We start from the raw sequence: 41,842 nt of genomic DNA, 5'->3' as shown, positions 1-41,842 counted from the left end.
CCGTAGATCCTTCAGGAATCCCGACGAAACGTCAATCTTTTCACGACGGACGCAGCAACCCCACTGGCCTCGTCAGCAACTCAAGAACCAAACCCAGGGTGATCATGAACCCACGGGACTCCCGGTAGACGCCCACCGACCCAGCAGTCCTGGGGGTGGCCACGACCTGGTGGAACCTTCGACACCCGGTCGGCCATGAATTTCTCCGGCACGCCCTTGAAGTCCACTCACCCGCGGGACGCGGGAAACGCCGCGATCGAGACCGCCGTCCTCGCGCCTTTGTTCATCGCATTCCTGGTTGGGCTACTGATAGTGATACGCGTCCAGCAAGGCAGCGCTGTGGTGGCGCAAGCAGCCGCCGACGCCGCACGGCACGCCTCCATCGCCCGCACCGCCACCCAAGCCCACGCGGACGCAACGTCCAGCGCACTGACCACGCTGCATGACCGCGGTCTGCACTGCACCCCGACCGTCCGGCTCGACCTGTCCGGGTACCACCGCCCCGCCGGCCAGGCCGGGACGGTCGCGGCACACGTGACCTGCGTGATCCGGCTCGCCGACATCGCGCTTCCCGGTATGCCAGGCAGTCGAACCGTCACCCAGACCCATCGGTCCCCGATCGACATCTACCGGGCCCGGTAACCGTCATGGCCTGCACATCCTCACACGCGGCCCGGCGAAGTCGGCACGGGGACGACGGCAGTGTGAGCATCTTCGCCATCATCACCACCCTGGTCGTGCTGGTGTTCTTCGGTGCCGTCGTCGACTTCGGACAGAAACTCCAAGCACGCCAAGAGGCCACCACCGCCGCGCAGGAAGCCGCCCGCGCCGGCGCCGGACGCGTCGACCTCGACCGCGCCTACACCCGGGGCGAATTCGTCGTGGATCGCTCGTCCGCCGTCCACGCCGTACGCGCCTACCTGCGCAGCAGCGGCTACACCGGCACCGTGACGGCCTCCGGCACTCATGCCATCCGGGTCCACGTCACCATCATCCGCCCCGCGATCTTCCTGCCCATCATCGGCGTCACCCGTCTACGCGCCGACGCCATCGCCACCGCGAACCTCACCACCGGGGTACAAGGACCTCACCAGCCATGATCCACTCCACCCGCACCCGAACACGTGCCACCGAGATTCTGCGCGGACTCGGCGCCTTGCTGGTCTTCGCCGTCCTGCTGGCCGGGTTGCCGATCGGCCTCTACGCCGTGGCCGGAAGCCCAATTCCCGGTCGACTCCCGTCCTGGGATCACCTCAGCACCACGCTCATGCAGCCCGACACAGACCACCACCTGCTCCTGGCCGCGATGCGGCTTCTCGGCTGGCTGGCCTGGGGCGTGTTCACCACCGCAACCTGTGCCGAAACGACCAGCTACCTGGCCCGACGATCCAGCCCCCGCCTGCCGCGACCCGTCCGCCCCTTGCAGTTGCTGGCCCGCGACCTGGTCGCTACCGCCACCCTCGCCTTCAGCACCACCGCAGCCGTGACCACTCTGGCCTCAACCACCGCCAACGCCCACGTCACCGCAGACGCGCAGCCACAATCGCACCAGAAGCCACCTTCCGGACAGGACGCGCCACCAGCTCACAGCCAGGACTCGGTGCCCCTCCTTGGCGGCGAGCACCCTCACGGCACCGAACCTGGACGGCGCACATGGCGGACGCGCATCATCCACCGCGGCGACACCCTGTGGGACCTGGCCCGCCGCGCCTACGGCTCTGGCACCCTCTACCCCAAGATCTTCAAAGCCAGCCGCACCCTCGACCAACCCGACGGCATACCAACCCTCACCAGCCCCGACGACCTCCACCCCGGCCAGCGCATCCGGATTCCCCTAACGCCGAAGAAGTCCACAGCCCCACCACCGGCCCGCGGCCCCCACCCCACCAACGCTGAAGGTGACTCAACACCGGAGCAGGGGCGTGGCCGCACAATCCGCCCTCCGCAAACAGTGCCAACCACCGCAGAGCAGCAGTCACAGGCGCCAAACCCGACCGTCGCGGCAACAGCCGACGACCCACCACCATCACGGCAAAGCACAACCGACGCCGGGCCATCATCGGCCATCACCCTGCCGTCCGGTTCCTCGCTCGGTCTCGGCCTCGCCGCCGCGCTCAGCCTCGCCGTCGCCGCCACCCGGCTGCACCAACGCCGCCGACGTCCAAGCACCGATACCGAGAACGGGAACGTCCCGATTCACGAGCCGGCACTACCGAAACCCGTGACCAACGCCCGCAAGGCCCACCTGGACGGCACCTACGCCGCCCTTGAGGCTCCCATCCCGTCCGACGCCGACCTCGTCGCCGCAGACCGGACCGCGTCGCCCCCCGACCACGTCGTCTTGGGCACCCGCGACCATGTACCCGTCACCCTGCCGCTGGCCGGCCTCACGCTCGGCCTGACCGGCGACGGCGCACATGCCGCAGCCCGCGCTATCACCACCGAGCTCCTTGCCACCGCCCACCGTGATCGTGCCGAGGTCTTCATCCCCCAACCCGACGCTGGCACCCTCTACCCCGGCACCACCCTCACCGGGATCCCGGGGCTCACCATCACACCCACTTTGGCCGCAGCCACCACCCACCTCGAAGCCGAAATCCTTCGTCGCGCCCGGCTCATGGAAACCACCGACCAACCCGACCTGGCGACCCTACGCGCCACCAACCTCGCCGATCCCCTACCCACGCTGCTGCTGGCCGCCACCATCCCTGAGTCCTGCACCGCTTCCGTACAGGCCATCATCGAGCTCGGTCACCGCTACGGAATCGGCGCCCTCATCCTCGGGCCCGCCCCAACCGGAACCACCCTGCACCTCCCCGGCGGCACCGCCATCACGAAAGCCGATGGGCCCCACACCGACGCCCTCACCGGAGCCCGCTTGTTTCATCTCACCGCCGACGACGCCAGCGCCATGCTCCACATCCTCCGCACCGCCACCGGCACCCCCGAACCCGAAACAACCGCCACCCAACCACCCGGCCCCAGCCCTGGACACGCCGACTACGACGCAGCGCCCAGCGAAACGGGTAACCCTGCACCGCATTCCGCCGCCGAGGACCACCCGCACCCGATCCGCCTCCAGGTGCTCGGACCGGTGCGCCTGCACACCGCCGACGGCCCTATCACCACCGGAATCCGCCGCAGCGCCCGCGACCTGCTCGCCTACCTCGCACTCAATCCCAACGGAATCACCCGGGACCAAGCCATCGGCGCCCTGTGGCCCGACCACCACCCGGACACCGCAACCACCCAGTTCAACACCGCCGTCGCCAACATACGCAAAACACTCCGCACCGCGACCGAGCTCCGTGAACCCATGTACGTCATCCACACCGCAGGCCGCTACCGCCTAGACCCCGACCTCATCGACGTCGACGAACAACGCCTCACCACAGCACTCGCCCGCGCCCGACACGCCACTACCGACGCTGAGCGCCTTACGGCCCTCCACGCCGCCGCCGACCTCTACACCGCCGAATTCGCCACCGACCTCACCCACGACTGGGCCGAAAACCACCGCGAACACCTACGCCGAGCCGTCACCGACGCCCTGACCCGCCTCGCTCAGCTCCTCCAGCCCGACCACCCAGAAAGGGCTCTCAGCACGCTCGAACAAGCCATCACCCACGACCCCTACGCCGAACCCCTCTACCGCAACCTCATGCGACTCCAAGCCGACCTCGGCCGCCCCGACGCCGCCAGGCGCACCTACCAACATCTCACCAGCCGCCTCGCCGACCTCGATATAGAGCCCGACGAGCAAACCCACCAACTCCTCACCAGCGTTCGGCAAGGACACTAGCCAGCCCGCAGCATCGACGATGATGATCGACTGGTGTCAACGGCCGCTACCTTGATCGTGGCTCGTAGGCTCAGCCCTCATTCTGGACATCGATGACCGTAGAGCCGCCGCCCCTTCGTGCACGGCGGGTAACAGCGGATGAGTGCTGGTCAGACAGGTTCGCCCCGAACGCCCTACGATGCACGTGGGCCGCGGTCAAGAAATGTTGAACGGGCGCTTGTGCGAAAGCTTCGCGGAGTCGTCGGTTGTCGGTCGGCGGTGTAGACCATGGCTTCGTCGATATGGATTTCAATGGTGGGCGGCCAGCCATCTGGCGGCGGCAGTGTCGATGCGGCCGACTTCGCTGCCGCCACGACGCCGGTATGGAGTCAGGGCGGCGCGGATGCCGGTGACGGCCGTGCGGGCCCTGGCGGAGGAGACGCCGTCCAGCAGCTGCAGCGCCTCGCTCCATGCTCCGCAAGCGTGCTCCAGGCTGCCGCGCTGGGCGTGGTAGCCGCCGAGGTCGACGAGGTTGAGCGCGCGGACTCGGGGGTGAGTGGCGGGGTTCCATCGGTCGGCCGAGGTCTGCAGATGGCGTGCCACGGCCGGGTCGGACAGGTCTCGTAGTGCCTTGGCCGTGTGCGTGGCCAGCAGGGGCCCGGGGGTGCCCATCGCCAACGCCCACCAGGGCCGGTCGGCGTCGTCGACCGGGTGGGTCATGCAGCGTTCGGCGATAGTGAGTGCGGCACGGGCGGCGCGTCCGTCGCCGGCTGCGGCGTGGGTGCGTGCTGCGGCGAGGTGGAGCTGCCCCAGGGTGGCGGAGTCGACGCGGCCGCGCCCCGTGGTGACGGCGGCCTCGGCCAAGTCAATGCACGCGCGGCCGTGGCCAAGATCGATGCCCTGATGGGCCATCAGCCGCATGATGAACGCGGTGTGGCCGGGCTCAGATTCGGCTGCGAGTTGCCGGGCGTACACGTAGTACCGCTGGGCGAGGCCGGAGTGGCCGGCGTCGTACGCGGTCCAGCCGGCCAGCCGCGCGAGTTCGGCGACCGCCGCATGCATCTGTGCTCGGACTCGTCCGTTGGCGAACCGGCCTTGCAGGTAAGCGGTTGCATCGCTGGCGAGGTACTCGGCGACGGCGGTGCGTCCGGCGCCGCCGCCCAGCCGTTCGTCGGCTTTAGTGAAGGTGTCGACGACCGTGCGGACGACCTCGACTTCGGCGTTACCGATGATCCCGCGCCCTGCCGCGACACGGGCGCGTCCGGTGAGCTCGGCGGGGTCACCGACGGCCGCGGCGACGAGCGGCAAGGAGAACACGGCGAGAAACTGGCGCCGTTGCACGTCGAGCCTCCCTAGCTCGGCCAATCCCTTGACCGGGTCGGGCTGCATTTCGGGACCGGGCGAGCATAACCCGACGTCAGCGGCCGTGATCGGACGGCCTAGAAGCCGGGCAAGGGCTTCGACCAGGTAGGCGACCGTGGCCGGTCGGGGCAAGGTGCTGTTCACCCAATGCGTGACAGCCGAGGAATTGGTGCGGACGGAGCGGTCGCCGTTCTCGGCGGCCACGGCTCGGACGTGAGCCGCCAGCGCCGCGTAGGACACGCCCGCCTCGATGATGGTCGCTTCGAGCCTGACGTTGCGTCGAGGGCGAAGGTTCACGGCTACCGGTGTGCCCGGCGTCTAAGCGCGTTAAGCGGCCCGGCGCGGCGAGATACCTATCCAGCGAGGCCTGCCCGGGGTCTGATCTGAGTGCCGGGCACCGCGAGTGGCGTGCCGACCCCGCACGACGGGCCGCACCAGCGGTGGCCGGGGCGGCCGGCATGGACGCCGGCCGGGCCACATTCGGGCACATCACTCAGCAGAGGAGAGCGTGATGGATCTACGGTTGATCGGCATCGACCCCGACTCCGGTGACGGGCACTGCCCGGCCGTGTTCGTCGACCGTGACAGCCGTGACCTGGTCCTGGTGGCCAAGACGGTCGGCGGCGCGGCCGACCTGGCTCAGGTGCTGGAGCACACGCCGATCGGGGACGACGAGATGTTGGTCAGGATGCCGTCCCGGATGCGGGCCACGATCCTGAGCGCGCTCTTGGGAGAGGATCTGCGAGATGACGATGGAGTTGCCGCCGCTGGGTGAGCTGCTGGCGCGATGTGAGCGGTCGGTGGTGCATCTGGAGTTGCGCGATGTCTACTACGATCCGGCCGAGGCGAAGCGGGTGGCGGCATGGCGCGCCGGACATCGTGACGACCCCGCCGACCAGGCGTCCTGGTGGCGGCCGTTCCACCAGGACATCGCCGATACCGTCGCCCGGGGGGTGAGCGTGCGACGGGCCCGGATCGTGTCGGAGCCGATCACCGAGTACGTCTCGTTCGAGTACGACATCACCTTCCAGAACCTGGCCGCCGGTGAGCAGGTGCGGTGGCTTCCCCGTCGGCGCGCCTCTCACCTGGCGCTGCCGGGTAACGACTTCTGGCTGTTCGACGACCACGCCATCCGGTGGCATCACTTCGCCGGCGACGGTACCTGGATGGAGGACGAACTGGACGACGATCCGGACGCCATCGCGCTGTGCCGCCGGTCGTTCGAGTCGGTCTGGGACCTAGCGGTCCCGCATCGCGACTATTCGCCGCGCTGAACGTCTCGAAGGACCGTCGCCCCCGATGCCCGTCTCCCCGTCCCCGTCCGCCCAGGACGCCCGCCAGGCCATCGCCGACCAGTTGCGCGCCATGCGCGTGGACGCGGGGCTGTCCGCGATCGGCCTGGCCCAGAAGGCGGGCTGGCACCGCACGAAGATCAGCAAGATCGAGCACGCGACTCGTCCTGCCACCGCTCAGGACATCCGCACTTGGTGTCGGATCTGTGGCGCGGACGATCAGGCCGCGGATCTGATCGCGGCGGCCCGCGAGGCCGACCTGATGTATGTGGAGTGGCGGCGGGCGCACCAGACCGGGCTACGGCGGATGCAAGAGTCACGCAAGCCGTTGTTCGAGCAGACCACCCTGATGAGGGTGTACTGCTCCGCCGTGGTTCCCGGGCTGTTTCAGACACCCGCGTACGCCACTGCGATGCTGAAGGCAGTGACGGACTTCCAGGGCACCCCGGACGACGTCGCCGCCGCAGTGCAGGCCCGGCTGGACCGCTCCCAGGTGATCCATCAGGCCGGGCGCCGGTTCGCCGTGGTCATCGAGGAGGAGGTCCTGCGGCACCGGATCGGCGACGCCGAGACCATGGCCGGGCAGCTTGGGCACCTGTTGTCGGTGATGTCGCTGCCGGCGGTGTCGCTGGGCGTCATCCCGTTCGCGGGCCCGCCACGCGAGATGTGGCCGGTGCCGACCTTCGACGTCTTCGACGAGCAGCGGGTGCACATCGAACTCCTGTCGGCCACGGTGACCATCACCGCGCCCACCGAGGTCGGCCTCTACGTCAAGGCCCACACCCGGCTCGCCGCGGCCGCCGTCCACGGCGCCGCCGCCCGGGGGCTCATCACGGCAGCCATCGACGCGCTCGACTAGATCGTCCGCCACATTCGGGCACACTCGTGGACCACGCCCCGCGCGCGCCGCGAGAGTCGGTGAAGCCCGCACCGACCGCACCGCCCGGGGAGGCTCGATGGGACCCCTGAACCGCAACGGCCCGACAGGTCAACCCGGCTCCACCCCACTCTGTACGTCCGTGCACGCTTCCCAGCACCGCATCCCCCACATGGCCAGCACGGATGAGGCGCTGGACGGCGCCGGGCACCAATCCGACGAACTGCTCCGCCGGGAGGCACCGCCGGAGCCTGCACTGGTACTGCGGCAACTGCGGGCCGCCTATCCACGCTGGGCGATCCTGTGCATCGCGGCCGACCGGTGGATCGCGGTCCGCGGCAACGACCTGACCCTCGTCTGCCCCACGCCGATCGAGTTGCGCGCAGCGCTCGACGCGACCCGCTCCGCTGGCATCCGAGGCTGACCGGCGGACTCCGCGCAGCCACCATCTGCTCTTCGAGCCCCCCGCATCCGCTCCCGTTTCTGATCCGTGCTGGGAGACCGCCATGCCTACAACCGTCATGCCCCAAGCCCCGGCCGCGCCTGCCGCCCTAATCAGGCGGCTAGCCCGAGGGGTCGAGCACGCAACCGGGCGCGCTGCTGGCGACACCGTGAACGACCTGGGTGACCTCACCAACGCCGCGCTCACCGACCCGGCTGCTCTGACCTCGGCGATCGGGAGGGTCGTAGGCGACGGCCGGACCGTGGTCACCGGCACTCTGGACCGCCGACTCGTTCTGATTTCGCACTGCCAAGACCACGCGCCCAAGACGGCCACCGCTTGGACGGCCGTGGACCTGTCCGGCCGACCGCACGGCACCCGCGACTGGCCGTCGTGGACCCGCGGGCGGCTGACCATCAACGACCCCGGCCACTGGCTGTCGGCGGCGACGGTGACCGCCGAGGGTGTCGCACGCCTGATGGCGCCTAGAGTGCTGCTGGTCGCGCTCTACCATCCCGAGCACTTTCCGCTGCCGCGTTTCCCGCTGGGAATCTCCGACCTCGCTCGCGCGGCCCGCGCAACCCTGCTCGGCCAGGTCGAGCTGATGGACCTGCAACTCGGCCACACCCTGGACGATGTGCTGACCCGGGTCGCCGCCGTCGAACCCGACATCGTCGGGGTGTCGGCGACATTCGGGCAGCACGACCTGATGACCGAACTGCTCGACCACCTCACCGCCCGTCGCCGCCCGCCGATGCTGGTGGCCGGCGGCAGCCTGACCGTCCGCAACGAGCGACTGCTGCTGGACCGCTACCCGCGGTTGCTGATCGCCCGCGGCGCGGGCGAGCCCACCATCCAGGACCTGCTGGCGCTGTGGCACGGGGATCTCATGCTCGACCAGGTCCGGGGAATCGGCTACTACGACCCCCACGCCGCCACCAACGACACCCAGTGCGTCGGCTCAGGCCGGGGCGAGCGGCAAGCGCACCGTGGCCGCACGGCGCTAGTGCAGGTGGACCGGGTACGCCGTACCGCCACGGTCGCCAACCGGCTCCAGACCGACATCTGGCCCGAACTCGATCTGCTCGCCGAGACCTTCCGGCACGGCGGTGTGGCCCAGTTGGAGTCCTCCCGCGGCTGCACGAACTTCTGCTCGTTCTGCCCCCGCGGCCAGAAGGGTGCCTGGGCCGGCGCCGACCCCGACGGCCTAGCGCGGATCCTGGACGCCTACCGGCAGGTGTTCGAGCAGTTCCCCGATGTCCCGCCGATCGTCTATCTGGTCGATGAAGAGTTCATCGGCCGCGACGCCACCGCCGTCCCCCGCGCCTTGCGCCTCGCCTCGGTGCTGCAACGGGCAGGACTGCAGTGGGAGACCTCCTGCCGCATCGACCAGGTAGTCCAACCCGATCAAGACCGGACCTGGAACATCGAGCGCGCGGCCATGTGGCGAACCCTGATTGCGCGGGGCCTGCGGCGTTGCCTATTCGGCGTGGAGTCGGGGGTGACCTCGATCCTGCAGCGATTCAACAAGGAGACCACTAGCGAGCAGAACGTACTGGCCATCCGCATGCTGTCGGCGCTGGGCGTGCCGACGCGATTCACCTACATCACCTTCGACCAGCTCATGACCCTGGATGAACTGACGGCCACGCACGCCTTCCAGGGCCGCACTGACCTGTTGCTACGCCCTCTGCCGCACCTGGACCTCGCCGACATCGTCGACGGTGTCGCCGACGAGTCGTTCGTCGCCGAGCACACCACTGGCCAGCCGTTCCACACCGCGATCAGCTACCTGCTGGTCAGCATGGAATGCCTGATCGGCTCCGCCTACACCCGCCAAGCCACCGCCCGCGGCCTGACTGGTGAGACCGATCCGCTGATGGGCCGCGTCCAGGCCCGCTTCGCCGACCCGCGGATCGGCGTGGCCAGCCGCTGGGCTCAGCTGTGGGTGGACCGCAGCTTTCCCTTCGACTACACCCTCAAGTCCTTGGAGAAGACCCTCACCGGATCGGCCCGTCACCAGGTCCGGGCCTCCCGCAGCATCCTCAAACACGCCGCCTACAGCCTGCTCAGCGACATGCTGCCGCTCCTACATGACGCTTCCCGCGACCTGGCAGCGCAGCAGGCGCTCGATCGGGAATGCCGCAGGCTCGCGGATCGGCGGCTCACCGATCTGACCGTCCAAATGCGACCTGCCGTCGCCGAGCTGCGCGCCGCGCTCAGCAGCGAGCGCGCCACCATCCTGGCCCGCGAACACCACCGCTGGGCCACGCCGAAACCCTGGCGGCTCATCAATACCGCCGATCCCTGCGGCACATGATCCGCTTCGCGGACCTCACTGCCCTCGCCGTCACCCAGGGCCCTCTCCCAACGATTCCCAGGGCGCGGCTCTGCGCGCGCACGCACGAACAGAGAAAGGACGGGCGGATGACCACGCCGCTGGAGCAGCGCGCCGTGCCCGGGCTGGCGAGCAAGGTGTCAGCGATCGGCGCGGGCTGCTGGACCATTGGCGGCGCCGCCACCAACCGCGGCGTCCCGATCGGCTGGGACGGCGTCGACCCCGACCAGGCCCTCGCGGGGCTGCGCCGCGCACACGAACTCGGCGTCACCCTGTACGACACCGCCGACGTGTACGGACTGGGCCGTAGCGAGCGTCTCCTCGGCCGCCTGCTCCGCCACTGCGAACGGGACCAGTTGGTGATCTCCAGCAAGGTCGGCTACTTCGCTGGCACCGCCGCGCACCCCTACCAACGCGATCAGATGCGCCGTCAGCTCGACACCACCCTGACCAACCTCGGCACTGACCATCTGGACCTGTACTTCCTTCACAGCGACGACTTCGGCGACAACGACACCCATCTGACCGCCGCTGTCGCGCAGATGAACGCCTTCCGCGACGAGGGGCTCATCGGAGCAGTCGGCATCCGCGCACCACACGAGTTCGCGGCCGAATGGGCCACCACCGGACCGCACCGTGCGCAGGCTGCGCGGTTCCTGCACCTGTTCACCATGATTAGGCCGGACGTCATGACCGTCCGCTACAACCTGCTCTCGCCCGCCTACGCGGACCACGAGACCGACATCTTCAGCTTCGCCCGCCGTCACGGCGTCGGCGTGCTGATCAAACAGGCCCTCGCCCAAGGGCTACTACTCACCGCCGACCATCAGGCGCCCGTCTACGGCAGCGGCGACCATCGCCGTCACGATCCGCTGTTCCACCCCACCACCCGCGCCGCCATCGGCCACATCGTCCGTCGGCTTCGCGACCAGACCGGCCCCACCGGCCTGCAACGGGCCGTCCTCCGCTACGCCCTCGACCAGCATCCCGACACCGCCGTCCTGATCGGTTTCCGCAGCCCAACCCAAATCCAGCAGACCATCACCAACCTCGGCGCCCCACTCACCCTGCACGAGCTGACCGGCCTACACGCATTCGCCCGACGCGCCCGGAACCTCCTACACACCGTTCCCCCGACCGCCCGGACGCAGGCCGTCCACAGCCCTAAAGTGCCAGAACACCCTCCGCGCGGCCCGCACGCCCGCACCCGACAAGAAGTACCGAAAGGTTCATTGTGAAATACATCGAGATCGAGCAGAAGTACCCGATCACCAACCCCGACGCACTGCGGGCCGTCCTCACTGACCGCGGCGGCAAACCCCGCCCCGTCGTCCGCCAGGTCGACACCTACTACAACGCCCCGCACCGCGACTTTCTCGACGCTCCCGTCATCACCGAATGGCTGCGCATTCGTCAATGCGACGACGGCGCCTCCCTCAACTTCAAGAAGTGGCACCTGGGCGAGGACGGCAAAGCCACCCACTGCGACGAGTACGAGACCGCCGTCACCGACGCCGAGGCCCTCCGCCGCACCCTACGCCACCTGGACTACACCGAAATGGTCACCGTCGACAAAGCCCGCGAGGAATGGGACCTCCCCGACGGCCGCATCGTCATAGCCTTCGACACCCTCGCCGGCCACGGCGCCTTCGTAGAATTCGAATTCAAAGCCGACGCCGACACTGTCCCCGCCGCGATCGACGAGCTGACCGCCTTCATCAGTGAACTCGGCGTCCCGCTCGGCGACCGCATCCACCGCGGCTACCCACACATGCTCCTCGGCCGCGAACAATAGGGCCCATCAAGAGCGTCAATGCCGACGTCCGGCGCGTCCGCTTCCGAGGAGCCGACCAGTAGAGCCGGAACCGCCGCTACGGGCACCATCCCGTGCCGTACAGGTGGGAAGCCTGCCCACCGTGAAAGTCTCCTGCTAAGAGCTCAGGGGGGACCCGAGGAGAGTTCGCGAAGGTCGCCGACGACGGTGTCGGTGGTGAAGTCCTCGATGCGCTGGTCAAGTTCGCCAGCGAGGGGCTGCCCGGTGTAGCCGGGCGCGGCGAGTTCTCTACGGGTGCGGTGCAGACTTTGCAGCACGGACTCGATGCGCCGGTCTCGGGGCAACGCCAGGACCGGTTCGATGGCGTCCTCAGCGGCGTCGAGTTCACCGTCGCGCAGCAGCACGGTCGCCAGCATGATGTTGGTGCCCGCTACGTACCCGTGGTAGTGGTCCTCGCCCGGCGCGGGGCCGGCCTGGTAGAGGTCTCTGGCCTGCCGGAGTTCCTGGATCGCCTCAGCGCTGGCATCGGGCAGCTCCGCCAAGGATCTCCCTGCCAGGAAATGCTGAGTGGCGCGCGACAGCCCGAACTCGCCGCCGATCTCCAGGACCTCGTCGTGGTGGTCAGCGGCGCGGGCCTCGTGCGCTGCGCTGATCGCTGTGCGGGCGGTGTCGGCGTCGCCCAAGCGTGCGGCTGCCCGGCCGTGTATGAGGTGGAGTAGAGCGGCGGCTTGGCCGGTGTCCAGGTAGTCCAGCCCGGATCGGGCGAGGTCGCGGGAATGGCGTGGCCGTGGATAGTAGACGATACCGGCCTGCTCCAGGCGCAATTGAGCCATTAGTGGCCGGTGGTCGATCCCGGTGGCGTACGCCCATCCGGCCCGGACCAGTTCCTCGGCGGCCGACCGGTTGCCCAGACTGTTGGCGGAGGCCGCCATCAGCACGTGCAGGACGCCGAGCAGGAAGTACAGCTCAGTCTGGTCCCGTGGCCACAGCCGTCGGTCCAACACCCCCCAGATCCGCTGCCGCAGTTGACGCAGTTCCTGGAACACGGCGAGCGGTTCACCGGTCATGTGCTCGTGGGAGAGCCGTTGGACGTCGGCGCGCAGTTGCGCCAGCGTGGCTTCGCCGATGTCACGGCGTTCGGCTTGTTCGGCGTGTTCGCTGCTCTCGTGCGCGGCCATCGCCACCACCTTGTGCTGGCCACCGGGGCTATCGGTGTCGGGTTCCTTCCAACCACGGTATGCGGTGGCTGGCGCGGTCGGCAGGTCGGGTTCGCCAGCCTCGGCCTGGCGGGCGTTGTTATGGATCACGTCGCGGAGCGCGCGCCGGTCGCTCTCAGGCATAGCGGCAAGGTCATCGGCATCGACGACCTGGTCCAGGCTCGTGTCGTACAACTCGGCGAGCCGGATTAAGACCGTCAGGCTGGGCCGCTCGGCGCCAGCGGCAGGCCAGCGTTCGTAAGCGCCGATGCGGCTCTCCGACATCGGGGCACGGCCAGCGGAGTCGTAGCGCAGGTTGTATTGCAGCGCGATCGTCGCCTGTGTCCAGCCGAGGGCGTACCGCCATGCCCGGCGGGTCCGGAGGCCCCAGCGCCGCATCATCTCGTCCCTAATCGCCCGCGCCGGAGTGTCTGCGGCCAGCAGCCGCTCGCGCAACTGGTCCCGTTCGGCTTTGGTACCTCGCGGTGCCGCGCGCCGTCTACCTCCGTTCGCGTCCTCCCTCGGCGTACGGCTTGGGGCTCCGCGACGCGGTCCGGTCATCGCCCGATCCTCCCGGTGGCTGGGTGTGCGCTTCCCATTACGCACCCGCACGCCGGAAATTGCACCTGCCAGCCAGACGTGTTCTGACGGCATAACCGTGGAAACGCGCTCACGTCAGGCTGTTGGCGCAGGTCACTGCATGTGCCGGGACCGTGGTTTTACACCGCTCCCTTTGACTGCTGGGGACGGGTGATCAGGCGTTGACTGTGCGCTACCGCGGCGGCGGGGAGATCGTCCCCACCGGCTCCCCGCCGCTGCGTCCACGCTCACCCCACCTACGCCGACCTGGATCCGTCATGACCGCAGGCACCACTGATCTCGCCAAGGCCGCGCTAAAGCGAGACTTCCCGGGCTGGAACATCATCCGCTCCGCGCAGGGTGGGTGGTGGGCGCAGCTGTTCCCGGTCCCGCGTGACCGCTACTCGCAAGTGAACATGGTCGAGGCCACCACCGCTGAGGACCTGCGCAAGAAGCTGACGGCGGCCACGGCATGACCGATACCGAGCACACCTACACCAAGCCCCGCCCCGCGCTGATGTACAACTTCTACCTGCGGGGTAAGTCCTGGTCGGGCATCGATGCGCAGGCCGCTATCGAGGTCATCCGAGCCGCGCCGGACGCCCCGGCCGTTGCCCAAGCAAACCTGAAGTTTGCCGGGCGTGCCGCCGCGTGGGCGGTCGCCGAGTTCGGGCTCGGGCAGGTGCTCGACGTCGGTGTCGGGATCGTTCACGACGTGCCGCTCGACGGGGTCGAGACCTGCGTCCGCGCCGTCGCGCCCAACGCCACGGTGCTCGCCTACGACAACGACCCTGTCGTGCTCACCCATGCGCGGGCCTGGGCCCACTACGGCGGTGTGCTGCGCGGCGATATCACCGACCTCGACAGCATCTTCAACCATCCCGACGCGGTCGGCCTGATCGACCCGAGCGAGCCAACGTTGGTCGTGGCCGCCGCGGTTCTCCATTTCGTGCGCGACCCGGCCGCCGTCATGGCCGGGCTGCGGGAACGTCTGGCGCCCGGCAGCGTCGTCGTGGTCTCGCACGCTACCTCGACAGGAACCGAACAGGGTGCCGTCGACGACATGACCGAGGCCTACGACACGGCCAGCAGCTCCATCAACTTCCGGCCGGAGGAGGAGATCCGGGCGCTGGCCGATGGCTGGGCCATCGTCACCCCGCCTGGCCTTGTCCCCGTGGAGACCTGGTCCGTCGACGGTAGCCGGCCGTACGCGCCCTACGAGAGCGTCCGAGTCCTCGGCATGGCCGCCGTCCTGCCCGGTGGGCCCGCCCCTCATCTGGGAGGTGACCGTGCCGCGCTCTGACGACTACGGCGACTGCGGCGTGGTGTTCGGTCCCGGGCGCCTTGCCGCCGGTGAAGCGTCGTGGCCGACGCTGTGGAACTACTTCGCCAGCGGTAAAGATCACTACACCGCGGACCGGATGCTCGGCGATCTGGTCACGAAGCAGAACCCGGAGTTCGAGCGGATCGCGGCGCTGCGGATCGCGGCACGGGCGCGGCTGGTGCGGTACATGGTCGCCGCCGCAAGCGTCCGGCAGCTCATCATCGTCGACTGTGACCTGCCCACACACGACGAGGTCCACGAGGTCGCACACCGCATCGACCCGCGCGTCCGGGTGGTGTACAGCTCCGGGCACCCGGTAGTGATGGCCCACGCCCGCGCGGTCATGCCGGCCTTTGGGTACCTCGATGCGCCAGCCACCGATCCAGCGGCCCTCGTGGACGGCGCTGCCGCCGCCCTCGACCTGACCGAGCCGACCGGTGTCCTGCTCGTGAACGCCCTCGACGTCCTGGACGCCGACACCGCCCGCCACATCACCTGCACCTTCGCCGACGCCCTCGCCTCCGGCAGCTACATCGGGATCACCCACCTCACCATCAAGCCCACCGGCGACCGGCCACCGACAGGGCCAAGTCTGCACGCGTTGTTCACCGCCCGGCACATGCCCCCACCGGTCTTCCGCACCCCGGCAGAGATCGCGGGGCTGCTCGATGGCTTCGAGTTGCTGGGGCCGGGGGTCACTCCTGTTCCCCGCTGGCGCCCTGAATCCCTGCTTGACCAGCTCGAGCACGACCCGCCCGGCGACATCCGCCTGGTGGTCGCTGCCGCCCGCAAACCCACCCCAACCGTTCCGCTGCTCGCCCCGATCTAGAAACGGCGCCCGATGAACGAACCGACCCTCGACACCACGACACCGCCCCGCCAGCCGGTATCGACCCAGAAGCCCGATGCGCGCAACTTCGAAGACGCTATGCGCGTCCAGCTCCAGAAAGCGAGGGTGAGCGTCGGGCTGGCGGCGATAGCCCCGCTGGTGCTGCTGCCGCTCGGCTGCGGAGCCAGCGCCCTCCTCGGCTTGCTGCCCTCACCACTGGGGGCCGTGTTGAGCATCGTCCTGGCCGCAGCAGCCGTCGGCGGTGTCGTACTGGGCGTCGTCATCGGCTACCGCACCGGTCCGGTCAAGAACGTGGACTGGGACACCGCCACCGCCTACGAGCGCCGCCTAACCGAGCCCCTTGCCCACGACGTCCGCGTCGTCCTGGCCGAGGCCCAGCACAGGGTCCGCCGCCGTACCCCGCACGCGTTCGGGGCGCACCTGTACGTCATGCGACCCGATCCCTCGCACCGGGAAGAGAGCTGCACCATCGACGCCGGCGGGTGCGTGTGCGCGCCGTACCGGCTCTCCGCTGCCCTGCTCCCGAGCCGCCGGCACCCGGTGCTGGTTATCGGAGAGCGGCTCCTGACCGTGCCCCACACACTGCTGGCGTTCGTCCTGGCCCACGAAACCCACCACGCCCGCCGTGCATCACGCACTCTGCACCTGCTACTGGATCTGCCGTCGCTGGCCTGCTGGTTGGCGTTGGGCCTGCTAGTCCCTCCGCCGCTGCTACTCATTGCCGTCCCGGCCCTGTGGCTGGTCACCACCGCGGCGCGGTGGGGCGACGAACTCCGGGCCGACGTTGCCGCTGTCCGAGCCGTCGGCCCGGCCGCCGCCCGCGACTACTGGGCGGTGGTGCAGGACGCCCGCCCCAGCCGGGTCGGCGTGTCCAAGGTGCTGAGCGCGATCGCGCGGCCGCTGGCCCCGCACCCGCCCTTCTCTCTGCGCGTCGCCCTGGCCGCACGCATTACCGGCCCGCGCCCCTGATCCTCGCCCGGCCGCAGATCCCGACCGCGTGACCAACGAGCCCCCGTCACGCGGTCTGATCCTCCGGTCTGCGGCCGGGCGGGCTCCACCGTTACCGCCCAGCCGACTACTGGCCACGGTTCGCCGACCCGACCCTTAGAAGGACTCACACGTGCAGCTCATCGTCATGAGCCTGAACTTCCAATACGCAGGCCGTATGGACTCCGACGGCCGCCCCGACCACCGGTGGCCCGACCAGGTCGACATCATCCGGAAGGTCGATCCACACATCCTGCTCGGCCAGGAGGCCCATGGCTGGGGGGCCGACCCACGCCTGCAGGCCGCGGCCGAGGACGACCTGGGGATGCGCGCCCACGTCGCCCCGTCCAAGTCCGGCGCGCACACCGTCGTGATGCACCGCACCGACGTCCTGGAATGGAGGCACTGGGAGACCAAGTACCACGACGAGACCCGCCACGGCTTCGGCGTCGCCGTCTTCGACCTCACCGCCGACCCGGAGGTGACGGTACCGCTCACCGTCATCTCCGCGCACCTGCACCCCAGCAGCGTGCAGAAGGCCGCCATGGAGGCGCAGGTCCTGATCGAACGTCTCTACCGCTACGGCGGGATGGGTCTGATCGGTGGCGACATCAACCACCTCAGCCCCGCCGACACCGACCCGGACTGGGAAGCCGTCCCGCCCTACAACCGCTCCTCTCGCTGCCACCGCCGCCTCGGCCCGCAGGAGCCGTGGCTGGGTAACCCCCTGGTCGGACAGACGCTGCACGACGGTGACCTGCTCGACGTGGCCGCCCTCATCGCCATGCGCCTGAACAACCCTGCGGCGGACAAGGAGCTCTTCGCCCCGACCGGCCACCACGGCGGAGTCCGAACCGATCAGATCTGGGTCACCGACAACATGACCGATGCCGTCCTGGGCTACCAGCGAATCGACACCGGGCAGGCGACCGACCACGACGCCGTCGTCGCCACCATCGACACGGCTCCGCTGCACAAAGTCCAGGCCCGCGCATGGATCTGAGAGACCACGAGCAGCACCCGCAGGACTACCGCGACGACCAGAGGCACCTGCTCCATCTGATTTATTTCGCCAGCTGGTTCGTTCCGACGTGGTTCGTTCCGCAGTGGCCCAGCGTCAGGCGACCTGGCCTCTGGCCTTGGGTGCGAGGGTTCCTAGCCCGCCGCCAGCGCGCACCACGGAACGGCGCGCCATGAGCACTCTGATCAATCAACTCACTGAGCACAGCGACGTTGAGCATCCGCACCATGCCGTTGCGTCCAGATCGGCCCCGCGCTCAGCTGCCCGCGCCCGCAACCTTGATCGCCAACAAGCCCGACATCGACCGGAAGACGGGACCGATCATGTCCGACACACCCGACAACCACGTCATCGTGCGCGCTGCCACCTACAACCTGCACGAGGGGGGCCTGGACGGTGAAGGCACCGAGCCCGACGAAAAGGACGACTCCCGACTCCAGCAGCAGGTCGACACTCTCTCCCGCCTCGACCTGGACCTGATCGGTCTCCAGGAGGCCAAATGGAGCTACCTCGGGAACGACCGCCTGAAAAGGGTCGCCGACCTGCTCGGCATGACCTATTACTTCCTGGCCCCGTCCAACTTCTACGGCTGCGACATCGCCGTCTTTGCGCGCCCAGGCGACAACCTCACCGTCGTGAACACCCGGCAGCTCACCGGCCCGCCGTGGGTCCACACGCTCATCAACGTCCACCTGGAGATCGCCGGGCTCGACGTGCATTTCCTGGTCGGCCACTCGGCGCCCTCCGGCCCGACCGCCCGCCTCGCCGAGGCGGAAATGGCCGCCGTACACAGGGACCTGAACGTGATCTACGCCGCCGACTTCAACGCGGCCGCAGAGGACGACGACCCGGACACGACCGGGATCGACCCGGTCAAAGCCGCGAGCAAGCTCGACAAGCGCCCCGCCCGCACACTCACCGCCAACGGGTTCTACAACATCGGCCGCATCTGTCAGGACCCGATCCCGACCGTGGGACACGGCGCCCCAAACGAAACCCGCAACAACCAGCTCGCGTACCGGTGCGACCGGATTCTCACGACGCTGCCCGAATGTGTCACCGGGTACGGCGTCGAGCTCGGAGCCGATGACCTGTCTGACCACCGCCCCGTCTGGGCTGAGTTCGCGCTCGGCCAATAGGCCCCGGCCCGCTCCCCTTGCCCGTCAATCCGAGACGAGAAGCTCAGATGACCAACACCTCCCACGCCACCGGCACGGCCTTAACCATGATCCGGGCCGGTGCACCCCACCAAATCCGGGCCGAAGAATGGACGTAGACCTCCGCCCAGCGACAGCGGCCGTCCCTGCGGTTGCCGACGGCACGTTCCGGATTGCTCTGATCAACTGGTGCTACGGCGGCGTCGACGGCGGGGCGGATCGGCGCTGGCAGCAGACCGTCGACGTGCTCCGCGCGACCGGCCCGCACGTGGTGTTGTGCCAGGAGTTCGGGGTGCCGCAGCCGGCGCTGAGGCAGTCCCGGTACGTGCAGCGCACCAGCAACGCCCTGGGCATGCAGGCGGTGCTGGGCCCGGTGCCGCCGGGGGCCCGCTCCGCCCTGCACACCGCGATCCTGGTCGACACGCGCACCACTGGGTGGCGTGTCACCGACACCGGCCCCTACACCCACACGCGTTTCGGCGGTACCCAGGCCGCGTCCTGGTGCGTGGTGGAGCTGGACATCCCCGGCCTTCCCCTGCCGCTGCACTGCGTGAGCGTGCACCTGCCGGCGCGGTCTGCCGTCGACCAGCTCTCCCAAGCTCAAATGCTGGCCGCTCTGATCGCCGCGATGGAGGGCCTCGTCCTGGTGGGCGGCGACATCAACACCTATCCGCGCGGCGGCCCGCCTGTCACCACCGACGAACTGGAGTGCCTGCCGCCGCATCTGCGCGTGACCCGATGCTGGACCGGCGCGGACGGTCGCCTGCAAGCCAACCACGACGTCGATGACGTGTTCGTCCGCGCGGGGCTCCTGGACATCGCGGCGCACCTGCCCGCCGACCGCCGCACCCCGCCGAAGCTGCGGGCGACCGGTAAAGGCGGCGCGCGCGTCGACCGCGCCTACGGCTCACCCGAGCTGCTCACCGCTGCCACCGGCTATTGGCAAGTGGGCATCGGCTCCGATCACGACGGGGTGATCTACGACATCTCTTCGACCACCCTTCGCCGGGCTCTAGCCGGCGACGAACTGTCCGATCACCGAGATCACCGCCGGCCGATGACCCCGCTTCCCGTCCGCGACCATCAACCCGACACAAGAAGCCCCCTATGACCAGGTCTCCCCTCGCGCTTGCCGCCGCCGTGGTGGTGGTGGTGCTGTTCGGCACGCACTTCGCCACGGCCCTGAACGACTTCGCCGAACTGGCCGGAGTCGACATCGACTGGCCCGGCCTCCCAGTCCCGGTCAACCTGCCGGCCGCCAACCTCACCGCCGCCGGTATCTGGCTGCTGTTCCGCATCCGTCACCCCGCTCACAACCGCACGCCAGGCAGCAGCGCAACCGGGCTCGCGGCATGGTGCGCGGCCGGGCTCACCATCGCAGGGCTGGCGCTCTTGCCCCACCTCGGCCAGGCTGCCGACACCGCCGCGACCGTGTTGCTGGCCGGAGCAGGCGCATGGCTATGCGCCGCAGTCGCTGCCGACGTCGGCGCACCGCTGTGGCGGGGGCGGCTGCCCGGCGAGATCGTGCGGCGCTGGGACATCACCGCCATCACGGCCTGCACGGTCATGCTGGCCGGGCAAACGACCTCGATGCTCTGGGGGGAATGGATCGCACAGCTCGGCCCGGCCGAAACCGACCAGGCCAACGCGACCGGTCTGCCGAACCCGGTGCTCTTCGCCACCCAAGCCCTGGTCGCCGGGCTACGGGAAGAGATCCCACTGCTCGCAATGCCCGCCGTGCTGATGGCCGCCGCGCGGCGCCCCGCCTGGCAGATCCTCCTGGTGGTGTGCGCGCTGCGGGCGGTACCTCACGCCTACCTGGGCGCCCCCGCGCTGGCCACCATCGTGTTCGCTGCGGCCGCCTGGTGGATGTATCGAGCCACCGGCCGGATCGGCCCGATCATCGTCGGACACACCCTCTACAACGCGACGATCTTGTTCGGTGGTGCCCCCGGTCGGTTGATGCTGCTGGCGACCATTCCGGGCGCCGTCCTGCTCCTCCTACACGCCCCCAAAGCCGCACCCACGTGGCTACGCAGATGGATCCAGGACAAACCCGCCCGCGACCGTCCCGTCAAGGCGAAAGGGCCTGCACTATGACCTCGGCGGATCCGCTGGAGGTGGACCCCTTCGCGGCCGACGATCCCAGCGCACGGATCGATCACCTGCACCGAACGCGCCGCGCGACCCACCGCTCCATGAAGCTGCACGGCGAAGCACTGTGGGCCGAGGAACAGCGCTTTTCAGGAAGGTTCAACGCCCCGGCGAACATTGACGCCCTCCCCGCCAATCGGCGCCCGGCGGCCATGGCGGCCACTCAGGCGACGCACCTCGCCGACGCGCACCTATATGGCCTGGACGAGGCGGCCACCACCACCGCAGTTGCCCTCGGCGCCCGCATGGTCGAGTTCACCTCCAGCGACGCTGGCCCGGACGTCCAGCGAGCGTGGAGCCCGGTTGCCGCACCACCCGCCACGTCCGGTCTCCTGCGGTGGGCCAGCGGCATCGGCTACGACACCCTCGGTGTCCCGTTGATCGCCGCCCACTGGGGCCCCACGCCAGAAGGCACGTGGCTGGCGTTCTGGGCCGATAATCGCGTCGCCGTCCGCAACGACATGACCCAGGACGGCCGGACCCGCAGCCAAGCCCAACTCGTTCTGCAGGAGTTCGGCCCGCTGGCCACCACCGGAATCGCCACGGCCCTCATCCCCCGCCCGGATGCCAGGCCGCCCACCCAACCGCCCGCCGTCCCGCGCGCGGAGCCCTCGCCCGCACCGATCGACCCACTCCTCGCGCTGACAGCGACCGTCGTGGCCTCATGGGCGCTGCTGACCACGCCCGGTGCCGCGCGCCTGATCACACGGGGCCCTGGTGGCGCCGGGGCCGCCCGCGACCGCCGCGCCGGACTCACACCCCGCCCCGCGATCCTGGCCATAGAACCGATCGACACCCAAACCATCCAGCGGCTGGGCAGGAAGGAGCCGCCGTGACCTCCTAGCAGGCCCCACGATTGGGGGCTCCTCGGTCCATCTTTACGCCGGTCTCACCGGCCAGTGGTCCACCCACCGTTGCCAGATGGCAGCCTGACCATCTCGGGTCCAGCGCCACGCCGCCGTTCCCTGCCCACGGAGGCGAAGGGTCAACCAGCAAAAGGAGGCTCCTCCCACGACGACAACGGTGTGGGACCAGTTAGCGGTTTCGGCGTGAGTGACTCACCGCAATCAGCCGCTCTCCGAGATGTGGGCCGCATACGCGGGGCCAGCCAAGTATCGTGCTGGCGAACTCTGGTGTCGTTCGGTGTGCCGCCACATCGACGGTTGTGTTTGGGGGCGAGGCGCGTTGGCTACCGCGACAACGGTTCACGATGTGCTCAGGGCAATTCGTGACGGCTCATCTGTGAACCGGGACCGTGGAACGCGCTTTGAGGAGCTGATGGTCCGCTACCTCAGCACCGATCCGCAGTGGAGCGAGCAGTTCAGCCGGGTGTGGATGTGGGCGGACTGGCCCGGCGCCGAGCAGGACAAGCGTGACACCGGCATCGACTTGGTCGCCCAGGACCGGGAGACCGGCGGCTTTTGCGCTATCCAGTGCAAGTTCTACGAGCCCCAGCACACCGTACGCAAAGAGGACATCGACTCCTTCTTCACCGCCTCCGGCAAGGGCGGCTTCACCCGCCGGCTGATTATCTCCACAACGGACAAGTGGAGCGATCATGCCGAGGCTGCGTTGAAGGGTCAGCAGATCCCGGTCAACCGCCTCGGTCTGGCTGACATCGCGGCCAGCCCGGTGGAGTGGCACTTGGCGACCACGGTCGAGGCCGAGATCGGCATGACGCTGCGTGCGAAGAAGTCGGCGCGTGCGCACCAGCGCGAGGCGATCGACGACGTTTTCGCGGGCTTCGCCGAGCAGAACCGCGGCAAGCTGATCATGGCGTGCGGTACCGGGAAGACGTTCACCGCGCTGAAGATCGCCGAGCGGTTGCAGCAGGAGCGTGCCCACGCCGGGCAGGGCGACCACACGACTGTGCTGTTCCTGGTGCCCTCGATCTCGTTGCTCTCGCAGAGCCTGCGTGAGTGGTCGAACGAGACCGCGGTGCCGTTGCGCGTCTTCGCGGTGTGCTCGGACGCGCAGGCCAGCAAGCGGCTCACTCAAGGTGACGATGCAGACATGGCCGTCCACGACATGGGGCTGCCCGCCACCACCGACCCGAATCGGCTCATCGCGCAGATGGCGAGCGTGGAGGCAGTTCCGGGGCTGACGGTAGTGTTCTCCACCTACCAGTCGATCGGCACGATCTCGGCCGCGCAGAAGCAGGGACTGCCTCGGTTCGACCTGGTCCTGTGCGACGAGGCACACCGGACGACCGGCGTCACCCTGGCCGGACATGATGAGTCGGCATTCGTGCGCGTCCACGACGACGCCTTCCTCGGCGCGGACCGCCGCCTGTACATGACGGCCACCCCGCGCATTTACAGCGAGGACACTCAGACCGAGGCGAAGAACTCCAGCGCCGCCGTCGCCTCGATGGACCGCGAGGACCTGTACGGCCCCGAGTTCCACCGCCTGGGCTTCGGTAAAGCCGTCGAACACGGGCTGCTCACCGACTACAAGGTGCTCATACTCACTATCGACGAAGGCGTGGTCGCCGACACCCTCCAGCAGGGCATGGCGGGCGGGACGTCCGAACTGAACCTTGACGACGCCGCAAAGATCATCGGCTGCTGGAACGCCATGGCGAAGCGGTCGGGGACCTTCGCCGACGGCACAGGATTCGGCCCCGACGAGGCACCGATGAAGCGTGCCGTGGCGTTCGCCCGATCCATCGCCGATTCCAAGGCCATCACCGAACGCTTCAACGAGGTCATCGACGCCTACGACGACGCCGACGAGGAGGTTCTGCGCTGCAGCGTCGACCATGTGGACGGCACCTTCAACAGCCTGCAGCGCAACCGGCTACTGGATTGGCTCCGCCAGGACCCCGGCCCGGGCCAAGCCCGCATCTTGTCCAACGCCCGCTGCCTGTCCGAAGGCGTGGATGTCCCCGGGCTGGACGCCGTGTTGTTCCTGCACCCGCGCAACTCGGTAGTGGACGTCGTCCAGTCCGTCGGTCGCGTCATGAGGCTAGCCCCGGGCAAGAACTACGGGTACATCATCCTGCCGGTAGCGGTCCCCGCTGGAACGGCCCCGGAGAGGGCCCTCGCGGACAACAGGCGGTTTAAGACGGTCTGGCAGGTCCTGCAGGCGCTTCGCGCCCACGACGACCGATTCAACGCCACCGTCAACCAGATCGAGCTGAACAAGAAGAAGCCCGAGAACATCGGCGTCGGACACATCGGTCCTGGCGACGAGACGATCGGCGACAAGGACGGCTCCAGCACCCCCGAGACCGAGCAGGCCGCCAAGGATCAGGAGGCACAGAGCGCCCAGCACGTCCAAGACGTCCTGTTCTCGATCACTGACTGGCGGGACGCCATCTACGCACGCGTCGTTGACAAGGTCGGCGAACGTACCTACTGGGAGGACTGGGCCAAGGACATCGCGGACATCGCCGACCGCCACGTCACCCGCATCCGCGCTGCCCTCAAACTCCCTGGCAAGCGGGCTGTCTTCGAGGAGTTCGTGGACGAACTCCGGGCGAATCTAAACCCTGGTGTCAGCGACGACGACGCCATCGACATGCTCGCTCAACACATCGTCACCAAGCCGGTGTTCGACGCCCTGTTCGCCGGCTACGGGTTTGCCGAGCACAACCCCGTCGCCCGGGCCATGCAGCAGATCCTCGACGCCCTGGACGATCAGGGTCTCGACGCCGAAGCCAAGGCCCTCGAAGGGTTCTACAAGTCGGTCCGGGTCCGCGCCGAGGGCATCGATAACCACGAAGGACGCCAGCGCGTCATTGTCGAGCTGTACGACAAGTTCTTCAAGAACGCCCTGCCCAAGACCGCCGACGCCCTCGGCATCGTCTACACGCCCGTCGAAGTTGTCGACTTCATCATCCGCTCGACCGAACAGGCCCTGAACAAGCATCTCGGCCGCTCTCTGACCGACGAAGGTGTCCACATCATCGACCCCTTCGTCGGCACCGGAACCTTCCCGGTGCGTCTCCTCCAGTCCGGACTCATCAAGCCCAAAGACCTACTACGTAAGTACACCAGCGAGCTTCATGCCAACGAGATCGTGCTCCTCGCGTACTACATTGCGGCAGTAAATATCGAGGCGGCCTTCCACGACCTCGCCGGCGGCGACTACCGGCCGTTCGAGGGCATCGTGCTAGCAGACACGTTCCAACTAACCGAGGGCAGTGAAACAGAGCTCGATGGGATGGACGTCCTCGAGGGCAACAGCGAGCGCGCCAAGAGGCAGAAAGCCCAGCCGATCACGGTCGTCGTCGGCAACCCGCCCTACTCGGTGGGCCAAGACAGCGTCAACGACAACAACCAGAACCTCAAGTACGAGGTGCTGGACGCCCGCATCGCCGAGACCTTTGTGGCCCAGTCCGCGGTCGGCAACAAGAACAAGCTCTACGACTCCTATATCCGGGCCATCCGCTGGGCAGCCGATCGCATCACAGGCGAGGGCGTTGTCGCCTTCGTCTCCAACGGTGGCTACATCGACGGCACCAGTGCCGACGGTCTGCGCAAATCCCTGGCGGACGAGGTCGACGCGATCTACTGCTACAACCTGCGAGGCAACCAGCGCACCGCCGGGGAGCAGTCCCGCAAGGAGGGTGGCAAGGTATTCGGTTCGGGCAGCCGCAACACCGTCGCCATCTTGATCCTGGTCAAGGGTGGCCAGAATCCCGGGGCGACCGCGGGCTGCGAACTGCACTACCGAGACATTGGCGACTACCTCACCCGCGAGGAGAAGCTGAACAAGCTTCGGATTCAGAATCTAGAGACTGTGGAATGGGAGAAAATCACTCCGAACGTCGAGGGTGACTGGATTAACCAGCGGGACGAGTCTTATGTTTCATTCCAAGCCATCGGCGACAAGAATAGGACGCTGGCTAGTCAGTCTATTTTTGCACTCTATTCCAGCGGCCTGAACTCTGCCCGCGACTCCTGGGTCTACAACTTCTCCGAGGAGAAGGTTCGCGCCAACATGGAGTCGATGATCGACTTCTATAACAACCAAGTACGAGATTTTCAATCTCATTGCAAAATCAGCGGCATGGCGAGTCCCAGCGTGAAGGACGTAGAGCAATGGATCGACACAAATCCAAAAAAAATTAGCTGGAATCGCGCCGATAAGACGAGGCTAGCCAAGGGGGAGAAGTACGTTTTCGATGCCGCCTGCGTCGTCATCTCTTCCTATCGGCCTTTCGCCAAGCAGAAGCTATACTTCCATTCGCGATTGAACGACATGACGTACCAACTGCCCAGACTCTTCCCAACCGCCGAACATGAGAACTGCGGCTTCTACATCACAGGTCCTGGTGCCGACGAGCCGTTTTCGGTTCTCATGTTCGACGACATCCCGAATCTGCATGCGGTTGGAACGAGGAGCATGGGTCCGCTGTTCCCGCGCTACACCTACCGGGAACTGTCGGTCGAAGGTGGACTCCACTTCGGCGACGACGCGGATGGCTATGAGCGCGTCGACAACATCACCGATGCTGCTCTGGCGGGCTACCGCAAGACGTACAACGACCCGTCCATCAGCAAAGACGACATCTTCTTCTACACCTACGGCCTGCTGCACTCCACGGAGTACCGAGAGCGGTTCGTCGCTGACCTGAAGAAGTCCCTGCCTCGCGTCCCTAAGGTGACCAGCTTCTACGGCTTCGTCGAAGCCGGCCGCAACCTCGCCGACCTGCACATCAACTACGAACAGGCCGTGCCCTATAAGGGCATTGTCGAGACTGTCGCCGGTGATCCCTCCGCCACTTCACCGAGGGAACTGTACCGGGTCGCCAAGATGAAGGTCCACAAGGTTAAGGGTCAGCCTGACCGTTCGAAGATCGTCTACAACAACCGCATCACGCTGACCAACATCCCGGAAGATGCCTATCGCTACCAACTCGGCGCCCGCTCCGCAATCGAATGGGTCATCGACCGGTACCAGATCAAGATCGACAAGAACTCCGGCATCACGAATGATCCCAATGACTGGTCTGATGACCCGCGCTACATCATCGACCTGCTCAAGCGAATCGTCACGGTCAGCCTGGAGACGACGAAGATCGTGGACGCCCTGCCACCACTTGACATCCTGGACCAGCAGTAGTTGCTCTCACCTTGAGCGAGGACAGATGATCGGGCCTCCGCAATTCCTCCTTTCGGTTCATCATGTTCTCATCGGGAGAAGCACTGCGGGCGCGGGATGGACATGGGCGCAAACGGTGGTTCTGATCGCTGGGGTCATCGCGGTTCTTGGTACTGCAATCACGGCAACGCTGACGTACGCGTTGAGTCAGCGGGCGTCGAGGCGCGAGCGGCAGGTCAAGTCGTTCGCGGACGCGTTGGCCGCCGTAGAGGACTACGCGGAGCTTCCCTACCGGGTTCGCAGACGGCTGACGAGCGACGAGGCTCGGCATACGCTCACCGAGGAGATCAGTCGGGTCCAGGCACGCATAGCCTTTCACCAGGGGTGGCTTCAGATCGAAGCACCACATGTCGCCGTCCGGTATGACCAGCTCGTACGTGCCGCCAAGCGGCAGGCCGGCGGACAGATGAAGGAGGCCTGGGAACTGTCACCAGTGCAGGCGGACGCCGCCATGAGTCTTGGTGTGGCGTACCCGAGAACGGAGATTGACCGAGCGCGTCGTAAGTGCTTGGCAGCCATGAGGGAGATGGTGGGACCGATGCCTCGCCCGCACTCGACGGTCGGCCCCAGGCGCGTGCGCTTCCAAGAGCTCCCGTGATTTCCGCCTCCCGGCCACTGACGGCCGGTCTGTGAAGCTAGGCCGCATCATCCAGCGTAATGGGCAGTATCTCGACTCGATTATGAGCCGCCTCGTGACCAGGCCACTCACCGGTTTGATTCCACCATTTCTCCCTGAGTAGGTGGGCGACGATGTGACCAAGGAGCGCTTTGGGTCCGTCGCGTAGACTCCACCGCTGTCCGGCAGGGTCACCGGGAAACCACATGCACAATGATCCGTCGAGGTACCGGTGAGGTGAGGGGGCCAGCGCATTGGTATATACACGAGGGACATCGGGTCTAGCCGGACTGAAGACGATCCTGATCGTCTGTTCGAGAAGGTCCTTCACACACAGGTGGACGTTCAGGGCGTAGCCACCGCGATGTTGCTGAGGAGGGGAGCCGACCCAGACTCGTACGCCGCACTCAGCGAGCCGATGCCGGAACAGTATCCGATTAGCTGGTCTGGAGTACCAGACCGATCGTCGTCGCCACGGTCGTCTGCTCATCCGTCGATCACGCCATCGCCGTACGCGCGCGTGGACGGGATCGTGACCGCAACCCCCTGCAGACCCAGTGCAGTGGTTGTGATGGGCTTGCCTTGCCGAAGGATTGCGGCCTTGCTCGCAAGACTGCTCGGGGCGGGATCGTCAACGTAGTCGAAGAAGACTCGCGCAAGAGCAGAGAGGACTGCGTCGCGATCTTGGTCATTCTCGATGGCTTCGGCGACAGCGTCAGCCGCTGCGCGCAGCCGCCGGGCGGCTGCCGAGCGCGCGATCAGAAGTTGCACGTTTTTGGAAACCTTCGCGGGATCGGGGGTGGCGGTCCCGGATTCGACTCGGGATGCAGCCTTTGCCAGGACCGTCCTGAGTGCGGTGGTCAGACCCATGCCTGGTTCGACGAACTCCCACGCCCACACCGAGAGGTTGTGGGATGAAAAGCCTGGTTCGGTGAATTGTTTGTTCCATCCTTTCAGAAGTCGGATCACACGCCGACGCGTGCGGCGCAGGGACGGGGAGCCAGCGGTGAACAGTTCGACGTGGCGTTCGGGGTGCGATGCTTCCCACGTATTGGTGTGCAGGTTGGGAATCCAGAGGCCAGCACCATCTTTCCGGGGAAGGGCCATGACCATGTCCACCGTCGGGTCTTGGCCGTCTACTGGCTCGCCGAAGAAGAGCTTCGGTCCGCGTTTGGAGGTCCTGCAACGAGCTTTGGGGTATGTCTCGCGAATGGCGGGCCCCAGATGCGCACACATGTCCTCGGTGACGGCCTTCGGTGTCTCGTTATCGCCATCCGGACCAAGCTCGGGATAGGCGCGGCGGTCGAGGACGACACCGCCGTCTCCGTCTCCGACCGGGTGGATGAACGTCTGCTGGGGGATGGAACCACTGGTGTAGGTCCGCCGTGCGCCGGGGAACGCAATCGCCTTGGATCGCACCAAGGCCAGCCGAACCCGGGCCTCGGCCAGGGGTTCTGGATGAGCGTCGATCTGGCGACGAACCTCGTTCAGTACCTCTTCGGTGTGCCCCATGTGGGCTCTCCCATCTCGGCATCAGTGCCGGTTGATCTGGCGACGACAGCGAGCCAGTGCGGCGTAGCCGTCTCGCACATGCAAAGATGTTTCGGACACGAGAACGATAGGGGATGGAGTCTCAGTAGTGCAACCATGTCTCACAAGAGAAACCATGCAGGTCCCGTTGTTCCTTGAAGACGTCTTCGGACTCGGCCATGTCTGAGCCAGCTGATGAGTTCAAGGTTGACGAGCTGTCCGCGATGATCCGCGCGCGGCTTGAGCGGGACGGACTCAAGTTGAGGGAGGCTGCGGCAGAAGCAGGCGTCAGCGCGGCGACGCTGTCGCGCGTAATCAACGGCAGCCTGCCGGACACGCGGACCTTCGCGGCTCTGGTTCGTTGGCTGAACGTCTCTGCGGACCTGTTCATACCGCAGTCATCGACCACCTCGGTACCCGAGGTGGTCGAAGCGCATCTTCGCGCTGATCGAACACTCCCACCCGACCTGGCGAAGGCGATCGCTGACCTGGTTCGGGTCACCTACGCGAATCACATGGAGGGCTCGCGGTCGCAGCCCTCTGATCGAAAGAACCAGGAGGGCTAAGGTGGGCGAGGTCCCATACGGTTTTAAGGCACTTGCCGAGAGGATCGCCGCTCAGCAACGAGCGTTCCTTGGCCGTAAGCCCCACGAGCCACTTCCGGTCCGTGAAATCGCCCAACACCACGGGGCCACAGTAAATTACCCTGAGGACGAATCTGGGCTCACGCCCGCAACACTTAGCGCGCTAAAAGCTTACCCGCAATGCTGGTCGGCAATTACAGTCCGGACGAATGAAGGTCCAGTTATCCTGAATAACCCCCTTCATGAAGATGGGCGACAGAACAGCAATATCACGCATGAAATCGCACATCTGATCCTCAAGCACACTCCAGGTGCGCTACAGACGGTCTTGGGTTGCGTGATGCGCGACTTCGACGAGGCCCAAGAGTCGGAGGCGTCACTCTTGGGCGAGGTTCTTCTCGTCCCCCGCAAGGCCTTGGTCTGGGCAGCGCGTGGCGGCATGGATGTCCAGTCGACCGCGCGCTGGCTCGGTGCATCCGAAGTTCTCGTTAGAACCCGCGCAAACCGCACAGGCGTCAAGCGCCAGTTTCAAGGCAGCCTCGTCGGATAGCCGCGCCTAGCCCCAGCAGGACGGGGCCTTCGCGGAAACGGTCGGTCACCGTCTGGCCGTACTCGAAGGTGGTCTCCCCGAGCAGTTCGATCTCGATGTCGGGCAGCCCGATCATCGTATGGATAATCTCGGTGGTCCGCTGCGGTGTCCGGGCGGGGTCGGCTGGGATGTTGGCGACCCACTCGCCCTCGAAGTCCGTACTGACCAGGACGCCGGTGCCGTCGGGCAGCGCCGGGTTCTGGATGTAGTGGATGCCCCAGGCACCTGGCCGAGGCATTCACCCCAGATAGAGCCCAATCTCGCAGTGTCCGGCATCCTCCAGCATTCGTCGATGCTGGCAAGAAGCCTGGCAGGACGACGAACGGCGCAAGGTCTCCGCCGCCTACGCGATGGCGGGCAGGCCGGCGGTAGTCACGCAGGCGTTCGTCACCTGAGCCAGCGACATGCTCGACGCCGAACCGGTGGGCACCTACGGTCCCCAACCGCCCACGGCCTCCCAGGTCGCCGGACTGGCGGCCAAGAAACCCGCGCTGGTGCTGGACAACTCCGCGATGCCCGGCGCGAACCCGCTGTCGTCCATCAACGCCAAGTGCGTCACCATCGTCAACTTCCCCGACGAAAGCCAAGACCTCCTATCGGTCTACCGCGCCGTCTCGACCACACTCGCCGGATAACGGGGAGAAAGACCAGCCAAGCCCGTCCATCGGGAGCCGGGCTCGCGCCCTTGCCGGGCCCAGTGTCCGGCCGTCTCAGATCAGGCGATGGGCCTCGTCGTCGCGGACGGGAGCGCCAGCGGTGACGCCGTGCAGGACGTGCGCGAGGATCTCCGCGCCGCGCACCACCCTGGGGCCGGGCCGGTTGAAGTAGGCGGGACCGTCCAGGACCCAGACCTGTCCGGCCCGGCCCTGCCAGTCGCGCGGCGCCGCCTCCGCTCTGGTCCGTTCGGGGGCGAACCCACAGGGCATCAGGAGGATCACGTCCGGGCGGGCCGCGTCGAGCTCGCCGGCCGTCATGGGGCCGGTGTGCTCGCCCGGCGATGCGAGCAGCGGTTCCCCGCCCGCCGCGCGGATCTGCTCGGGGACCCAGTGCCCGGCGGGCCACAGCGGGTCCAGCCACTCGATCGCCGCCACCCGCGGCCGGGACGCTCCCGCGACCGCCTCACGGACGCGGTCGAGACGCTCCCGCAGGTCACGCGCCCTGTCCGCGGCGGCATCGGAGACGTCCAAGATCTTCCCCACCTGGACGAGTGTGTCGAGCACGTCCGGCAGCGTCTTCGGTTCCAGGCTGACCACCCGGGGCCCCGCGTCCATGACCCGCAGCGCGCCCGCCACCTCGCGGTAGGACACGGCACACACCTCGCACAGGTCCTGGGTGAGCACCACGTCAGGCTCCAGCCCGGCCAGCAGATCCGCGTCCAGGGTGTACAGCCCGGAGCCCCGGTGGGCCACCGCCCCGGAGATCTCCCGGCTCGTCAGATCACCGGCGTCGTAGCCCGCGGCGGTGACGACGGGCACGTCCGCGACGGCGTCGGGCGGCCAGTCGCACTCATGCGTGCGCCCCACCAGAGCGGCGGCCAGACCCAGTTCCGCCACGATGTCGGTAGCGGCGGGCAGCAACGACACGATCCGCATGCCCCGACCCTAACCGGCAGGCGCCAGCGGGTACTGCCGAGGTTTCGAATGACGCTGCGGAGCCCCCCGGAGTTCTGACGCCGCAACACCGCGACCTCCTGACGCAGCACCAGCGCCTCGGCATCCTTACGCCGACGAACGCGCCAGCAACGCTATCCACGTGGCCAAGCGAACGAACATCACATACAGCATCCGTAGCGTCACAAGCACGCGATCCAGCCAGCACAGCCGTCATCATGCTTGACATACTGGCAGGTCAGACATCTGTGCCCCATTCTGGAACCCCACAGCCAACTCGTGCCGGACGCTGAAACCATCGGTCGTCCGTGCCATCACGGGATCGGATAATGGGAGAGTCGTGATCGATCGTCGACAGCTTTACCAGCGCCTCTGGCAAGGGCCGATGTTTCAGCGCTGGCACTGGCTGGAGTGGAACTTCGCCCCCGGCCGCCAGACACCGTTCGCGCAGATCACCCTTGATGCGTTGGTGCGCTGCGACGCGGTTATGCCGGGCTACGCCGAGGCCATGGTTACCACTCTCGAGGCCATCGGTGGCCGCGAGCACGACCGCGACGACCTCGAGCGGCTCAAGCAATGGCTCGGCGAGCTACACGTCGTCCACCATTTCGTCACCTGGGCATGGCCGGAACAGGTGACCTTTAAGCGAGAGCCGACCGCGGGAGGCTCCCTTGCTAATCCGGAGATCACGATCACCGCAGCCGACTGGCGGCTCGGCGTCGAGGTGAAAACACCAGATCTACGCAAGCTGTCAGACGGCCGCCGTAGTACCAACCCTTTCCAAGTGCTCGCCCGCGTCGACGGTGGCCCTACCATGCTCCCCGGGCCCGTGACGATGCCCCGGGACAACCCGATCAAGGACTTCCTCGTCAGCGCCAACCGGAAGTTCACAGGCTTTCATGCCACTGATCCAGGCTTCTACGGGATTCTCGTGATCGTGTGGGACGACTTTGTCAACGAGCCGATCAGCGCGCTACTCTCCCCCGCATCGGGGCTCTTTACCCCGAACAGCTTCCACACCGACAGGAACGGCAGCCCGCACACCTATCCATGCGTTGACGCTGTAGTTCTGCTGCGCCAGCAGCACCAGTTCATAGAAGGCATGGCGAACAGGCCTCCACTCGACGAGCGACGCCATTTCCTCGACTATGGAGATTTGGACCGGTTCCCACCCAACGCCGTCATCCCGAACCCGCACTCAACTCACCCGGTATCCGACTCGCTCGTCGGCGCTCTCCAGGCCTGGTACCCGCAGCCGACGATGGGTGGGGAGTACGTCCCAGCCGAACTGGTCATCTGGACGTGAATCCACCCCAGATCCACGAGGCTCGACCGCCACGCCACATTGGCCCGCCGGACTCCCGACTCACCGGCTCGGTGAACGAGACCTGGCCGCAGGTGGGAGCGCAGCGGCGGCGCTCGATGCCTGGATGGCCTTCGAAGACGAGGCCGGGTTCTCGATGGCGCCGCCGACCGTACGGACCTGCCTGGTGGGGGGCACGATCAAAGCCACTGTCCTCCCCTACTGTCAACGTGCCCGGGGCACCTCACGGGCCCGGTGCGATCTCCAGCAGGCCCGAGGCCCACCAGGAGCTGTCCCCTGGGACGACACGTGCTGCTCACCGCCCCGCAGCACCCGGTGGAAGCCGCTTCGCTGGCTGGCGGTACGGTCTGCCCTTCCGGGGCCCGCCTGGGCCTCACTGGAACCGGAACAGAAAGATCATCATCGCCAATGAGGGCACCCGCCGCATGCTGCGCACGCCCTACGTGCCGGCGGTGCCGCTACGAGGAGGTGGCGCCGAGCTTTGACGTCAGGCAACTGGCCGTCCGCCAGGAGGACGGAACGGCGACGGTCTGGGACCTCGACACGGCAGCCGTCCGCAGGCTGTCGGACCGTCTGTCAGGGGTGCGGGATAAGTTCGAGATGAGTTAGTTTCCGCGACGAGTGTGAGTCGTCCTGAGCACGACCAAACCTACCTGGGAGGAGGGTGTCGACTTGCAGGAGCCTACCTGCGTCGGGACCGAAGACTGCGATCGGCCGATCCACGTCAAGGCTCGGCAGTTGTGCCGTGTGCACTACCAGGCTGCTTGGAGGGCTGGACTCACCGAGGAAGTCGCCATGGGCCCCGTTCCGAACCAGCGCGGCTGCGACGTCGAAAGCTGTCCCAACAAGCATAAGGCGTACGGCTTCTGCAAGAAGCACCTCGACCAAGAGCGCGCCGCTGGTCGCCTCCTGATCGACATGGAGTGCCAGTTCAAGGATTGCGGGCGCCCGCGGGTCGAGTCGCTGGAGAGCGGCGGACTCTGCCTGTCCCACCGTAGGCAGCGGCTCAAGGGAAGGCCGCTCACCCCGCTCCGCACATACCACAAGCGGGACGGTCTGTGCGGCGGTCCGGATTGCAACAAGCCGGTGAGGGAAACGGTCGGCGGGATGGGGTACTGCTCGGGCCACGGCTTCCAAGCTCGAATGGGAAGAAAACTCACGGTCATCGTCCGCGAGAACCGGAAAGGGGAGCCGTGTAGCGCACTCAACGGAGCATGCGGCCGTACCGCCCTTACCCGTGACGGTCTCTGCCGCACCCACTACCGATACCGATTCGAAGATCCTAATGACTGGGATCGCCCCATTCCCCCCAAGGCAGCCAACGGCGCTGGTCACCTCAACGCGGATGGATATCGCGTTATCACCGTCAACGGCCGGAACGTGATGGAGCACCGCCACAAGATGGAAGAGTTGCTCGGGCACCCGCTGGCGTCCACACAAACGGTCCACCATGTGAACGGCAACCGTGCAGACAATCGCACGTACGGTCCGCTACAGATTACCCGCGACGGCAAGCTCCGGTCGGGAAACTTGGAGCTTTGGTCGACCTCGCAACCAGCCGGGCAAGAGATCGGCCCCAAACTGGACTGGGCAATCGAAATGATCTCCGAGTACGAAGAGTTCCTCGACAAGGGGCGGCGCCAGGCCCTCCAGGGGGCGTTGAAGAGACGCCGTGACGAAGGTTCCTAAACACCCGACGACTGATGAATCTCGACAGACACTCGGTGCGACTGGATGAGAAGACCGCCGCACCGCACCGGAACGTTGCGAGCGTGTGTCGGGTGCGCGGTGGGTAATGCACAACCTGGGTTATGGGGCAGCCCTCGACCGGCTGACCAGCCGGAGCTGACCGAGGAGGTGACCCAGCTCCATCAAGAACCCCGCTACCAGGCGCGTGTCCTGATCGTGCCGACGAACGATGCCCGCGAACACCGCCTGCACATGCGCGACCGACAACTCCGCCAGCACAATCTGCCCCAGATACGGGACCAGGTATCGGCGGACATGGCACGCGTAGTTCTTGATCGTGGACGCCGCCCTGGCACGAGTGGCCAGCCACTGTGTCAGCCACTCCCCACCGTGAGCAGACCGCGACCGCCCGCTCCGCGCGGGCTACCGAGTTGCACCAGCGTCTCTTCGGCCGCCTTCCGCGTGCCGAAGCCACCACGCCGTATCCGGCGCCGACGCCCCTCGGACCCGACCGGCAACTCCACCCGGACATACCAGCTCCCATGCCGACGCCCGGTCCGCAGCTTCGGACACCGCGCACCAAACGCCCTCCCCGACTGCGGGTCTACACAGCCACACCGGCGGTACACCCCACCAGAACCCTTGATGAACACCATGCCCGCCATCTACACGGCCGATGAGAAGGGCGACCACCGAACCCAGCAGACACAAACCTGCAGGCCAGGGACGCATCACTTCAACAAACCCGGTGGACTCCAGCCGTGCCAGGTCATACTGCTTGAGCCCGTAACTTGTGGTGCGCAAAGTTGATCTCGTGTTGGCCTGTCCGTCTCCTGGTGGGCGGCAGCGCTGACACTACAAGGCCATCGAAACAGGCGCTCCGAGCCGGGATCGCCACCTCTACGCAGATGAGCGTGACCGTCTCCGTGTTGTCTTATCACGGTGGCGTGGCCACTGTTCTCAGCACCAAGACCGTCTAGGCTCGCTTAGCCTCATGACCACCAGGGACCGGTCGCAGCGGGGAGTTGCGTTGCTCCAGAGAATCCTGGCACTGGTTTAGCGATGCCTGCTTCCGGCCGGGCTGGACCCTAGTACGTGACGTGTCCGGTACCAGCCTCCTGCCGCTATCGACCCACCTACCAGCGGGATTGTCCGTAGGGTCCGGTGCATGACAGCGGAGCAAATGGGGCGGGATGGCAGAACCCACTGAGACACGGCGGCGCACACGACTCGCACGGGTGGTGACGTCGACCGGCGGAGTCGCCATCGCAGTGGTAATGGTGTGGATGTTGGGACCGGGCGCCAAGTGGTGGCTTGTGCACGTGGACGGCGTGCAAGTCGGCGGTAACACAGGTCTCGCTGGAAAAGACTTGGCGCAGGCGCTGGACATGGTACGGGGTCGTGCAATGGCGATGGGCACCGGGCTACTGGCCGCAGCGGCTATCTACTACACCGCCGCCAATGCCTCCTCCGCGCGCCGGTCAGCCCAGGCAGCAATCGAGGGCGTCGACGCGGCCCGTCGCACCGCTGAGATGACCGAGGCCGCCCAGCGCCGCACCTTCGAACTTGCCGAGAAAGGGCAGAACCGCAATCATGTGCTGACCGAACGGGGCCAGCGCACTGATCGTTTCACTAGCGCCGTCGAACAACTCGGTAACGCAAGTCCCGCAGTGCAACTCGGTGGCGTACACGCTCTGGCCGGCTTGGCGGACGACTCCCCTACCACTGAGTTTCGTCAGACATGTATCGACGTGCTATGCGCCTTTCTGCGTCTGCCCTACGACCCTGATCCTGGCGACGGACCTGAGCAAGTGGAGGCTCGCAAGAGCTTCCGAGCCTTGCGCGAGGTTCGCCACACTGTCATCCGCATTATGGGGAACCATCTGCGTGACAGCGCTGCCGTCACCTGGCGTGGACACCGCCTGGACTTCACTGATGTGGTCTTCGACGGGGGCGACTTTCGTGAAGCCGTATTTGAGGGCGCCACCGTCTCTTTCCGAAACGCTCGCTTCGTTGACGACGGGATCGACCTTGAGGATGCTCGATTCGAAAGCGGCGAACTCGAATTCGAAGGCTCCCAGATCACAGGTGGCGCAATCAATCTTTCTGGCGCCAACTTTAAAGGAGGCTGGATTAGTTTCTCAAGTGCCCGGTTCGAAAGTGGCGAAGTCACATTTATCGGGGCACAATGTACAGGTGGATGGCTAAGTTTCTCGAATGTTCACTTTGAGGGCAGCAAGGTATTCTTCAACGATGTGCGTTTTGGAGACTGCAAGGTTGATTTCCATGGTGCGCTTTTCGAGGATGGCTCGGTCGACTTCAGCGGAGCGGAGGGCAAGCGGCCGGATGGCCTACCAGATGACATTGCTCCGTGGTTGTCGTAATTGCGACAGCCTGTTCCAATCCAAAGGCTGCGGGTTAGAATCCTGCCGGCCTAGCTGGGTCGTGGGCGGTCGAGGCCGCCCGCGCCGGGCACGGCGACCACTGGATCGAGGCCCAGCAGCACTACACTGCCGCCCGCGCCGCCGCAGCCGGAACCCGATGGCTCGCCGATCTAGTCACCGACGCTGCCCAGATGGTGACCCCGGCCGCCATGTCGGCCAGGCCAAACGACCTGACCGCGTCGAAGTCGGTTTCGGCCACGTCCTGGCAGAGGAGGTGCCGCCCCTCGCGACGAGTAACCTCGACAATCTTCAGGAGCCGAGGCCGAACGAACCGCTGATCATAAGCTGACCGCACGGCAACGAACGGGAGGACGGCCCACGCGCACCTATCTGTGATGTACACCTGTTGGGGGCGCTTGCTAACCCCTCGTGGGAGGTGCAACGCCTCCTGAACATGGCAGATGAGTGGGAGAAGAGCGCTTCGGAGTCAGAATCAGACCGAAGTAGCGGCAAGCCCAAGCACAGAGGGCGCTGACCTCCCGCCTCAAGCAGTCGCGCGCTTCGCCTGAGCTGCTTGGAGGAAGCTCTCGTGGAGTTCGTCGGCTCTACTTGCCCGAGCCACCAGCTCTTCCAACTGCGACTTTATCGAACTCGCAATCGCCACGTCCTCAACGATGCGGTTGAGGTTGTCTACAACGACGCTGATCGTGAGAATGGTTAGCATGAGGGGATTCTGAGGGCGAACTTCTGCGCTACTAAGGTTTGGCGAAAACACTCCATTCTCGTACTCAAGGTGATTGCGAAGCAGGTCAGTCCAGTCACCATGAGTTTCCACAGAACCCATACGATAGGTAATGTAGGCATTCGGGCCAAGCAGCTTAACCCGCTCTTCGACGTTGGGAAATCCTATCGCGCGTCGGCCCGGGATCGCTGAGACATCCTCAATGCCAGCAGCCTTTGCCATCGTGGCAATGGATCGCTGCATACGCTCCTCGATAGGCCAGACCTTGCCATCACGCCGAGAGATATTACCTTGCACATCCCGCAGGAATTCACGCTCGGCAACTAGCCCGTTCAGCACGTACTTATCAAATCTTTCGCCGGTGCCGTCGTCGCCTAGTAGGTAAACGAGTGTCGCAAGAGTTTCGACAGCGTCCCGCGTAACGCTGAGTTGCTGGAAGGTCTCCCGACTGTTCAGTTCTCGCATCGTCAGCCGCAACAACTTTGTAGTGCGCACAATCATGCCACGTATGATTGCCCTGTTTCTATCCAGTGACGTTGGAGGCCGTAGGGCAGAAATAACCATCATCCAGTGCAAAGCTTCCTTCAGCAAGTAGAATGATGCCTCCATAAAAGGTGCCTCCGCAGTTGCCGCCTGAAGTTCATCCCAGGCTGGCACGTACGGTTGCGGTAGATCTTCGTGCGGCAGTTCAGTGTATTCCATAGGTATAGATTACCCTAATGGACTCACCAGGCACACCTGGTTTTTGGGCATGCTAAATTGGACACTGAATACTTTTGCTTCCATACCAGCGAAGTCAGCAGTGGCGACTAGCCAAGATCGCCCTTCTTCACGCTGGCAAGAAACACCCGCCACTCGTCAGGGTCAAAGCGAAGCGTCGGCCCGTTTGCATCCTTGCTGTCCCGCGCAAAGACGCCATCTGTTCCCTTAGCGACTTCCACGCACTCACCACCGTTGGGCGAGCTGTAAGAGGACTTCCGCCACTGAAAATTCATGCTGTCCATTGGTCTGCCGCTTCCTGAATCATCCGGAGAGATGCCGGGCGCGGAAGCGCTTCGGCTCTCAGGGATTCCCACATACGTTTCATCGTTGCAACGTCGAGCGTGCTTTCGGTCACTTGGCCAGTGAGCGCGTTATCTAGGTACACATAATCTTCACCATCTATCGTTGCGATAGTGAATGGCCCAGCCAGCCCAGCATATTCGCCGGTGTCATTGGGCACGACATGCAGGCGAATGTGCGGCTGCTGCGCTTGCTCGGCGAGGTAGTGCAGTTGCTCACCAATCACCTTGCGCCCGCCAACGGGCCGACGCAAAATGCCTTCATCCATCACGCACACGAACATTGGCGGGTCGTCGCGCGTCAGAATTTCCTGCCGGGCAAGCCGACTCTGTACCTTGGCGTCGATGTCCGCAGCTGACGGCGGGCCAGAGCGAAGGACTGCCCTGGCATAGTCTGGTGTTTGGAGTAAGCCATGCACCACCAGGGGTTGGAAAGAATTAATCTCCGAGGCGTCAGCGATGATGCCCTGCCAGCGGTTTAGATAATCTGGCGTAACCTCCCGGCTCACGAGTTCGTCATATAGCCGTATAAGTGCACCGCCAGTTTCCATGACGGCATCGCAACTCTTGATGAATTCCGGCTTGGGTGTGCGCTGGCACGTTTCGACCATTGCCACTTGTGAAGGTGAGTAATTGATCGCTTGGGCCAGCTGTTCCTGCGTGAGCCCCCGAAACTCCCGCCACGCGATCAGTTCCTTAGCAAAATATTCCAGCCACGTCAGGCGATTGGCAGACAAGCTTCCTCACACCTTCCTCACAGACCAACGACTGTTACCCACAGTCATATGTGCAGGTCGAAACGTATACCGAGCGTACTCCGGCCAGGGTAGACAAGGAAGCCGGTTCAAGCCAACGCAAAGCCGTTGACAGAGGAGCGGCCCGGCGAGGAGCAGGTCATGGCATCGGAGAAAGATCAACTATTGCAGGTGCGTCACCAGTATCCGGGGTGGCGACTGTGGGCCAGCCGGCGAGGCGAACTGATGTGCGCCACCTGGCAGCGACCCCTGACGCGCGAGGAAGCCTGGCAGGGCTTGTCCCGCACCCTCATTGAGGACGACTTGCCCAGCCTCCTCGCCAAGCTTCAGGAGCAGGAAGCCAAGCGGCAAGCCTGCACGCCGCTGTCACTCTGAGGCGTGGAGAAGACCCGGCGGATTGTTCGGGCTTCTACCAACGGGGAGTTCGGAGGGGTTTGTCCATTGGCCCCTTCGGACTCTCCCTAAGTCTCGCGGCTGGCGAGTGATCGGGAGGGGACTTGCCAGCCGCGGGAAACCGCAGGGCCGACGCTGTAGTGATACGCCGCAAGTTCTCCCAGGCGGCCTATTCCTAGAGCACTGCTCCGGTGTCGGCCCTGCATCCACCCCGCTACTGATTGGTTGCGCCTGATGAATACCTGGCCATACCAAAGCAAAATTGCCTTTGCCGCGATGCCAGATGCCGCCTACTGGACGCGGCGGCATCTTGAAAACGTACTGAGCAACTGGCGCTGTACTCAATTCATTCCGAATGCCAAGCTGGTGGCGACGGAGCTCGTCACCAATGCCGTCAAACACTCCAATGACGATGTGTCTAGCGGGCATCTGGGCCGCTCCACCGATGGAACGCTACAAATGCGTCACGCTTACCCGCCTGAGCGAGTGGCGTTGATTCAGGTGCGGGTGTCGCATGGCAACGGGCGGCTGTTGCTTGAGGTGTGGGACAGAAGCGAAAGAGCGCCAACCGAACAGTTGCCCGACTTTGCTTCTGAGAACGAGCGCGGCTTGTTTGTAGTGAGTGCCTTTTGTGAACAGTGGGGATGGTGCTTGGCAAACGGTGGGGGGAAGATTGTGTGGGCGGTGCTGGAGAGGTAAGCGAAGGTCATTCGTGGTTGGGAAAGTTCAAGCATCAGGCAAATGGGCTTAGACACTTCTGAAATCTTCTATGAGTTGTATGAGGCGCTCCCAAAGCCAATCCCGCCACGCTTCAGGAAGCAGCCCCCGTTCAACGAGCGAGTCGCGGGCATCATGCAGAAATTCCATATCCTCTAGATAGTCATCGACGTAGCGGCCTGCACCATCGCGCCCAGAGCCAAGCGTTGGTTCCAATTCCAAATATAGATGCCAACGCTCGACGCAGCGGAAGGCATACACCAGCATGGTATTCAAGGATTCCCACTGCTGAAACTCTGGGGGAGATTCTTCGCCACGCCGCTTGTAGGCTTTTCTCTCCACAACATAGGCATCGAAGACCTTGCCAAAGCCCTGCGCCGTCGCTTTCCAGTCGGCCCTAAATACTTGACGAAGCATAACCTGAGTCAGGGGGTGTATGGCAATGGTTGGCGACTCACCTATAAATCCCTTCACTGCGCGATGGTCAATCAAGCAGTAACTTTCTAGGGTTTCAAGAGCTTGCAAGAATGACGTGTAGCTTGTAGTAGGCATTTCAGCATTGAGGCAACGTCGCAAAAAGTCAGAGCTGATGACTGGCACTAT

General features: G+C 65.9%; 39 protein-coding genes (1 of these 39 only partly in view). 29 read left to right on the top strand and 10 right to left on the bottom strand.

The features are described 5' to 3' along the window. Positions 1-195: 195 nt before the first annotated feature. The 3 genes from ACH34S_RS38660 to ACH34S_RS38650 all read left to right on the top strand — a co-directional run bounded on the left by ACH34S_RS38660 (position 196) and on the right by ACH34S_RS38650 (position 3,802). Positions 196-642: a TadE/TadG family type IV pilus assembly protein gene (locus tag ACH34S_RS38660; protein WP_395957880.1), complete on the top strand. Its 447-nt coding sequence runs from the start codon at positions 196-198 to the stop codon at positions 640-642. Positions 643-704: 62 nt separating this feature from the next. After that, positions 705-1,100 (top strand): pilus assembly protein TadG-related protein, encoded by a 396-nt coding sequence (locus ACH34S_RS38655; RefSeq protein ID WP_395957879.1) that lies wholly within the window; start codon positions 705-707, stop codon positions 1,098-1,100. Next, on the top strand, positions 1,097-3,802 hold the full coding sequence (locus ACH34S_RS38650) for a BTAD domain-containing putative transcriptional regulator (protein ID WP_395957878.1): 2,706 nt from the start codon (positions 1,097-1,099) through the stop codon (positions 3,800-3,802). The genes ACH34S_RS38655 and ACH34S_RS38650 overlap by 4 nt, the downstream gene beginning before the upstream one ends. 288 nt (positions 3,803-4,090) lie before the next feature. Here ACH34S_RS38650 and ACH34S_RS38645 read toward each other — a convergent pair whose 3' ends face one another. After that, entirely contained in the window at positions 4,091-5,440 is a 1,350-nt protein-coding gene (locus ACH34S_RS38645) for a tetratricopeptide repeat protein (protein ID WP_395957877.1), read from the bottom strand. Positions 5,441-5,654: 214 nt separating this feature from the next. On the opposite strand from ACH34S_RS38645, the gene ACH34S_RS38640 reads away from it, so the two are divergent. From ACH34S_RS38640 to ACH34S_RS38610, 7 genes are all read left to right on the top strand, one after another. Continuing rightward, complete coding sequence (locus ACH34S_RS38640; RefSeq protein WP_395957876.1) at positions 5,655-5,918, top strand: hypothetical protein; 264 nt, start codon at positions 5,655-5,657, stop codon at positions 5,916-5,918. Further along, the gene (locus tag ACH34S_RS38635) at positions 5,890-6,417 is read left to right on the top strand and encodes a DUF6879 family protein (protein WP_395957875.1); all 528 of its coding nucleotides are present in this window, start codon (positions 5,890-5,892) and stop codon (positions 6,415-6,417) included. The genes ACH34S_RS38640 and ACH34S_RS38635 overlap by 29 nt, the downstream gene beginning before the upstream one ends. Before the next feature lie 25 nt (positions 6,418-6,442). Then, positions 6,443-7,294, top strand: coding sequence for a helix-turn-helix domain-containing protein (locus ACH34S_RS38630; protein WP_395957874.1), 852 nt, complete (start codon positions 6,443-6,445; stop codon positions 7,292-7,294). Between the two features lie 190 nt (positions 7,295-7,484). After that, on the top strand, positions 7,485-7,736 hold the full coding sequence (locus ACH34S_RS38625) for a hypothetical protein (RefSeq protein WP_395957873.1): 252 nt from the start codon (positions 7,485-7,487) through the stop codon (positions 7,734-7,736). Positions 7,737-7,923: 187 nt separating this feature from the next. After that, a complete protein-coding gene (locus ACH34S_RS38620; RefSeq protein ID WP_395957872.1) occupies positions 7,924-10,074 on the top strand; it encodes a B12-binding domain-containing radical SAM protein in 2,151 nt (716 codons plus the stop codon). Between the two features lie 107 nt (positions 10,075-10,181). Next, entirely contained in the window at positions 10,182-11,330 is a 1,149-nt protein-coding gene (locus ACH34S_RS38615; protein WP_395957871.1) for an aldo/keto reductase, read from the top strand. Then, positions 11,327-11,887, top strand: a complete 561-nt coding sequence (locus ACH34S_RS38610; protein ID WP_395957870.1) for a class IV adenylate cyclase — start codon at positions 11,327-11,329, stop codon at positions 11,885-11,887. The genes ACH34S_RS38615 and ACH34S_RS38610 overlap by 4 nt, the downstream gene beginning before the upstream one ends. A gap of 143 nt (positions 11,888-12,030) precedes the next feature. Here the strand turns inward: ACH34S_RS38610 and ACH34S_RS38605 are convergent, their stop codons facing one another. After that, positions 12,031-13,518 carry a helix-turn-helix transcriptional regulator gene (locus ACH34S_RS38605; protein ID WP_395957869.1) on the bottom strand — a complete coding sequence of 496 codons (1,488 nt, stop codon included), beginning with the start codon at positions 13,516-13,518 and terminating at the stop codon, positions 12,031-12,033. 401 nt (positions 13,519-13,919) lie between these two features. On the opposite strand from ACH34S_RS38605, the gene ACH34S_RS38600 reads away from it, so the two are divergent. From ACH34S_RS38600 to ACH34S_RS38550, 11 genes are all read left to right on the top strand, one after another. Further along, positions 13,920-14,117, top strand: coding sequence for a hypothetical protein (locus tag ACH34S_RS38600; protein ID WP_395957868.1), 198 nt, complete (start codon positions 13,920-13,922; stop codon positions 14,115-14,117). After that, the gene (locus tag ACH34S_RS38595) at positions 14,114-14,944 is read left to right on the top strand and encodes an SAM-dependent methyltransferase (protein ID WP_395957867.1); all 831 of its coding nucleotides are present in this window, start codon (positions 14,114-14,116) and stop codon (positions 14,942-14,944) included. The genes ACH34S_RS38600 and ACH34S_RS38595 overlap by 4 nt, the downstream gene beginning before the upstream one ends. After that, positions 14,931-15,794, top strand: a complete 864-nt coding sequence (locus ACH34S_RS38590) for an SAM-dependent methyltransferase (protein ID WP_395957866.1) — start codon at positions 14,931-14,933, stop codon at positions 15,792-15,794. Before ACH34S_RS38595 ends, ACH34S_RS38590 begins: the two co-directional genes overlap by 14 nt. A 12-nt stretch (positions 15,795-15,806) precedes the next feature. Further along, the gene (locus tag ACH34S_RS38585; protein ID WP_395957865.1) at positions 15,807-16,784 is read left to right on the top strand and encodes a hypothetical protein; all 978 of its coding nucleotides are present in this window, start codon (positions 15,807-15,809) and stop codon (positions 16,782-16,784) included. Positions 16,785-16,935: 151 nt separating this feature from the next. Continuing rightward, complete coding sequence (locus tag ACH34S_RS38580; protein ID WP_395957864.1) at positions 16,936-17,805, top strand: hypothetical protein; 870 nt, start codon at positions 16,936-16,938, stop codon at positions 17,803-17,805. Positions 17,806-18,146: 341 nt separating this feature from the next. Then, on the top strand, positions 18,147-18,962 hold the full coding sequence (locus ACH34S_RS38575; RefSeq protein WP_395957863.1) for an endonuclease/exonuclease/phosphatase family protein: 816 nt from the start codon (positions 18,147-18,149) through the stop codon (positions 18,960-18,962). A 127-nt stretch (positions 18,963-19,089) separates the two neighbouring features. Beyond that, complete coding sequence (locus ACH34S_RS38570) at positions 19,090-20,091, top strand: endonuclease/exonuclease/phosphatase family protein (RefSeq protein ID WP_395957862.1); 1,002 nt, start codon at positions 19,090-19,092, stop codon at positions 20,089-20,091. Further along, the gene (locus ACH34S_RS38565; RefSeq protein ID WP_395957861.1) at positions 20,088-21,080 is read left to right on the top strand and encodes a type II CAAX prenyl endopeptidase Rce1 family protein; all 993 of its coding nucleotides are present in this window, start codon (positions 20,088-20,090) and stop codon (positions 21,078-21,080) included. The genes ACH34S_RS38570 and ACH34S_RS38565 overlap by 4 nt, the downstream gene beginning before the upstream one ends. Further along, the gene (locus tag ACH34S_RS38560; protein WP_395957860.1) at positions 21,077-21,970 is read left to right on the top strand and encodes a hypothetical protein; all 894 of its coding nucleotides are present in this window, start codon (positions 21,077-21,079) and stop codon (positions 21,968-21,970) included. The genes ACH34S_RS38565 and ACH34S_RS38560 overlap by 4 nt, the downstream gene beginning before the upstream one ends. 442 nt (positions 21,971-22,412) lie before the next feature. After that, positions 22,413-27,206 (top strand): DEAD/DEAH box helicase, encoded by a 4,794-nt coding sequence (locus ACH34S_RS38555; protein WP_395957859.1) that lies wholly within the window; start codon positions 22,413-22,415, stop codon positions 27,204-27,206. Positions 27,207-27,321: 115 nt separating this feature from the next. Next, positions 27,322-27,843, top strand: a complete 522-nt coding sequence (locus ACH34S_RS38550; protein ID WP_395957858.1) for a hypothetical protein — start codon at positions 27,322-27,324, stop codon at positions 27,841-27,843. A 504-nt stretch (positions 27,844-28,347) separates the two neighbouring features. Here ACH34S_RS38550 and ACH34S_RS38545 read toward each other — a convergent pair. Next, a complete protein-coding gene (locus tag ACH34S_RS38545) occupies positions 28,348-29,373 on the bottom strand; it encodes a hypothetical protein (protein ID WP_395957857.1) in 1,026 nt (341 codons plus the stop codon). 197 nt (positions 29,374-29,570) lie between these two features. On the opposite strand from ACH34S_RS38545, the gene ACH34S_RS38540 reads away from it, so the two are divergent. After that, the gene (locus ACH34S_RS38540; RefSeq protein WP_395957856.1) at positions 29,571-29,957 is read left to right on the top strand and encodes a helix-turn-helix domain-containing protein; all 387 of its coding nucleotides are present in this window, start codon (positions 29,571-29,573) and stop codon (positions 29,955-29,957) included. A gap of 1 nt (position 29,958) precedes the next feature. After that, positions 29,959-30,525, top strand: a complete 567-nt coding sequence (locus ACH34S_RS38535) for an ImmA/IrrE family metallo-endopeptidase (protein ID WP_395957855.1) — start codon at positions 29,959-29,961, stop codon at positions 30,523-30,525. Here ACH34S_RS38535 and ACH34S_RS38530 read toward each other — a convergent pair. Then, positions 30,491-30,802, bottom strand: a complete 312-nt coding sequence (locus ACH34S_RS38530) for a hypothetical protein (RefSeq protein WP_395957854.1) — start codon at positions 30,800-30,802, stop codon at positions 30,491-30,493. The two genes, ACH34S_RS38535 and ACH34S_RS38530, sit on opposite strands and share 35 nt — an antisense overlap. Positions 30,803-30,968: 166 nt before the next feature. Here ACH34S_RS38530 and ACH34S_RS38525 point away from each other — a divergent pair, with 166 nt between their 5' ends. Beyond that, positions 30,969-31,199 carry a hypothetical protein gene (locus ACH34S_RS38525; protein ID WP_395957853.1) on the top strand — a complete coding sequence of 77 codons (231 nt, stop codon included), beginning with the start codon at positions 30,969-30,971 and terminating at the stop codon, positions 31,197-31,199. Between the two features lie 75 nt (positions 31,200-31,274). Here ACH34S_RS38525 and ACH34S_RS38520 read toward each other — a convergent pair whose 3' ends face one another. Continuing rightward, complete coding sequence (locus ACH34S_RS38520; protein ID WP_395957852.1) at positions 31,275-32,156, bottom strand: cobalamin-binding protein; 882 nt, start codon at positions 32,154-32,156, stop codon at positions 31,275-31,277. A 358-nt stretch (positions 32,157-32,514) separates the two neighbouring features. On the opposite strand from ACH34S_RS38520, the gene ACH34S_RS38515 reads away from it, so the two are divergent. Then, complete coding sequence (locus ACH34S_RS38515) at positions 32,515-33,480, top strand: hypothetical protein (protein WP_395957851.1); 966 nt, start codon at positions 32,515-32,517, stop codon at positions 33,478-33,480. Between the two features lie 813 nt (positions 33,481-34,293). Beyond that, positions 34,294-35,187 carry a hypothetical protein gene (locus ACH34S_RS38510; protein WP_395957850.1) on the top strand — a complete coding sequence of 298 codons (894 nt, stop codon included), beginning with the start codon at positions 34,294-34,296 and terminating at the stop codon, positions 35,185-35,187. 374 nt (positions 35,188-35,561) lie between these two features. Here the strand turns inward: ACH34S_RS38510 and ACH34S_RS38505 are convergent, their stop codons facing one another. Next, entirely contained in the window at positions 35,562-35,843 is a 282-nt protein-coding gene (locus tag ACH34S_RS38505; protein ID WP_395957849.1) for an Arm DNA-binding domain-containing protein, read from the bottom strand. Between the two features lie 582 nt (positions 35,844-36,425). On the opposite strand from ACH34S_RS38505, the gene ACH34S_RS38500 reads away from it, so the two are divergent. Further along, positions 36,426-37,571 carry a pentapeptide repeat-containing protein gene (locus ACH34S_RS38500; RefSeq protein WP_395957848.1) on the top strand — a complete coding sequence of 382 codons (1,146 nt, stop codon included), beginning with the start codon at positions 36,426-36,428 and terminating at the stop codon, positions 37,569-37,571. 544 nt (positions 37,572-38,115) lie between these two features. Here ACH34S_RS38500 and ACH34S_RS38495 read toward each other — a convergent pair. From ACH34S_RS38495 to ACH34S_RS38485, 3 genes are all read right to left on the bottom strand, one after another. After that, a complete protein-coding gene (locus tag ACH34S_RS38495) occupies positions 38,116-39,015 on the bottom strand; it encodes a DUF5677 domain-containing protein (RefSeq protein ID WP_395957847.1) in 900 nt (299 codons plus the stop codon). A 107-nt stretch (positions 39,016-39,122) separates the two neighbouring features. Continuing rightward, complete coding sequence (locus ACH34S_RS38490; RefSeq protein ID WP_395957888.1) at positions 39,123-39,308, bottom strand: DUF397 domain-containing protein; 186 nt, start codon at positions 39,306-39,308, stop codon at positions 39,123-39,125. Further along, complete coding sequence (locus ACH34S_RS38485; RefSeq protein ID WP_395957846.1) at positions 39,305-40,111, bottom strand: helix-turn-helix domain-containing protein; 807 nt, start codon at positions 40,109-40,111, stop codon at positions 39,305-39,307. Before ACH34S_RS38485 ends, ACH34S_RS38490 begins: the two co-directional genes overlap by 4 nt. Positions 40,112-40,270: 159 nt before the next feature. Between ACH34S_RS38485 and ACH34S_RS38480 the strand changes: the two genes are divergently transcribed. After that, positions 40,271-40,504 carry a hypothetical protein gene (locus tag ACH34S_RS38480; protein ID WP_395957845.1) on the top strand — a complete coding sequence of 78 codons (234 nt, stop codon included), beginning with the start codon at positions 40,271-40,273 and terminating at the stop codon, positions 40,502-40,504. Between the two features lie 252 nt (positions 40,505-40,756). Beyond that, positions 40,757-41,221 carry an ATP-binding protein gene (locus tag ACH34S_RS38475; RefSeq protein WP_395957844.1) on the top strand — a complete coding sequence of 155 codons (465 nt, stop codon included), beginning with the start codon at positions 40,757-40,759 and terminating at the stop codon, positions 41,219-41,221. 48 nt (positions 41,222-41,269) lie between these two features. Here the strand turns inward: ACH34S_RS38475 and ACH34S_RS38470 are convergent, their stop codons facing one another. Then, positions 41,270-41,842 carry the 3' portion of a hypothetical protein gene (locus ACH34S_RS38470; RefSeq protein ID WP_395957843.1) on the bottom strand. It continues 1,323 nt past the right edge of the window, so only the last 573 of its 1,896 coding nucleotides appear in the window; its start codon lies beyond the right edge, outside the window — the gene reads right to left on this strand; the stop codon is at positions 41,270-41,272.

The sequence above is a fragment of the Actinomadura sp. 3N508 genome (assembly GCF_044326375.1).
In the GTDB taxonomy this organism is placed as follows: domain Bacteria; phylum Actinomycetota; class Actinomycetes; order Streptosporangiales; family Streptosporangiaceae; genus Spirillospora.
Note: the sequence above shows the minus strand (reverse complement) of the source record. Positions and strands in the feature narration are given on the sequence as shown.

What these genes read in the sequence shown, in the direction of transcription:
- ACH34S_RS38505 (WP_395957849.1), bottom strand. Translation starts at nt 35,843, where the DNA reads ATGGTGTTCATCAAGGGTTCTGGTGGGGTGTACCGCCGGTGTGGCTGT.
- ACH34S_RS38545 (WP_395957857.1), bottom strand. Translation starts at nt 29,373, where the DNA reads ATGGGGCACACCGAAGAGGTACTGAACGAGGTTCGTCGCCAGATCGAC.
- ACH34S_RS38495 (WP_395957847.1), bottom strand. Translation starts at nt 39,015, where the DNA reads ATGGAATACACTGAACTGCCGCACGAAGATCTACCGCAACCGTACGTG.
- ACH34S_RS38525 (WP_395957853.1), top strand. Translation starts at nt 30,969, where the DNA reads ATGCTCGACGCCGAACCGGTGGGCACCTACGGTCCCCAACCGCCCACG.
- ACH34S_RS38635 (WP_395957875.1), top strand. Translation starts at nt 5,890, where the DNA reads ATGACGATGGAGTTGCCGCCGCTGGGTGAGCTGCTGGCGCGATGTGAG.
- ACH34S_RS38555 (WP_395957859.1), top strand. Translation starts at nt 22,413, where the DNA reads ATGGTCCGCTACCTCAGCACCGATCCGCAGTGGAGCGAGCAGTTCAGC.
- ACH34S_RS38475 (WP_395957844.1), top strand. Translation starts at nt 40,757, where the DNA reads ATGAATACCTGGCCATACCAAAGCAAAATTGCCTTTGCCGCGATGCCA.
- ACH34S_RS38480 (WP_395957845.1), top strand. Translation starts at nt 40,271, where the DNA reads ATGGCATCGGAGAAAGATCAACTATTGCAGGTGCGTCACCAGTATCCG.
- ACH34S_RS38660 (WP_395957880.1), top strand. Translation starts at nt 196, where the DNA reads ATGAATTTCTCCGGCACGCCCTTGAAGTCCACTCACCCGCGGGACGCG.
- ACH34S_RS38585 (WP_395957865.1), top strand. Translation starts at nt 15,807, where the DNA reads ATGAACGAACCGACCCTCGACACCACGACACCGCCCCGCCAGCCGGTA.
- ACH34S_RS38630 (WP_395957874.1), top strand. Translation starts at nt 6,443, where the DNA reads ATGCCCGTCTCCCCGTCCCCGTCCGCCCAGGACGCCCGCCAGGCCATC.
- ACH34S_RS38615 (WP_395957871.1), top strand. Translation starts at nt 10,182, where the DNA reads ATGACCACGCCGCTGGAGCAGCGCGCCGTGCCCGGGCTGGCGAGCAAG.
- ACH34S_RS38575 (WP_395957863.1), top strand. Translation starts at nt 18,147, where the DNA reads ATGTCCGACACACCCGACAACCACGTCATCGTGCGCGCTGCCACCTAC.
- ACH34S_RS38640 (WP_395957876.1), top strand. Translation starts at nt 5,655, where the DNA reads ATGGATCTACGGTTGATCGGCATCGACCCCGACTCCGGTGACGGGCAC.
- ACH34S_RS38520 (WP_395957852.1), bottom strand. Translation starts at nt 32,156, where the DNA reads ATGCGGATCGTGTCGTTGCTGCCCGCCGCTACCGACATCGTGGCGGAA.
- ACH34S_RS38625 (WP_395957873.1), top strand. Translation starts at nt 7,485, where the DNA reads ATGGCCAGCACGGATGAGGCGCTGGACGGCGCCGGGCACCAATCCGAC.
- ACH34S_RS38560 (WP_395957860.1), top strand. Translation starts at nt 21,077, where the DNA reads ATGACCTCGGCGGATCCGCTGGAGGTGGACCCCTTCGCGGCCGACGAT.
- ACH34S_RS38570 (WP_395957862.1), top strand. Translation starts at nt 19,090, where the DNA reads ATGGACGTAGACCTCCGCCCAGCGACAGCGGCCGTCCCTGCGGTTGCC.
- ACH34S_RS38510 (WP_395957850.1), top strand. Translation starts at nt 34,294, where the DNA reads ATGGGCCCCGTTCCGAACCAGCGCGGCTGCGACGTCGAAAGCTGTCCC.
- ACH34S_RS38565 (WP_395957861.1), top strand. Translation starts at nt 20,088, where the DNA reads ATGACCAGGTCTCCCCTCGCGCTTGCCGCCGCCGTGGTGGTGGTGGTG.
- ACH34S_RS38540 (WP_395957856.1), top strand. Translation starts at nt 29,571, where the DNA reads ATGTCTGAGCCAGCTGATGAGTTCAAGGTTGACGAGCTGTCCGCGATG.
- ACH34S_RS38490 (WP_395957888.1), bottom strand. Translation starts at nt 39,308, where the DNA reads ATGAATTTTCAGTGGCGGAAGTCCTCTTACAGCTCGCCCAACGGTGGT.
- ACH34S_RS38650 (WP_395957878.1), top strand. Translation starts at nt 1,097, where the DNA reads ATGATCCACTCCACCCGCACCCGAACACGTGCCACCGAGATTCTGCGC.
- ACH34S_RS38595 (WP_395957867.1), top strand. Translation starts at nt 14,114, where the DNA reads ATGACCGATACCGAGCACACCTACACCAAGCCCCGCCCCGCGCTGATG.
- ACH34S_RS38600 (WP_395957868.1), top strand. Translation starts at nt 13,920, where the DNA reads ATGACCGCAGGCACCACTGATCTCGCCAAGGCCGCGCTAAAGCGAGAC.
- ACH34S_RS38530 (WP_395957854.1), bottom strand. Translation starts at nt 30,802, where the DNA reads ATGCCTCGGCCAGGTGCCTGGGGCATCCACTACATCCAGAACCCGGCG.